The 57671-nt window shown below is 61.5% G+C and carries 38 protein-coding genes, 1 other RNA gene and 1 pseudogene (1 of these 40 running past the window's edge); 21 read left to right on the top strand and 19 right to left on the bottom strand.

Features of this window, described 5'->3' with window-relative positions:
* The 3 genes from Q4S41_RS18230 to Q4S41_RS18220 all read left to right on the top strand — a co-directional run.
* Nucleotides 1-2148, top strand: the 3' portion of a protein-coding gene (locus Q4S41_RS18230; protein ID WP_305032570.1) for a DUF5916 domain-containing protein. It extends 417 nt beyond the left edge of the window; the window shows 2148 of its 2565 coding nt (coding positions 418-2565); the start codon falls outside the window, past its left edge; the stop codon is at nucleotides 2146-2148.
* A gap of 213 nt (nucleotides 2149-2361) precedes the next feature.
* On the top strand, nucleotides 2362-3156 hold the full coding sequence (locus Q4S41_RS18225; protein ID WP_305032569.1) for a HipA family kinase: 795 nt from the start codon (nucleotides 2362-2364) through the stop codon (nucleotides 3154-3156).
* Nucleotides 3143-3517 carry a DUF3037 domain-containing protein gene (locus Q4S41_RS18220; RefSeq protein ID WP_305032568.1) on the top strand — a complete coding sequence of 125 codons (375 nt, stop codon included), beginning with the start codon at nucleotides 3143-3145 and terminating at the stop codon, nucleotides 3515-3517. Before Q4S41_RS18225 ends, Q4S41_RS18220 begins: the two co-directional genes overlap by 14 nt.
* Before the next feature lie 192 nt (nucleotides 3518-3709).
* Here Q4S41_RS18220 and Q4S41_RS18215 read toward each other — a convergent pair whose 3' ends face one another.
* Complete coding sequence (locus Q4S41_RS18215; protein ID WP_305032567.1) at nucleotides 3710-6466, bottom strand: alpha-L-rhamnosidase-related protein; 2757 nt, start codon at nucleotides 6464-6466, stop codon at nucleotides 3710-3712.
* A 187-nt stretch (nucleotides 6467-6653) separates the two neighbouring features.
* Between Q4S41_RS18215 and Q4S41_RS18210 the strand changes: the two genes are divergently transcribed.
* Nucleotides 6654-7313: a response regulator gene (locus Q4S41_RS18210; protein ID WP_305032566.1), complete on the top strand. Its 660-nt coding sequence runs from the start codon at nucleotides 6654-6656 to the stop codon at nucleotides 7311-7313.
* Between the two features lie 162 nt (nucleotides 7314-7475).
* On the opposite strand, the gene Q4S41_RS18205 is transcribed toward Q4S41_RS18210, so the two are convergent.
* From Q4S41_RS18205 to Q4S41_RS24610, 5 genes are all read right to left on the bottom strand, one after another.
* Nucleotides 7476-12137 (bottom strand): nSTAND1 domain-containing NTPase, encoded by a 4662-nt coding sequence (locus Q4S41_RS18205; protein WP_305032565.1) that lies wholly within the window; start codon nucleotides 12135-12137, stop codon nucleotides 7476-7478.
* A complete protein-coding gene (locus tag Q4S41_RS18200) occupies nucleotides 12138-13700 on the bottom strand; it encodes a hypothetical protein (protein ID WP_305032564.1) in 1563 nt (520 codons plus the stop codon). It lies immediately after the preceding gene.
* Between the two features lie 168 nt (nucleotides 13701-13868).
* Nucleotides 13869-16703 carry a DUF4231 domain-containing protein gene (locus tag Q4S41_RS18195; RefSeq protein WP_305032563.1) on the bottom strand — a complete coding sequence of 945 codons (2835 nt, stop codon included), beginning with the start codon at nucleotides 16701-16703 and terminating at the stop codon, nucleotides 13869-13871.
* 194 nt (nucleotides 16704-16897) lie between these two features.
* Nucleotides 16898-22294 carry a CHAT domain-containing protein gene (locus Q4S41_RS18190; RefSeq protein ID WP_305032562.1) on the bottom strand — a complete coding sequence of 1799 codons (5397 nt, stop codon included), beginning with the start codon at nucleotides 22292-22294 and terminating at the stop codon, nucleotides 16898-16900.
* Between the two features lie 228 nt (nucleotides 22295-22522).
* Nucleotides 22523-22699 (bottom strand): hypothetical protein, encoded by a 177-nt coding sequence (locus Q4S41_RS24610; RefSeq protein ID WP_369811333.1) that lies wholly within the window; start codon nucleotides 22697-22699, stop codon nucleotides 22523-22525.
* A gap of 520 nt (nucleotides 22700-23219) precedes the next feature.
* Here Q4S41_RS24610 and Q4S41_RS18180 point away from each other — a divergent pair.
* Together Q4S41_RS18180 and Q4S41_RS18175 are read left to right on the top strand one after the other, a co-directional pair.
* Nucleotides 23220-23771 (top strand): hypothetical protein, encoded by a 552-nt coding sequence (locus Q4S41_RS18180; protein WP_305032560.1) that lies wholly within the window; start codon nucleotides 23220-23222, stop codon nucleotides 23769-23771.
* 32 nt (nucleotides 23772-23803) lie between these two features.
* Nucleotides 23804-24076, top strand: coding sequence for a hypothetical protein (locus Q4S41_RS18175; protein ID WP_305032559.1), 273 nt, complete (start codon nucleotides 23804-23806; stop codon nucleotides 24074-24076).
* On the opposite strand, the gene Q4S41_RS18170 is transcribed toward Q4S41_RS18175, so the two are convergent.
* Nucleotides 24073-24480, bottom strand: coding sequence for a cupin domain-containing protein (locus Q4S41_RS18170; protein ID WP_305032558.1), 408 nt, complete (start codon nucleotides 24478-24480; stop codon nucleotides 24073-24075). The two genes, Q4S41_RS18175 and Q4S41_RS18170, sit on opposite strands and share 4 nt — an antisense overlap.
* Nucleotides 24481-24829: 349 nt before the next feature.
* Between Q4S41_RS18170 and Q4S41_RS18165 the strand changes: the two genes are divergently transcribed.
* Complete coding sequence (locus Q4S41_RS18165) at nucleotides 24830-25996, top strand: aldo/keto reductase (RefSeq protein WP_305032557.1); 1167 nt, start codon at nucleotides 24830-24832, stop codon at nucleotides 25994-25996.
* Between the two features lie 326 nt (nucleotides 25997-26322).
* Nucleotides 26323-27114 carry a glucose 1-dehydrogenase gene (locus tag Q4S41_RS18160; RefSeq protein ID WP_305032556.1) on the top strand — a complete coding sequence of 264 codons (792 nt, stop codon included), beginning with the start codon at nucleotides 26323-26325 and terminating at the stop codon, nucleotides 27112-27114.
* A 115-nt stretch (nucleotides 27115-27229) separates the two neighbouring features.
* Here the strand turns inward: Q4S41_RS18160 and Q4S41_RS18155 are convergent, their stop codons facing one another.
* The 7 genes from Q4S41_RS18155 to ssrA all read right to left on the bottom strand — a co-directional run bounded on the left by Q4S41_RS18155 (nucleotide 27230) and on the right by ssrA (nucleotide 35693).
* Entirely contained in the window at nucleotides 27230-28210 is a 981-nt protein-coding gene (locus Q4S41_RS18155; protein ID WP_305032555.1) for an aldo/keto reductase, read from the bottom strand.
* Nucleotides 28211-28275: 65 nt separating this feature from the next.
* Complete coding sequence (locus Q4S41_RS18150; RefSeq protein ID WP_305032554.1) at nucleotides 28276-30609, bottom strand: xanthine dehydrogenase family protein molybdopterin-binding subunit; 2334 nt, start codon at nucleotides 30607-30609, stop codon at nucleotides 28276-28278.
* 42 nt (nucleotides 30610-30651) lie between these two features.
* The gene (locus Q4S41_RS18145) at nucleotides 30652-31638 is read right to left on the bottom strand and encodes an FAD binding domain-containing protein (protein WP_305032553.1); all 987 of its coding nucleotides are present in this window, start codon (nucleotides 31636-31638) and stop codon (nucleotides 30652-30654) included.
* 33 nt (nucleotides 31639-31671) lie between these two features.
* Nucleotides 31672-32295: a (2Fe-2S)-binding protein gene (locus Q4S41_RS18140; protein ID WP_305032552.1), complete on the bottom strand. Its 624-nt coding sequence runs from the start codon at nucleotides 32293-32295 to the stop codon at nucleotides 31672-31674.
* Between the two features lie 392 nt (nucleotides 32296-32687).
* A complete protein-coding gene (locus Q4S41_RS18135; protein WP_305032551.1) occupies nucleotides 32688-33590 on the bottom strand; it encodes a helix-turn-helix domain-containing protein in 903 nt (300 codons plus the stop codon).
* 149 nt (nucleotides 33591-33739) lie between these two features.
* Nucleotides 33740-34591, bottom strand: coding sequence for an aldo/keto reductase (locus tag Q4S41_RS18130; RefSeq protein WP_305032550.1), 852 nt, complete (start codon nucleotides 34589-34591; stop codon nucleotides 33740-33742).
* A 729-nt stretch (nucleotides 34592-35320) separates the two neighbouring features.
* Nucleotides 35321-35693: a transfer-messenger RNA gene (ssrA, locus tag Q4S41_RS18125) on the bottom strand.
* Nucleotides 35694-36026: 333 nt separating this feature from the next.
* Between ssrA and Q4S41_RS18120 the strand changes: the two genes are divergently transcribed.
* The 4 genes from Q4S41_RS18120 (at nucleotide 36027) to Q4S41_RS18105 (ending at nucleotide 44128) form a co-directional block, all read left to right on the top strand.
* Nucleotides 36027-38150 carry a DNA polymerase III subunit gamma/tau gene (locus Q4S41_RS18120; RefSeq protein ID WP_305032549.1) on the top strand — a complete coding sequence of 708 codons (2124 nt, stop codon included), beginning with the start codon at nucleotides 36027-36029 and terminating at the stop codon, nucleotides 38148-38150.
* A gap of 332 nt (nucleotides 38151-38482) precedes the next feature.
* Nucleotides 38483-41494 carry a M16 family metallopeptidase gene (locus Q4S41_RS18115; protein WP_305032548.1) on the top strand — a complete coding sequence of 1004 codons (3012 nt, stop codon included), beginning with the start codon at nucleotides 38483-38485 and terminating at the stop codon, nucleotides 41492-41494.
* A 140-nt stretch (nucleotides 41495-41634) separates the two neighbouring features.
* Nucleotides 41635-42900, top strand: a complete 1266-nt coding sequence (gene icd, locus Q4S41_RS18110) for an NADP-dependent isocitrate dehydrogenase (protein WP_305032547.1) — start codon at nucleotides 41635-41637, stop codon at nucleotides 42898-42900.
* Nucleotides 42901-43759: 859 nt separating this feature from the next.
* Nucleotides 43760-44128, top strand: coding sequence for a hypothetical protein (locus tag Q4S41_RS18105; RefSeq protein WP_305032546.1), 369 nt, complete (start codon nucleotides 43760-43762; stop codon nucleotides 44126-44128).
* 5 nt (nucleotides 44129-44133) lie between these two features.
* On the opposite strand, the gene Q4S41_RS18100 is transcribed toward Q4S41_RS18105, so the two are convergent.
* Nucleotides 44134-45534, bottom strand: a complete 1401-nt coding sequence (locus Q4S41_RS18100; RefSeq protein WP_305032545.1) for a mercuric reductase — start codon at nucleotides 45532-45534, stop codon at nucleotides 44134-44136.
* A gap of 154 nt (nucleotides 45535-45688) precedes the next feature.
* Between Q4S41_RS18100 and Q4S41_RS18095 the strand changes: the two genes are divergently transcribed.
* Complete coding sequence (locus Q4S41_RS18095; RefSeq protein ID WP_305032544.1) at nucleotides 45689-46423, top strand: hypothetical protein; 735 nt, start codon at nucleotides 45689-45691, stop codon at nucleotides 46421-46423.
* A 279-nt stretch (nucleotides 46424-46702) separates the two neighbouring features.
* Entirely contained in the window at nucleotides 46703-47419 is a 717-nt protein-coding gene (locus Q4S41_RS18090; protein WP_305032543.1) for a hypothetical protein, read from the top strand.
* 186 nt (nucleotides 47420-47605) lie between these two features.
* Here Q4S41_RS18090 and Q4S41_RS18085 read toward each other — a convergent pair whose 3' ends face one another.
* Both Q4S41_RS18085 and sucD read right to left on the bottom strand, forming a co-directional pair.
* Nucleotides 47606-48523: a T9SS type A sorting domain-containing protein gene (locus Q4S41_RS18085; RefSeq protein WP_305032542.1), complete on the bottom strand. Its 918-nt coding sequence runs from the start codon at nucleotides 48521-48523 to the stop codon at nucleotides 47606-47608.
* 929 nt (nucleotides 48524-49452) lie between these two features.
* Entirely contained in the window at nucleotides 49453-50334 is an 882-nt protein-coding gene (sucD, locus tag Q4S41_RS18080; protein WP_305032541.1) for a succinate--CoA ligase subunit alpha, read from the bottom strand.
* A 333-nt stretch (nucleotides 50335-50667) separates the two neighbouring features.
* Between sucD and Q4S41_RS18075 the strand changes: the two genes are divergently transcribed.
* The 3 genes and pseudogenes from Q4S41_RS18075 to Q4S41_RS18065 all read left to right on the top strand — a co-directional run bounded on the left by Q4S41_RS18075 (nucleotide 50668) and on the right by Q4S41_RS18065 (nucleotide 52973).
* Nucleotides 50668-51390: a GAF domain-containing protein gene (locus Q4S41_RS18075; protein WP_305032540.1), complete on the top strand. Its 723-nt coding sequence runs from the start codon at nucleotides 50668-50670 to the stop codon at nucleotides 51388-51390.
* Between the two features lie 123 nt (nucleotides 51391-51513).
* Nucleotides 51514-52488 (top strand): annotated as a pseudogene (locus Q4S41_RS18070) (PLP-dependent cysteine synthase family protein); the annotation flags it as partial.
* Between the two features lie 74 nt (nucleotides 52489-52562).
* The gene (locus Q4S41_RS18065) at nucleotides 52563-52973 is read left to right on the top strand and encodes a response regulator (protein ID WP_305032539.1); all 411 of its coding nucleotides are present in this window, start codon (nucleotides 52563-52565) and stop codon (nucleotides 52971-52973) included.
* A gap of 69 nt (nucleotides 52974-53042) precedes the next feature.
* Here the strand turns inward: Q4S41_RS18065 and Q4S41_RS18060 are convergent, their stop codons facing one another.
* Both Q4S41_RS18060 and ade read right to left on the bottom strand, forming a co-directional pair.
* Entirely contained in the window at nucleotides 53043-53555 is a 513-nt protein-coding gene (locus Q4S41_RS18060; RefSeq protein ID WP_305032538.1) for a hypothetical protein, read from the bottom strand.
* 76 nt (nucleotides 53556-53631) lie between these two features.
* Complete coding sequence (gene ade / locus Q4S41_RS18055; RefSeq protein WP_305032537.1) at nucleotides 53632-55290, bottom strand: adenine deaminase; 1659 nt, start codon at nucleotides 55288-55290, stop codon at nucleotides 53632-53634.
* A gap of 79 nt (nucleotides 55291-55369) precedes the next feature.
* Here ade and Q4S41_RS18050 point away from each other — a divergent pair, with 79 nt between their 5' ends.
* The 4 genes from Q4S41_RS18050 to cmk all read left to right on the top strand — a co-directional run bounded on the left by Q4S41_RS18050 (nucleotide 55370) and on the right by cmk (nucleotide 57593).
* Entirely contained in the window at nucleotides 55370-55531 is a 162-nt protein-coding gene (locus tag Q4S41_RS18050; protein ID WP_305032536.1) for a hypothetical protein, read from the top strand.
* A gap of 83 nt (nucleotides 55532-55614) precedes the next feature.
* Entirely contained in the window at nucleotides 55615-56307 is a 693-nt protein-coding gene (locus tag Q4S41_RS18045; RefSeq protein WP_305032535.1) for a hypothetical protein, read from the top strand.
* 157 nt (nucleotides 56308-56464) lie between these two features.
* A complete protein-coding gene (locus tag Q4S41_RS18040; protein WP_305032534.1) occupies nucleotides 56465-56869 on the top strand; it encodes a hypothetical protein in 405 nt (134 codons plus the stop codon).
* A gap of 31 nt (nucleotides 56870-56900) precedes the next feature.
* Nucleotides 56901-57593 (top strand): (d)CMP kinase, encoded by a 693-nt coding sequence (cmk, locus tag Q4S41_RS18035; RefSeq protein WP_305032533.1) that lies wholly within the window; start codon nucleotides 56901-56903, stop codon nucleotides 57591-57593.
* Nucleotides 57594-57671 lie beyond the last annotated feature (78 nt).

Raw genomic sequence — 57671 nt, 5'->3', positions numbered from 1 at the left:
CTCAACGGCTACGGCTTCATCGTGACCAGCAGCGGCGTGCAGCTTGATTCGCGCTATTCGCCGGCTGGCGGCGAAGACTTCAACTGGAACGCCGTGTGGGAAAGTCGCGCCGCCCTGCAAGGCACCGATTGGGTGGTGGAAATGCGGATTCCGTACTCCGCTATCCGTTTCAGCACGGCCGACGTGCAGCACTGGGGCCTGAACTTCATGCGCCAGCGCAAGCGCGACAACGCCGCCTATTTCTGGAACGAGGTGAAGCCGCAGGTGGATGGCTTCGTGAACCAGTGGGGCGAGCTGACGGGCGTGCAGGGCGTGAAACCGCCGCTGCGCCTCTCGCTCACGCCCTACGTGAGCGGCTACGTGAACGACAACCCGCTCAGCGCCGCCGGCACCAAGCGCACCACCACCAGCTTCAACGGCGGGGCCGACATCAAGTGGGGCATCAACGAAAGCTTCACCCTGGATGCCACGCTGGTGCCCGATTTCGGGCAGGTGCAGAGCGACAACCAGGTGCTGAATCTGTCGCCTTTCGAGGTGCAATTCAATGAGAACCGGCAGTTTTTCACCGAAGGCACTGAGCTGTTCAACAAGGGCAACCTGTTCTATTCGAGAAGGGTAGGGGCCACGCCCATCGGCTTTTACGGCGTGACAGCAGGCGCCAATGAGCGCATCGTGCGCAACCCTTCGGAAACGCGGCTGCTGAATGCCACCAAAGTATCGGGGCGCACCAGCAAGGGGCTGGGCGTCGGCGTGTTCAATGCCCTGAGCAACGACATGTACGCCACCATCCGCAACACCGAAACCGGCCAAGAGCGCGAGGTGCTCACCCAGCCGTTTGCCAACTACAACATTGCCGTGCTCGACCAGAGCCTCAAGCACAATTCCTATGTCTCGCTCATCAACACCAACGTGACGCGCGCCGGCAGCACCTACGACGCCAACGTGACCGGCGGCCTTTTCCGCTTCGCCAACCCCAAAAACACCTATGCCGTGGACGGCCGCGTGGTGTACTCGCGCCGCCGCGGCACGGAGTTCGGCAGCACGCAGGAAGTGTCGGACCGCGACGGCTACAAGTATCAGGTGGGGCTGAGCAAAATCTCGGGCAATTTCACCTGGAGCTACAACCACGGCATCGAGTCGGATACTTATAACCCCAACGACCTCGGCATCCTGTTCGGCAACAACAACATCACCAACTCGCTGGACCTGGCCTACCGCCGCTACAAGCAGTTCTGGAAGGTGAACAACCTGTACGTGTTTGGCAACGTGAGCCATGCGCTGCTCTACAAGCCGACTTTATATCAGGCCCTGAACTTCTACCTCGGCGCCAACACCACCTTCACCAAGAGCTTCTGGCAGCTGGGCTTCGACCTGAACGTGGACCCCGTGACGCACGACTTTTTCGAGCCGCGCACCGCGCCGCTGGGCCAGTACTACGTGCGCGTGCCGGCCAACACCCGCTTCGCTTTCTTCTTCAACTCCGACTCGCGCAAGAAATTCGCCCTGAGCTGGAACGCCGGCTTCCAGCGCTACGCCCAGGACGAGCGCCTGGCATACCGGCCCCGCCGCACCGGCTACAGCCTGGGTTTCTACCCGCGCTACCGCGTCAACGACCACCTAACCTTCCGCTACAGCGTGGACTGGAGCCTGCGCAACAGCCAAATCGGCTACGTGAACGGCGGCCTCTCGGCCAGCGAAATCCTCGACCAGACCTTCATGGGCCAGACGCTGCTGGGCCGCCGCGACGTGGCCACCATCGCCAACGTGGCCTCGGTGGCTTACACCTTCACCAACCGCATGTCGTTCACGCTGCGCCTGCGCCACTACACCAGCAACGTGCGCTACCTCGATTTCGCCACCCTGGGCAAGGACGGTGTCGAAACGCCTGCTGCTTACCAGCGCAACCGCGACAACACCTACAACGCCTTCAACATCGACGCCGTGTACTCGTGGTGGTTCGCGCCCGGCTCGCAGCTGAGCATCGTCTGGAAAAACGCCGGCTCGACTTATCTGCTGGCCGAGCAGGCCACCCCGCAGTTCTTCGATAACTTCAACAACACCATCAATACGCCGCACAATAACTCGGTGTCGGTGAAGGTGCTGTATTACCTGGATTATCTGGCGCTACGGAAGAGTATGGGGCGGTAACGTTCTGGCGGGGCGCCTCACCCCCTGGCCCCGGTTCGCTTGAAGCGCGAAGCCTCAGGGGGAGGGGGCACCGGTTCGGCTGCAAGCGTCGTCCAACTCTCTTCTTCCTGAGGCTTCGCGCTTCAAGCGAACCGGGGCCGGGGGTGAGGCGCCCTGCCAGAACGCCATATGACCATTTTATAACCTTCCTTTGCGCGGCAAACCCTCTCTCCAATGCCGCCTCCCGCTGCCCCTGACCTCCGCACCGTCGTGCTCACGCGCTACGTGACCCCGCTCCGCGAAGGCGGCTCCCTGCCCGCCCTAATGGAGGCCGACGACAACTTCCTCTACGTGGTGAAATTCCGCGGCGCGGGGCAGGGCGTGAAGGCCCTCATTGCCGAGCTGATTGTGGGCGAGCTGGCCCGCGTGCTGGGCCTGCGCGTGCCGGAGCTGGTATTTTGTGAGCTGGACGAGAGCTTCGGCCGCACCGAGCCCGACGAGGAAATCCAGGACCTGCTGCAAGCCAGCACCGGCCGCAACCTGGCCCTGCACTACCTCTCCGGCGCCATCACCTACGATGCGCTGGTGACCACCATCGAGCCGCACCTGGCCTCCCAAATCGTGTGGCTCGACTGCCTCACGCTGAACGTGGACCGCACCGCCCGCAACACCAACATGCTGATGTGGCACAAGGAACTGTGGCTCATCGACCACGGCGCCGCCCTCTACGCCCACCACGCCGGCCCTGAGTGGGCCAAGCCGCGCCCGCGCCCCTTCCCCCAGGTGAAGGACCACGTGCTGCTGCCCCAGGCCAGCGAGCTGGCCACCGTGGACGCCGAAAGCCGCGCCCGCCTCACGCCGGAAGTCCTGCGCGCCATCGTGGCCCAGGTGCCCGACGAGTGGCTGACCAACGGCGATGCCCCGCCTGCCCAGCAGCGCCAGGACTACGTGAGCTTCCTCGAAGCCCGCCTCGCAGCTTCCGAAACCTTTGTTCAGGAAGCCCAAGCCGCCCGCCATGCACTTGTTTGAGTACGCCGTGCTGCGCGTGGTGCCCCGCGTAGAGCGCGAAGAATTCCTGAACGTCGGGGTCATTCTCTATTGCAAAGACCAACGCTATCTGGAAGTGCGTTGTGAATTGCCTGAAGCGCGCCTCCGCACCTTCGCGCCCGATTTAGACCTAGAAGAAGTGGCCGCCCGCCTGCACGCTTTTGAGCGCATCTGCCAGGGCCGCGCCACCGGTGGCACCATCGGCCAGCTGCCCATTGCCGAGCGGTTCCGTTGGCTCACGGCCACGCGCAGCACCGTGGTGCAGTGCTCGCCCGTGCACCCCGGCCGCTGCACCGAAGCCGCTGAGACGCTGGAGCGACTGGTGGAGCAGTTGGTGGGGTAAGGGAGCAACCAGCACGCCATGTCGAGCATTCTGCGCATCAAGCAGAGGACCGAGACATCTCGCGCGCTTCGCCTGTCATCCTGAGCGCAGCGAAGGACCTTATCACGTCCGAACCGATTGAATTGCGGCAAATTGTGCTTCAGTGATAAGGTCCTTCGCTGCGCTCAGGATGACAGGCGAAGCACGCGGTTCTTACTCCACACGCCGCACCCGCAGATAATCCAGCATGGCTTGGTTCACCGCCCCGTTCATGTTCTCATTGGCCGGCTCCAGGGCCAGCGTGAGCTTGTACGTGCCTTTGGCCAGCCGCACCAGAATGGGGTTTGAGAAGCCCCAGTTGCTCCACTCGCCGGTGCCGCGCTGCGGCAGCACCACCGTGCCCAGCTGCTCGGCGCCGCGCCGCAGGGTGCGAATGGCGCACTTGTTCTCGGTGTTGATGGGGCCGTTGCCGTTGGCGTAGCGGAAATCGAGGGCATAAAGACCGGTTTCGGGCACTGTCACGGGGATGGTGAGGGTCTTGTTGATGCTGGTGCTGATTTCAATGAAGCCTTGGCCGGAGTAGCCTTTGAAAGCCTGAGTAGCTTTGGGGGCCAGGGTTTCGAGCTGTACTTCGTCACCCGACATGCCAACCGGCAGCGGTTCGCTGGCAAACGACTCGCTGCTATCGGCCGCGATGGCAATTACCTGCAAGTCGGTTCCCAGTCCTACAGCAGGCAAGTAAGTTGCCGTCGTGCGCCGCAGCAATTTTCCATTATCCAATACTTGGTATGCCTGTGCTCCTGCTATCGCCGGCCAGTACAAACGCAGCTTCAAATGCCCATCATTGTTCTTGCCCTCCAGCTTTGGGGCAGGCGTTTCAGGCGCGAAGGCATTCGCCACCCGAGTAACTGGCGCGGCGGCCGGCGCCTGGCTTTTCAGCACAATGTGCACTGCATGCCGCCCCGTGAGGCTGGCCGGCACCGCCGCGTCGGCCAGCGGCTGCCCATCGAGGGTGATGCTGCTGATTTCGTTGCCGAAGCCTTCCATCTCAACATCCAGCACCGCTTTGCGATAGTGGAAGCCCGTGAGCCGGCGCTGGCCCCGAAACGCCTGCGGCACGAAGGGCCGGAACACCAGCCGCTCGGGCTCCCATTGCATGCCGAATAGCACCTTGTACACCAAACTCAGGCTGCCCGACAGGCTCCAGAGCATGTTTGAGGAGTTAATTTGGGTGCCGGCAAAGTCGCCGTTTTCGGCCACGAAATTTTCCTTGTTGGTTAGAAACAGCGCCGCTGGGCGGTAGATGGCCGCCATGCTCTCCAGCACCGACTGTTCGTTGCCGACCTGGGCGCCAGCCAGCGCCCAGAAGCTCTGCACAAAGGGCCACACGGCGTTATTGTGATAGGGAGGGATGCCCGGAATCTGCGGGTAGAGACAGGGAATACCGAAAGGCGTGGTTGGGGTTTTACTCACCACTTCCCGCGCCCGCTCAGCATCGGCCACGCCGAAAAGCACACTCAGCGCTTCGCCCAAGGCCTCGGCGCGGGGCGAGAGCACCAGCGAAGTGCGGCCGTAGAGAAACTGGCCGTAGTAGCCTTTGTCGGCCTGCCACAGGTGCTGGTTGATGCCGCGCTTGATGGTTTCGGCCCGTTGCTCGTGTTGCGTGGCCACAGCCTGCTCACCCAGCTGCCGGGCCATTTGGGCCAGCACCACGTTGGCTTGGTAATGCACAGCGTTGGTGCCCAGGTTCTCGCTCTGGTAGATGTCTACGGGCTGCATCCAGCGGGGGTAGGTTTGCTCGCGCCAGTCCAGAAACGACGACTCGCCCCGCACCAGGCCGGTGGCCGGGTCGTAGGCATTCTGCACGTCGTCGGCAATGGAGTTTTTGATAATCGGGTACACCCGCCGCAGCCAGGCCTCGTCGCCCGTCACCTTGTAAATCTCCCAGGCCGCCGTAGCCCAGATAATGCGGTCCGTGGAGCACGGGTAGGCCCCGCCCGTGCCCGTGTCCTGAATGATGCGACCTTGGGGCGAAACCTTGCGCAGCAGGCTGTTCATGGCCACTTTCGGCTGCAGGGCGGCCTGCGCCAGAATGATGCTGTAGCTGATATCCCGGGTCCAGACGCCCGCCCATTCCTTGCCGGTGCGGAAGGTGCTGTCGGGCTCCACGGCGCGGCGGGCCTCTTCCAGGGCCAGGTTGTAGAGCGCATCGGCCAGCGGGTAGTCCGATGAATACTGCGGAAAATCGGCCGTATTGAGGCTTTGCTTCCACTGGCCGGCGGTGGTTTTGGCGGCGGCCGGCTGGTTCAGCGTCAGCATGGTTTCGTAGATGCCGTCGCCGTCCGGGTCCTTCATTTCCAGCTCGGGCTTGTTCACCAGATTGTCGAAATCCCAGCTCAGCGGCGCGGCCGAACCGGCCACGAAGACATGCTTAAGGTCCTGCTGGTAAAGTTTCTCGCCCCGGAAGTTGGTGTAGTAGCCCTGCTTTTTGAAGGCGGCTAGCACGGGACGCATATCCAGCCGGATTTTTACCGGGGTATTCGGCGCCAAGTAGGCATCGGCCGGCAGGGGCGTGGCATCCACGTAGCGCTGGCCGAAGACGATAGGCGGCGTTTCGATGTCCCCGCCGCCCGGTCGGGGCACGGCCACCAGCTGGTGGTCCTGGCCCGTGGGCATCTCGTTGTCCTTGCCATTGATGCTGAACTTGAACGCTACCTGCGGGCTCAAAAATGCATTGGCCGGGCTGTGGTAGTTCGACACCAGCTCGGTGGCCGACAGCGCCCGCGCCTCAAACGGGCCCTGCACCACCCGGTCGGGGTAGAGCGTATAGGCTTCCGATTGCCAGATGGGCGCGGCCGGGGCAGCCGGAGCCGGAGCCGGAGCGGTGGCCCCAGCGGCGGGTTTGAGGGTTTGGCAGGAAGGCATCAGGATGGAAGCCAGCAGGCAGGCCGACAGCGAAATGTGTTTCACAGGCAACGTGTACGACGAGGGCGGGAAGATGTGCACAAAGGAACAAACCTTCGCCTCGAAAGCGTGGCACCCGCACAGTTTATTACTCAAGCGAGTCAGGGCCCGCGGCGGTCACTCCGGAAGCTAAAAAGTAAGCACACTCATTGGTTTGATTAAACATTCAATATATTTAATTAAAATTGCTGCTATGACTCGCTTATATATCGTAGACGACCATGCCCTGGTGCGAAGCGGCCTGCGTGCCGTGCTGGCCGCTGAGCCCGACCTGACGGTGGTGGGCGAAGCCGCCGAGGGCCAGGCGCTGCTCAACCAGCTGCCCTCCAATCCGGCCGATGTCGTGTTGCTCGACCTCAATATGCCGGGCCTCGATGGGCTTGCCACGGTCCGGCGCCTGCATGCGGAGTTTCCCGAAGTGGGCATCTTGGTGCTTTCCATGCTGGCCCACGAGTGCACGGTGGCGCAGGTGTTTGCGGCGGGCGCGCTGGGCTACATTCTCAAAAGTGCCGCCACCAGCGAAATCATAGCGGCCCTGCGGGCGGTGGCGGCCAGCCGGGCTTTCCTGTCCACCGAAATAGGCCTTGCGATGCTGCACCGGGTGACCACCTACCCGATGCTGGTGCCCACGGCCAGCGCGGCCGAGGCCCTGACGGCCCGCGAACAGGAAGTGCTACAGTGCATCGCCGATGGCCTGACCAACGTCGAAATCGCCGATAAGCTCTTCATGAGCAAGCGCACCGTCGAAACCCATCGGCAAAACATCATTGCCAAAACCCACACCAAGAACACGGCCGCGCTCATCAAATTTGCCGTGCAGCGCGGCTTGCTTGCGCAGGCCCAGCCGGGGTAGCGCACAACCGTTTGGCGGGCTTGTCGCGCGGAATACCACCAAGGGTACCTTTTGCGAGCGGGTAGGGGAGCGGCCGGCGTTGGCTTAGTCATATGGTGGCACACCACCGCCAGGTTCAGGGTTCTACGCTTCGGATGGCGCAAGCGAGCCGAACCTTGGTACCTACTCGGCAAAACTCAGGTAATCAGCGGGTAGGGTTAGGCCTTCTTCGTCGTATTCGTGCCAGCCGCTGTCGATGGCGGGGCTTATGAAGTGGGCGTAGCCCAGCAGCGCCTGATTGGCAAACGAGAACTTGGTAAACCCAAACACGAATGGCGACTTGTTGATTTCGTCGTTGGCTTTGTACAGGTCGTTGGCCAGGCCGTAACCTTTGAATGGAGCTTTGAGGGCGATGCCCAACGGGCCTTTTTTCAGGCGGTAGGCGAGCGGGCGGGCAATGAGCGGAATGGTGTCGAGTTGGTTTTTGGGGATGAAAGGCCGCCAGAAACACACCGCCAGGATGCTGGTAGAGGGGTGAATGGCATTCGTTTCTTCGTCGTCGGCACCCACCACCCCCGCCTGGGTCTTGACCAGGTATTCGGACAAGAAGTTGTCCAAGGCCGGCTGTACCTGCTGGCTGTTGGTTAGCATGGCCTGCTCGGCAATGCGAATCTTGTGCGCGTAGTTCATCTGGGGCAGCATGTAGCCGGTAGTGGCAATGATGGAATCGGCCAGCGCAAAGGCGTCCAGCGTATAGCCGCCCCGCGCCATTTCCAGCGCCAGCTCGTGCATGGCATTGTCCATCGCTACGCTGTAGTAAGGGCCGAAGAACTCATTTACCTTGGCGTTTTCGCCGCCGGCCCGTGTGCCTGGGCTACCGGCCAGCCCCGCCGATTCCGAGGGCATTGCCTCGTCATTGAGTTTCACCAGCCGCCGGTTTGTCTTCAGCAGGTCAGCAGCAATCCTTTTTCGGAAAGCACTGCTCGCCAGTTTGTCACGGCTCTGAATGGATTCTTCTATTTTAAGCAACAGCAGGTTGCGCTGCTCGCGGAAGGAATTGCCCGGTATACTGGTTTTCGCCAGGGCCCGTATCAGGGTCATGTTAGGATAGGGCTTCCAGGCTTCCGCAAAAGCCGTGCTATCCAGGAGCTGCACCACCGGCCATTCGGGTTGGGCTTGTCGGGCCTGGCGCTGAAGCTGGTACAGGAAAAAGGCGTCGAACGAACAAGTGTAATGGGCAGTGGAGGATAGGCTGCCGAAAACCGGAATCTCGGGCCGAATCGGGGATTGCAAAAAAGTAAGCAGGTTCTGGGTGTCGTCGCCGCGCTGGGTGGTGCCCACGTCCTCCGGCAGGCAGGCCTGGGTGGCTTTCAGGTACGGTTTCAGGTTCAGCACGTCGCGGCTGAACTGGTCGAAGGATTGCGCGGCATCGCGCGGCAAGTTCTTGATTTCGAACAGATAAATGCCGTGCGTTTTAGCCCAAAAAGCGTCCAGGGCCAGCTGGTTAAGCCGGGCGCGGTCTGCGGCGCCCGGGCCGCCCGGTGCGAGGGGTTGCTTGTTGGGCCCGGTAAAGAGGGTTTCGGAGCTGGCAATTTCTCCGTTGGCGCCTTGCAAAGCCGCCCAGGCTTTGTCGCGGGTGGCCGCGGGCAGCGAAAAGCTCACGCGGTCCAGGTTCAGCTGTTCGAGGCTGACGCCGCCAACCCGGGCCGGCCGCCCGCCCCACGAGAGCAGCGACCGGGCCCCGGGCGACAGCTGCGACGCCACATCCTGGCCGGCATCGAACACGGCGGGCAGCGGTTTTACACTCAACAGGTCGTACACTGTGGCTGCGTACAACTCGCTGAAGGGCAGCTGGCTGGCCTGGGCGCACGCCGCCAGCAAGCCCCGCGCCGACCGGGCATCCAACAGCTCGTATTTGAGGAGGTACGGTACCAGCGCCATGCTGCTGTTGATTTTGGTGGTGTCGCGGGCAGAGTATTCGGTGATGTAAGCCGGCCGCGTGAGGCGCTGGGCGCGCAGCGTGTCGAGGCACCGGAGCACCTTCGCTGGGTTTCCCAGCGCCGCAAAGGCCATGGCCGCGGTCAGGTAGCCGCCGCTGCTGGCGGTGAATTTTGTGTGGTTCTCCTCAGTCTGGGCATACAGGCCCTGGCCTGACGGAAAAAGCCGGTTGAACTGGCGGCGGCTGTTGCGGTCGAAGGGGCTCAGGCCGTTCAAAAACGCCAGGTCGGCGCGGCCGTCGCGGCCCTGGCCCAGCAGCACGCGCAGGCAAAACCCAAACGCCACGGGGCTTGGCGCGGGGCCGGTCGTCGATTCAATCTCGGCCTTCACGTAGCCGCGCAGCTTCTGCAGCAGCGCCTGGCGCCGGGCTTCCAACTCCAGCCGCACGGCCTGGTGCCCGGCCGAGTCGGGCCGAACGCTGGTTTGCACCTGCTGGTCGCAGGCCAGGTAGTAGGCCAGCGCTATCACGGTGCGCGCCGTGCGCACGGCCAGCCGGCGCTGCTGCTCGCCCGGGGCAACCCCGGCCTGGCCAGCGGCGGGGGCAATGGGGCCGGCCTGGTCTAGCCGCAGCACCAGGTCGCTGAGGATGGGCTGCATGGCCGGGTTGGCCCTGGCTACCCGGTCATACTTCAGGTTGTTCACCAAAGCCAGCATGCTCAGTTCCGTATCCAGGGCCAGCGTGTCGTCTTTTAGAATGGACAGCATTTGCGGGAAAGCGTAGTCGGCGGCCGTTCGGGGGCCGAGCAACGGGCGGTACGCCACCTCTTTCAGCCGGTCGGCATTGAGAATAAAACGGGCGATGTCCTGCACCGGGAGCACCGCCACCGTCCAGTCCAAGGTTTTAGTGGCCTTGTTGATGAGGCGGGTGGCGCTGATGAAATCCTTTTTATTCCGGGCCATTTTCAGCAACGCATTGCCCCGCTTCAACGACGAGTCGGCCTGCACTCTTTCCCAAGCCCGTTTTTTCGTCTGCTGCACATACGTGGCCAGCTCGGTCCGGCCATTTTCCACCATCTGGCCGGCCACGTAGTCGCTCTGCATTTTGCGCTGCGGCCACCACAGCACGGCGCCTATTACCAGCAGCACGGGCAGCACAATGGCGGCCGTCAGCCGCCACACGCCATAGCGCGCGGCCAGCAGTTCCGACCACAGGTGGCGGCGGCTGGTTTCGAGGTAGCGCGTGAGCAAGCCCACCGGGGTTTCCGAGGGGCCCGTGCCCAATAAGGCGTCGGGGTTGGCTTCCTGGTAATAAGTCAGCCAGCTGTCGGCGCCTTTTTTGCTGGCGTACCAGTCCGAAAAATACCGGTAGAGGCCAATAGGTAGCAAATAGCCGCGGTTTTCGGCTTCTTGCTTCCAGCGGCCGGCCTGCTGCTGGAAGTCGCTGGCAATGTTCACGTCCTTGGCTTCGAGGTGCGCCCATTCGGCCAACTGGTTCCAGTTTCGAATCAGGCTTTCGTGGCTGATGTCGAGCACCGTATCGGGGGGCAGCACGGCGCGGTCGTCGGCATCTTCGCTGAGAAAGGGCGACAGAAAAGTGGTTCCCTCGGCCCGGAAAGGGCGTAAAATGCGGCACACCACTGCCCAGGGCAGGGCCGCCTCGCCCAGAATGGCCGTAACCTGGGCGCCCGTGACGCGGTTGCGCACCACGCGCTGGCCATCGGTGCGCGTCAGCACCCGAAAGGTTTGCTCGATGACGCGCTCGGCGGTGCCCGGCGGCAAGGGCGGCTGAAAATCCTGGTTGTAGAGGTCGTTGGCTTCGAAATAAAGCTGGTTGGCGTGGGCATCCAGCACGTTGCGCAGCCCAGCGTTGGCCAGCAAAAACTGCTGCTGGTGGGCCGGCAGCGTGGCGCGCCAGGCCGCAAACCGCGTCTGGTCTTCGGGCGGCAGCTCGTCGCTCAGCCCGCCCACCATGGCGTAGTGAAGGAGGTCCATTTCCTCGCGGCCCTCGTTGGCGGCCAGCCAGATGCGGCGCAGCGCGTGCTGCAGCACCGGCAGCTGGTCTTGGCCCTGGCCAATGTCGTAGAGCAGGCGCTGCACCAGCCGCTCGCTGATGCGGTTGCCGCTGAGCAAGGCCGGTTCCTTGATGACTTCCAGAAACTCGTGGCGCAGCAGCCGGGGCACGAAGTACTGGCTGGCCCCCACCTGCTCAATCAGCCCCCGAAACTCGGCGCACTGCCCCACAAAATCGGAGCGCATGGTGCACACGATGTAGATGGGCAGGCCCTCGGCCTGGGCCAGCCGCACGGTTTCGAGCAGCAGGTTCACTACGGTTTGGGCGGCCGTGGTGGGCTGGTCGCCGTCGTAGTTTTCGGGGTTGGTGAAGAATTCCTCAAACTGGTCCACCACCACCAGCAGGTTGCCGGCTTGGCGCAGCATCTGGCGCTGCTCGGCGGGCGTCAGGCCCTCGGGGAGCGTGGCGGGCAGGCACAGCGCCGATGCCTGGTAGAGCTGCACCAACGAAGAAAAGCCCCTTTGCAGCTCCGTTTCTACCGAGCCGGGGCTGGGCAGGCGTAGGGCCGTGGCCAGGGCCTGCGCCAGGTTGGCCAGTGGGCTGCGCTCGGGCCGGAAGGTGGCCACCGCCCAATTGCTGTAGCGCGCCCGCACAAACCCGGCCCGCACCTCGGGCAGCATGCCGGCAAACACGAGCGACGACTTGCCGTCGCCCGAGGCGCCGGTTATCATCACGAAGTGCTGCTCCACCAACAGGTCCAGGCACCGGGCCACGTGGCTCACGCGGCCCCGGAAATAAATGGCTTCCTTTTCGGTGAAGGTGCGCAGGCCGGTGTAGGGGCAAATGGGTTCGTCGAGCTCCAACTGGGCCGACGCGGAATCGGGGGCGGTGTCCATCTAGGCCGGCGAATTAAATTTCTGAAACACGCGCTGCACTTCCTCGCTCACGGTTTGGTGCGCCTGAATGCGCGATATCACCTTCGGGGCCTTGAAGTTGCGCAGGCTGTTCTGCTCGGGGTCGTCTTCGCCCATAAACAGGATGGGCGTGGGCGAGGCGGCCCCGCCCACCAACTGCCACACCTGTTTCACGAAAGGCAGGGCCCAATCGGCGCTGTACTTAAAATACACCACCGCCAGCTTGCTCTTGGGAATGGCGCGCACCGCTTTGTCCTTGTACACCTCGGCGGTGTCGGGCTCGATGGTGAGCATATCCAGCGTGAAAGCCTCGCCCAACTGGTCGGTAATGGCGTTGGCCTCGTCGAGGTCCAGGGAGTTGCAAACGAAGCAGATGTCGGTTTCCTTCTCAACCGCCGCCGCGGGCGGGGCGGTTTGCACCAGGGTGCTGCGCAGGTCGGCCACCACTTGCGGGGCATTGGCGGCGCTGCTGAACATGTACTGCGTCGTCTGCTCGTTGCGAATCTTGTTGACGAAGGCCTGCTGTTCTCCGTTGACGTCCAGGGTCGCATCGGGACTGAACCACACCAGTTGCCGAAACGCGGGCCGGCCCGCGGCCTGGCGGCGGGCCTCCTCGTAGGCGTACTTGGGCAGCGAGTTCGTTTCGTCGTCGTCGAAGCGCCGGCCAAAGTCGTTGCCCAGCAAGTGCAGCGAGCAGTCGGCCGCCGCCAAACCTTCCTGCGTGCGGCGCCGGAACTCCTCTTCGTCCATGGGGCAGTCGGTGGTCGGCACCACGCGCAGGCCCGCTTTGGTGCACATCAGGGCCAGCTCTTCGCGGCGCGATTTCAGTTTGGTCGAGGTCGTCCAGGCCAGAAACACCACCGGGCCCGTGGCCGCCGGGGCCGAAGTCAGCGGCGCTGCCAATGTCGAAAATACCGGCGCCGGAATTGCCGGGGCCGGCAGGGGCTTGCTGGTGGCGGCCTCCACCAGGTCTTTGATGGTGTTGGCCACCTTGTTCAACTGGTTGCAATAAATCAGCCCGTTGCTGGTAGCCGGCTTCAGGTCTTCGTCCTTGGCGCGCAAGGGCCGGTTGACGCCCTGCGCTTCGTACACAAAATCGATGGAGCGCAGGAACCCCCCCAAGGTGTGCTCCAGCAGCTGCGAGTCCTTGTCCTCCAGGTTGTGGATGCGCAGGGGGAGAATCCGGCTGCTCACGCCGCCTCCGGCCAGTTTCAGGTTAAGCCCGAGGCGGTCGGTTTTGGCCCGCTCCAGGAACGGCAGGAATTCGTACCGCCACGAATACTTTTCCGTATCGCAGTAAGTTGCCGAAATCACCGGCATCAGAATCATCGATTTCAGCACCCGGTGGTCGAGGCTTTCCCGCACCAGGTGGGTGTCGCCCAGCCCGTCGCGGGTGTCCCGGTCGTAGTAGATGTGGAGCTCCTTCCCAAAAACGGTTAGCAGCTCGTGCTGGAGGCGGGTAATAAAATCAGCCATCCACTCCTCGTCGTTGTGCCGGTAGCTGATGAAAATGTCGTATTCAAAATCGGGGAGCAAAGCCGCCATAAATAGAGTAGAGGAGGGTAGAAATTATTATAGACGTGCAAGTTAACCCGTAGTAAGGAATGCTTTTTTAAATAATGCAACTCGGCCGCGCCCGCCACTGCTGAGGTAGCGGACGCGGCCGTCCGGAAGGCGTGGTTACGCAAGCCAATGGGCCGCTGGCGCCACCAATCAGCTCAGCTCGGCTTCGCGCAGGAGCGTATAGGTGAAGCGCTTTTTGGCGCGGTAGTGCTCGCAGATGCGCAGGAAATCGGCGTGGTCGGTGGCGCGCTGGAACACCTGGCAGCCCGCCGACCAGTTATTGACCAGGGCCGAGTTTTCGCCGGCGTGGTGAATGTTGATGCCGAAGATGCCGTTCTGCTTTTTGCCGGTTTCCTCCGCCACGTCGTTGCGGTTGTTGTCGCGGTAAATCGTGAGGGAGCCGCGCTGCACCAGGGCCGGGTGGTTTTTCTGGTACCTCGACATCAGGTGGTAGCCCAGCTCGTAGGCGTTCACGTACTGCCCGGGCGCCAGCACGGCGCAGCCACCGGCCACGGGCTTGGTCAGGGAAATGGTGCCGGGGCGCGTCGTGATGGGCCAGTGCAGCAGCCGCTCCCGGCCCACGTCGTGGGCCAGCTGGCTCAGGGCGAAATCGGTGTTCGGGCCGGGAATGCCGTCGGCTACAATCGGTCGGCCATTTTTGCCTTTATAGCCCCAGGCCGCCAGAAATTGCTGCTGCTGGATGAGGGTTGAGTCGGGCGGAAAGTTGGGCTGTTTCCAGGAGCAAAAAATCCGGTCGCCGAAGGTGTTGTTTTTGTAATTCTTCGTGCGAATGCCCACAATGTTCAGCTGGTCGTCGAACCAACGGAAGTTCTGGCTTTCCACCGCTTGCCGGAGCAGGTCGGGGGTGATGCTGGCCGTGAGCCACGACGCTTTGGCCGGGCGCGGCGCCGGGCTGGCGGCCAGCCCATTGGCCTGCACGGCCACCAACAGGGTGGGGGCAGGCGCCAGGGCCTGCAGGGCTTCGCCGGCAAGGAGCGAAATGTCGGAAGTTGGGCCCGCCTCGCCCGTGGCTGCCGTTGCAGCTGGCTCTTCGGCCACCGGCTCCGGGGTGCGAATGGCCACGTCCACTTCCACGTTGTCGGTCTGCACCATGGCGGTTACCTGCGCGGGGCTTGGGCTGGCGGCCGCGGCGGTAGGGCGGGCGCGCTCGTCTTCTTCGCGGGGCGTAAACCGGACGGCGGGCCGCCATTTCTGGGCATCTTCGGCGGTCAGGGCCTGGGTTTTTTCCAGGTCGGCCAGCGCGTTTTTCATCTGCTGCACCCAGCCATCGAGTTCGGACTGCAGCACTTTTTCGGTCCGGTCCACCAGAAAGTCGATGTTGGCTTGCCGCGTCTTTTCGGCCGCCGACAGCGCTTTCCACCAACTCTTGATGTTGTCCAGGTCGGCCGCGGCCTGGTTGAATTTCAGCAGGTTGGCTTCCGTCTGGCGGTAGGTGAGCAGCGCGCCCAGCGCCGCCGTCAGCGAGGCCGTCACCGCAATCCAGACTTGCTGGCTGATGGCGGCTAAGAGTGTGCCCGCGCCCCCCACAAGGAGCGTCAGCCAATACAGCCACTGAAACTGCCGGCCCAGCGTCTTGGTCCGCTTCCGGAAATACCGCAGCTGGTCTTCCAGGCGCACTTCCACGTAGCGCTCGGGCGCGAGGTAGCCAAAGCCGCTGTCTCCGCCGGCCGCCTCGTCCATATACGGCGGGAAGCCGCTGGCCTTGTCGTACTCCTGCAGGTGCGAACCGTTGGCCTCGCTCTGCATGGTCCGTTTCATGATTTCGGCCATGCGCGCGGCCAGCTGCGGGGCCGCGTTTTTCTGGTAGTCGAGGGCCCGGGCCCGGTAGCTGTATATCTCGCTTTTGAGCGCTTCGGCCCCGGCGCGCAGCACAAACCACTTCGAGCTAATCTTGAACTTGTAGGCCGCGGCCACCAGCACGGTGAGCACAATGGGGATGAGCAGCAGCGCGCAGTGCAGCAGCCACACCCCAAAATTGTGGCGGGTGAGGCTGGTAAAGGCCATATTGAAGGGCACCGCCGGGCTGCCATACACCACCTGCTTCACCACGGCCAGCACCGTCACTATCACCCCCAAAGCCATAATGCTCAGGTTGATGCGGTTGGAGTGGCGCTGCTGGTACTTGGCGTTCAGGTCGTAAATGGCAAAGTTCTCCCAGGCCTGGGTCAGCACTTCGTCGGGCAGCTGCGTTTGAGCGGTTAGCTTGCCGAAGTCGGCCGCGAAGTTGTTCAGGGAAAGAACGGTAAGCTGGCCTTCGGCGATGATTTCGTCAATCAGCTCGTTGGTGGGCTCGGTGTTGCCGGGCGTCAGGGCCGCCACCAAGTCATCGGCCAGGCCCCCGCTGCCCTGCACCACCGCCAGCGGAATGCCGTGGCGCACGGCGGCCAGGGCTTCCTCGGCCGCGCACAGCCCCTCGCCGGCCAGCAGCGCCAGCACCGGCACGTGCGCCGAGCGGTTGGCCAGGGCTTGCACCATGGCGTGCAGCACGGGCAGCTGGCTGCCCCAACGCTCTTCCGATTCAACCAGCACAAAGTCGGAGTGCCAGCTGTCGAGCTGGCGGGGTTTTTCGTCCGCCGCCGGCTGGTCGGGCTGGCCCGGGTAGGCCACCAGGGCGGCCGGCGCCACCCCCAGCAGCGATACCGGCTGCGCCTTCGTGGCCTGGCGCTGGTAGAAGGGGGCCGTTATCCAGTTGCGGGTGCCCGTGTCCATCACCACGCTGCGGCCCAGGCCCGCCAGCACCGCCAGCAGCGGCCCCGAAAGCGACTCCAGCGCCGCGTCGGCCGCCGAGGGCAGCTCGGGCGAGGCGCCCAGGGCCAGCAGCACGAAGTCGTACGATTTGACTTCCAGGCTTTCCAGCAACGACTCGGCGGGCGTGTCCTCCGCCGTAATTACCAGATTGGCGACGTTGCTGTTGTTGAATTTGAGCCGTTGGAGGGAGGTTTCAAGCGTAGAGGTAGAGGGCATCGTGGCAGTGGATTGAAGGTGGGGCAGAGTGACACAAGATTACATCAAATCAGCCAATTTAATGTAATGAATTATTAGTTTATTGTCATGCTTAGCGCTCTTATGGACAAGGCTTTGGTGGAAGCCACCAACGCAGCGCCGTGGCCCCCCCGAACCGAAGCCGACAAACCCGCCGGGCTGAACGGCTGGACTTATTAACTGGCCAGCGCGCCGTTCTCCAGGGCGGCAATCTGCTGGCTGAATTCGGCATATAGGCTGTCGAGGAATGCGCCCAGGTTGGCTTTATCCGGCGTTGGGGTGGCCTGCCGGAATGCGTGGCGCAAAAAGGCCAGCTGCTCCACCTCGGCTTTCTTTTTGCCCAGCGAACCGGCCTTGTCCCAGGTACGGCGATAGAGCTGCAGCAGCTCCGCCGTTTCAGCAGCCGTGACCGTGCCCGCCAGCAAAAGCAGGCACAGCTTGCAGTTGGCGGCTTCCATCATCGTCCAGTAGTCCATGTCGGCGGGGACGCCGTCGGCCATCGCCGCCGATATGGCGTCCGTGAGTTGTTGCCGGGCCTTTTTGAGGGGCGGCAAGCCCTTTTGGTTCTTGCTGTCCCACTTCTGGCCAAGTAGCCCGCAGAGGGCTTCCAGGGTATACCAGTTGGTGAGGGCATAGATTTGATAGCGGTTTTCGCAGCCCTCGGTCGCTTTCTGGTAGTAGCCGGCGGCGGTTCGGAGCGTTTCCAGCAACTCGGGCTGGTCGTTGGCTATCAGCATGGCCAGGCGCTTGTGGGTGCTGCCCAGCAGGTTCAGGCGCTCGTTGGTGCGGCCCAGCCGAAGCAGGGCTTGCAGCTCTTCGATGACGTCGTCCATCTCCTGCCGGGCCGCTTTGGCATCGAGGGTACCTTTGGCAAACCCTTGCACGCAGAGCTTGGCCCGGATGTTACAGGACTTCTCCAGCGCCGCCACCGAATACGTGGCCCTTTCGGCTTGGAGCAGCTTTTCAAGCTTAGCGAAGGCTTTTGGCAGGTCGTATAGCTCCTGGTAGATGTAGGCTTCGTGCTCGGTGATGGTGGGCGTGCGCAGCTGGCACTTGTCCACGCCGCGCCCGATGGCTGCTAGCTCGTCAATTACCTGCTCGGCAACGTAGCGGCCCGATTCCAGCTCGTTATAAAGGTTCAGGAGCTCGATTTCGGCTTCTTCGGCAATGACATAGCTGCGCTCCTGCGCCCGGCCCACGGGCGCCACGTTGCGCAGCTTGTAGAAGGGGTCGCCGTAGCACTGGTAGGCGCCCCAGGTGTTGCTGCGGTTGCCGGTTTGCTCATACACCGTGCGGCGCGCGGCCAGCACGGCCTCGCCAAACGGGCAGCCGTTCACCAGCTGGCTATAAAAGGTTTGGGCGAAAATGAGGGCCGCCGCGTCGTCGACGGCCCAGCCGGCTACCACCACCGCCTTCACCCCAATTTCGATGAGTTGGGTACCAATGTTGGCCGCCAGCTTGTACCGGTCGCGCGACTGGCGCTCGGCCGAGCCGTCGGTCTGGCCCAGGTAGCAGCAGTTCACAAACACCAGTTCCGGCACGGCGCTCATCTGGTCGATTTCCTGCGTGGAGAGGAACAAGTCCTTCCCGATGACCATGCCTGAGCTTTCGGGCTGGTCGGGCTGAAACAACCCGTGCCCGGCCAGGTGCACCACCTTGTAGTCCTGCCGAAACAGGTCGCGGACGATGCTGGTGGCGGTGCCGCCCACGTTGCGGGTGGTGGTCAGGTTGGTGTTCAGTAGGCTCTCCACGGCCAAGGCTTCCTTGGCGGCGCCGTCCAGTTGGGGCAGGAAGCCCTCCAGCAGCGGGTCGCCCACGACGAGGGCAGTTTCCTGCACGGCGCGCACAATGCGGGGCCGGTAGTCGGGCGTGGCCAGCCGCCGAATCATGCCCGCGTTCACGCACAGCGGCTTGTTGTCGTTCACGGTGTCCTGCAGCAGCTCCCAGGGGTAGGCAGCGGCCTCCTTGTCCAGCACCCAGCTCAGGTTGCTCTGGCGCTGCAGGCTTTCCTTCAGGTCGTTGGGAATGAGCAGCTCAAACACAATTTTAGCCGACTCCGCCGACCAATCGTTTTTCAGAGAAATGTCCTGCAAAAACTGCTCGATGAGGGCCTTGTTGCTCCGCAATTCGCGGCGCTCTTCGTGGGCGCCGCCCGTGGAAAGCGTGAACTGCAGGCGGCGCACGGCGCCGGGCTTCGTTTCCTTTTCCTCCTGGGGCAACTCCACATTTAGCTGGTTCCACCAGTTGCTGGTCTGGTCGATGGGCAGGCGCTTTTTGGCGCCAAACAGCTGCTGGATGCGCTGGTACTCGGTTTCGGCCGGCAGGCTGGCGCTGGCCTCCCGCTCAATCTTCTGCACGGCGTAGATGCAGCTCACGGCCATATCCTCGTAGAGCTCCACAAACTCGACGGTGCTCACGGCCGGGGCCTGCTCGCCCAGCAGCTTGCGCAGTTTCACGTTGGCATTTTGCACGCCCTGCAGCACGGCCCGCACCGAGGTTTCCACCGTCAGGCCACCGTACCCGCTCCCGATGATGAGCGCCGAAAGGCCGATGACCCGGGGCCGCACCCCCGGCAGGTTGCCCGACGCCAGGCCGTGCAGGTACTTGCTGGCGCCCTGCTCCACGGTCGTCGTCAGCCCGAAGGCCGTGAGCTGGCCAAACTCGCCCAGGCCCACGATGATGGCGCCCCGGTAGTCGGCCCCGGCCGGCAAAAACAGCTCGTTGCTGCCAATCGGGCCGGGGTAGCTGCCCAGGCTCCGGCGCTGGCTCAGGGCCTGGTCGAGGTAGGCATCGATGGCGCGCTCGGCGTAGTGAATGCCGTCTTTGCTGAAGTGGCCCGCCAGCAGCGGGAAATTGGCGTAGCGCAGGTCGCCGTTGGCCACGCGCACGCGCAGCGGCGCGGTGGCCACGCTCGCGGGCTCGGCGGTGGGCAGGCCCAGCAGGGTGGCGGCCACCCCGGCGGCCGAAAGGTCGAAATCCTCGGCACGGGTTAGGCGCGCCACGGGCATTACGCCGCGCGTGGCCGGCCGGGCGTGGCTCAGGGCCGTGGTCGAGCCCTTGGCCAGAATCTCACTGATGCCGGCAAAGATGCCGGGCGCGTCGGCCAGCGCCCCGTGCGTCACCTTCACGAAGTACACGGCCTGGGCCGGCAACTGCTTCGGTATGCCGGTGGCCCAGGTCACGCTGGAGTCGCCCTCGCCGGTGTAGGTAAATTCCAGCGCCGGACGCCCGTTGGCCGCGCTGATGCGGTAGCCGTTGGGCGTGGCTTCGTCCTGCCCGGCAATGTACACCGCGTTGCGGTAGTCGATTTTGTCGAGTCCTTTATTGACGTCTTTTATCAGCTTCTGATATTCACCAAACTGCACCAGTAACTCATCGGTGGGCAGCATGTCGGCGGGGCCGCCCACGGCGGCCAGCATGGTTTGCCAGGTCGATTTCAGGGCGAAATCATTGCCCGTTCCTTCTGCATCGGCAATGGGCAGCAGGTTCAGAATGCCGGGGAACTGCGCGAAAATGCGAATCAGGTCTTCCTTGGTGTGGCGAATGTCAATCTTGCCCAGCTTGTTGATGATGCCGTCGAGGCCCATGAGCACCGCCGGGATGCGGAACGAGCCGCGCAACGGGCAGCCCAGCATCACCAACTGGAAGCCGCTGGAGTGGTTCAATTCCTGCCAGGTGGCCGGGTGTTGCAGGATGAAATCGCGCACCAGCAGCCCGCCCATCGAGTGGGCAATCAGCTTGATGGGCTGCTTGAAGCGCAGCAATTCGGTCAGCTTGTCATTGAGCAGCTTGGCCGATTCCAGCAAACTCAGGCGCCAGTCGAAGGGAAAGGTTACCACGTCGTAGGTGGGCGCCAGGTAGTCGGCCAGGCGCTCGTACGAGGAGCGCACCACGCCAATCGTGCTGATGCCGGCGCTGTCGATGGCCAGGTCGGCCAGGTCGCCCATTACAAAGCGCAGGTAGTTAATCCACAAAGGCTTTTTGCCGGTGGCCAGCGTCGAGCCCATGATACCCGGCAGCAGCACCACAATGGGCTTGTCGCCGCTCACCTTGTTGCGGAACAGGTTGCCGCTGTCGAGGCCCAGCAGGGCGTTGCGGTCGCTCAGCACGCCCTCGAAGGGGTTGATGGTGGCAAAACCGGGCAGCAGCGCGCCGTCGGGGGCCTGCAGCACCTGCGTCAGCGACTTGACCGTGCGCGCGTTTTTGAAATAGTGAAAGTGGTCGATTTCCGGCGACGCATCGAAGTAGTACTGCACGTCCTTGGTGCGGCGCGCGCCCTGGTACATCGAGGTGGTGTTCACCACCAGGTCGTTGTTTTTGAGGTAGAACAGCTTGCTCACCAGCACCACCAGCGCCTTCAGGCTGGGCTTGATGGTACAGTTGCCCGAAATGACCACCAGCGGGCTATCCAGCCGCACCGTGGTGGCCGGGCTGTTCAGCACCTTGATGAAGGGCGACTCCGGGTTCATGGCTTCCAGGCCAGGCAGCACGTCGGCGTTGCCCGGGCTGGCGAGCAGCGCGCCGATGAGGTTTTTGAAAGCCGTGTACACCGGGCTGGCGACCAGCCCGGTGGCGTAGCCCAGCAGGTTGAGGGAGATGTTGAAAAACCGTTCCAGCCGGTCGGAGGCCAGAATGGTGCCGCCGGCCGGGCATGCCACCCGCACAAACTTGCGCACCGTGAGACGCTTGGCCACCACCACGCTGCTAATCTGGCGGATGAGCTCCAAATCGGCCGTCCGGTCGGTTTTGGCCAGGTATTCCTTTTCGTTGTGGTCGAAGCCCAGGTTGGCCTCGTCGCCGTTGCAGAAGCGGGCCAGCAGCTCGCCAATTAGCCCCCCGCGCGAGTGGCTGATGAGGTGCAAGGCGCTGTTGGCCGGCAGGGCCTCAATGAGCTCCAGCGTATTCTCCAGCGGGCTTTTGGTCAGGGTTTCGTGCTGAAAGGCCAGTACCCCGTTGGGCCCGTACGTCTGGCGGATGTAGCCCCATAGCTCCGAGCCCGTGAGCCCCCCAAACGAACCACTCGTGGACGACGCCGTGCCATGCAGAAACAGCAGGTACGGTTGGCCCGCCGTGGCGGCCGCCGCGGCCATTTCGGCCGGGCCGAATTTGTCAAACGTAAAGTCGTCGTTCAGCAGAAACAAGCCCCGGTGGCCTTCCAGCTGCTTCTCCTCCAGGTCGGCTGCCAGCTCGCGCACGCCTTTGGCCACCACCTGCTCCATGGCCTTGCCCGCGAAGATGCGCACCACCTTGAGGGCCACCGTGTCGAGGAAGCCCCGCTGCTCAGTGCCGCTGGCGCTTACCTGCGTGGGCAGGAAGAACGAAGGGTCGGCCGAGCGGACGCTGGGCACGGCTTCCGGGAAGGCCTCACCGATGGTATCGCCGTTGCACAGCCACACGGTGTCGTCCTCAAACCGCAGCTCCACCAGTTCCCCGTGGCTGATGTCAACCGGGTGGCTTTCCGCCAAGCCCCGGGTGCTGGCTTCAATCACGAAGGTCTGTGCCGGTACCTCGTCGGTGGCCCCGGCGGCAAAAGGCTGTAAACGGCCCGGAATGATTAGCTTGTCAACCTGCATAACTCGGCAATTTATAGGGGTTTATGCACCCAATGAGTTGCTGTTGTGCAGAAAATAAATCAGCCGCTTGACACACACCCATTGCTTTGCGTTGGCAATACTACCATATTTTATCTGTTTTTTATGATATGGCAATGTTGTTTCCGTTGACACTACATTCACTCCGTTTGCCGGCGTCGGTGCGTCGGCAGGGGGAGCTCACGTTTTGCCGCCTGAACTCCACCGTACTTAAAACCGAAAAACCCCGCCTGCGCAAGGCAAACAGGGTTTAAAGCGGAGATGCAAGCCCTTGAACCCCACCTCGGGGTAGATATCCGAAAGGCGCTTGTTTTCTTCCTGGAGCAGGTAGCGGGCTTCTTCCGGTCGCCGCTGGTAGAGCCACCGGCTGGGCGGGGTGTGAAAAATCTGCTGAAAATCGCGCTTGCGCGTGGTCAGGCTGCGGCCGGTGAGGCTGGCCAGCTGCTGGTACTGGTCGGACTTAACCCAGCAGCCACAGCAGCGAGGGGGGCGTTATATACGGCAACAGTCGCGGGCGGGCACAGCGCTCGTTTTGGTGAGCAGCTCAAATCAAGTCTCACCGAGCAAGGTAAAACAGCAAACCATTAGTGGGCGGTGAAACGAAAGGCCGCCGGCGTGAGGCCGGTTTTGCCATGAGATAAACGTGTGAAGCAGGGCGCGCGGGGTTACCTGTTTGAATTTTACACTCATTGGTTTGATTCCTGTTATGTACCTGGACTTGATGAGCAGAACTTTGTCCTGCTGCATGTAGCCTGCTCCAGGCAGCAGGGTTTCTGCCAGTTATCCGCTTCCCACGAGCGCAGCTGCTGACCGGAGCGTTGGGCTGGGCCAGCAAGCCGCGATGCCAACTGCGTGAGGACCACGAGCGGTCTGCTTACGCCGCCAGGTGACTACCGCCGATGTACTTATGAAAGGGTTTAAGGTTTACCAGATAACTACCGCTACTGGTTTGCGGGTGGCGGCTGGTCGCCGCGACTTGTATACCATTTGCCTGCTTACTGGCGCACGTCAGTTGCAGCACGCCGACCAGGAAATCGAACGGGATGGCACGTACCTGTTCGTCGGCCAGCCGCACGCGGGGGAGTTTTTGCCTCGGGGCGCGACCAGCCAGCTAGGCTTTGGCTGCCTGTTTACGGAAGAATTTGTGCAGGCAAACGGCCTGGCTGGGAAGCAGCAGCCGTGGGCGCGGGGGGGCTGCAATAACTTCAGCCCCTTCTCGCTCGGCGACGAGCAAGTGGCGTACCTCACCGCTCTGTTTGAGAAAATGCTGGCTGAGCAACAGTCGACCTACTGCTTCAAGCAGGAACTGCTCCGCAGCTACCTGCACTTGGTCCTGCATGAGGTACTACGCCTGCGCCAGCCAGCACCCAAAGGCCGCTTCCGGTATTACTTCCAACTCCCGGGTTCGGCGGGCGAAATAGGCGCTGCCTGGAGAAACCGCCAGCGTCAGGCGAGATAACCTTACTGCTGCTCTATTACCAAGGCAGACAGGTGCTAGAGCAGCTTTCCGGCCAGCCCGAAAAGGAGCCTGAAACCGGTTATGCCGCCTTCAGCCCCGAAATAGCCCGCTTCCTGAAAGAGCACTTGTTCGCCGACATCCTCGAGCGCGACGTGCTCGCCTACCAGGAGCGCGAACTGACCGCCATCGCGGCCCTCATGAGCTTGGGTGGCGTGGAGTCCATGCTGCAAGGCCAGAAGGCTGCAGAGGCGGCCCGACCGATGCCCAGTTGCAGCAGCTCACGCGTGTGGCGGAAACGGCCCTAGTGCACTGCCTGGTATTCGGCATCGGTTACGGGTTCCAGCCACACCGGTGCGCCCTGGCTAGCGCTGGGGTTGATGGCCAAATGGGCAAACCAGTCGGTGGCCGTGGCCCCGTGCCAGTGCACTACGTCTGGGGCAATAACGACGGTATCGCCGGGGCGCAGCAGGCGCGCGGGCTGGCCCTTTTCCTGGTAATAGCCCGTGCCGCTGGTTACCACCAGCAGCTGTCCGTGCGGGTGCGAGTGCCAGTTGTTGCGGCAGCCGGGCTCGAAGAGGACGTCGCCCACGGTGCAGTCAGTGGCGTTGCCGGCATTGGCCAGCATTTTAACCCAGGCCGTGCCGGTGAAGTACTGGGCCTGCGCTGGCTGGGCACTGGCGGGGGCCATTGGTTTTTCTTGGTTGCTCATTGGAAGGAAACATTTAGCCGCAGGGTCAGCGGGGTGAATGAAGTTCGCGGCAAAGGTCCGCTGACGGGGTTTTTCTCAAGCGAAAGAATCAAACGATTTCCTAATAATAATCAAATACGCAAAAGCGTCGATAGCATCTGCCTGGACGGAGCTGGCCAGGAGCCAAAGGCCAGAAATAGTGGCCTTTGTTTGAAAAATATACTAACTCGTTTGATTAGCTTTTTCCGGCGCCTTGAAACGGCCGGACCTTTACTAAGCCAATCCGAAGGCAGCCGGGCTCGTCCTGCACACGTTGTGCAAATTAGCTGGACTGTCTCGTAAACAATCAGTTCACATTCAAGCACGAGCCATGGACAATTCAAGCGAAAAACCAACGGTGGGCCTGAACCGCCGCGACCTGCTAAAAACCGGCTTACTCCTGGCCGGGGGCGCCATGTTGCCAACCGGCGCGGCCATGGCGGCTGCGGCTACCGCTGCGCCCTTAACTCCTGCCAAAGACAACGTGAGCACCCGTCGGAAGCTGGGCAAGCTGGAGGTTTCCAGCGTGGGCATGGGCGTCCAAAACATGAGCCGTACGTACCAGACGACGGTCCCCAACCGGGCCGAGATGCACCGCATCATCCGGAGTGCCTACGACCACGGCGTCACCTTGTTCGATGCGGCGGAGGCGTATGGGCCTTGGGAGGTAGAGCGCATCCTGGGCGAAGCCGTGGGTCCGTTTCGCAACAAAATCGTGATTGAGACGAAGTTCGGCTGGAACATCGACCAAAAAACCGGGCAGCGCCTGCCGGGCCTCAACAGCCGCCCCAACCACCTCAGGCTGGTGGTGGAGAACATGCTCAAGCGCCTGCGCACCGACCGGATTGACCTCTTGTATCAACACCGCGTCGACCCGGCGGTACCCATTGAAGACGTGGTCGGCGCCATTCAGGACCTCATCAAACAGGGCAAAGTGCTGCACTACGGCCTGTCGGAGCCCGGCCTGAAAACGGTGCGGCGCGCCCACGCCGTGCACCCGGTCACGGCCATCCAGAACGAATACTCCCTGCTCTGGCGCGGACCAGAGGCCGAAGTTATTCCGCTGTGCCAGGAACTCGGCATCGGGTTTGTGGCCTGGAGTCCGTTGGGCGTGGGCTTTCTCACCGGCGCCATCGATGCTCAGACGCGGTTTGCGCCGGGCGACATTCGCGGAGGCGAGTCGCGGTTCTCGCCCGAGAACCTACCCGCGAACCTGGCCCTCGTGGAACTGCTGAAAACCTGGGGCACCCGCAAAAATGCCACCCCCGGCCAGATTTCGCTGGCTTGGATGCTGGCGCAGAAACCGTTCATTGTGGCCATTCCCGGCACCACGCAGATGGCGCACATGCTGGAAAACAACGGGGCCGATGCCGTCCGGTTGACGGCCGACGAGCTCAAGCAGTTCAGCACCGAGGTCGCCAGGATTGAGGTCAAAGGCGAGCGGCTGCCGCAGATGGTGCTCCAGTTTTCGGGGGTGGAGGCCGCCCCCAAAGCATAGCCTGCCGAAGGGACCAGCCGGATTTGCCCTGGTTAGCCTTCAGCGATGAGCCGACTCAGCACGAACTGGAGCAGGCCGGCATTTCGGCGCACATCGCGGCCCGCTACGTGGAATTGGGAGCCGGATGGTAGTATTCACCAACTCGTTGATTCATCATTATTTGCTGATGATAAGCAGGCTGGTGCGATAAATGTTGAGCTATTTCTCTCAAACAAATACGGAAAAACGCGCTTTTAGAAACGTGCGCTTGGCCGTCGGGCAACGGCCTGATGGGCACAGGGCAGCCAGATGGGTTGCTCTCCGCAGGCATTTAATTCATGTTTTCAATGAGTAACTTTCAGGGAAAGAACATCATCATCACTGGGGCCGCGATGGGCCTGGGTTTAGCCACCGCCAAGGAACTGGCGGCCCGCGGGGCCAACCTCGTACTGGTCGACTACAATCAAGCGAGCTTAACCCAGGCGCAGCAGGAAATCGCTGCCCAATCGCCGGCCGTACGGCTCGTGACGGTGGTAGCCGATGTATCGAAAGAGGAAGCGGTTAAGAACTACGTCGACGAGGCGGTAAAAGCGTTTGGGCGCATCGACGGACTCTATAACAACGCGGGCATCGAAGGCAAGCAGGCCAGCATCGTGGACTATGATATTGAGGTCTTCAAAAAAGTCATCGACATCAACCTGATGGGCGTGTACTACGGCCTGCGCTACGTGCTGCCCGTGATGCAGGCGCAGCAGTACGGCCGCATCGTGAACGTGGCCTCGGTGGGCGGCATTCGCGGCGTGCTCAACCAGATGCCCTACGTGGCCAGCAAGCACGCCGTGTCGGGCATGACGAAAAACTCCGCGTTGGAGTACGGGCGCTACGGCATCACCACCAATGCCATTGCCCCTGGGGCCATCCTGACGCCGATGGTGGCCGATGCCTTCAAGCAAGTGAACCCCGCCGACCCCAAGCAGGCCGAAACCGAATACGCCCAGCGCAACCCCACCAAGCGCCTGGGCCTGCCCGAAGAAGTCGCCAAAGTCGTGACGTTCCTGCTCAGCGACGACGCTTCCTACCTCAACGGCCAAACCATCGCCATTGATGGGGGCGAATCGAATATGTATGGCAACAGCTAACTTGGCCAGCGGCCTTCAGGCGCTTGCCAATACACGAAAACACGCCTCTCAGCTTGCTCAACCATGAGCAGCCTGAGAGGCGTGTTTTGTTGATTTATACAGGTAAGCGACCCGCTTAGCGGTTGATGGCTTGCTGCGACTTTGCGTTGTAGCGGTCACCTTGGATTTCCACCTGGGCGAGGGCTTCCTCGATGCGCCGCAGGTCGTCGGCCGTGAGCTGCACGGCGGCTCCGCCGATGTTTTCTTCCAGCCGGTGCAGCTTGCTGGTGCCGGGAATGGGGACAATCCAGGGCTTTTGGGCCAGCAGCCAGGCCAGCGCAATTTGCGCCGGAGTGGCCTGCTTGCTAGTAGCGATGGTGCCGAGCAAATCAACCAATGCCTGATTGGCTTTGCGGTTCTCTTCTGAGAAGCGCGGCACGGTATTGCGGAAGTCGTTCGGGTTGAACTGGGTGTTCTGGTCAATCTTGCCCGTCAAAAAGCCTTTGCCCAGCGGGCTGAAGGGCACGAAGCCGATGCCGAGTTCTTCTAACGTGGGCAGTACGCTCTGCTCGGGCTCGCGCCACCACAAGGAGTACTCGCTCTGCAAGGCCGATACCGGCTGCACGGCGTGGGCCCGGCGAATGGTTTCTGCACCGGCTTCCGACAGGCCGAAGTACTTCACCTTGCCTTCCTGAATGAGGTCTTTCACGGCGCCGGCCACGTCCTCTATCGGCACGTTGGGGTCGACGCGGTGCTGGTAAAACAGGTCGATGTAATCGGTTTTCATGCGCTTCAGCGACTGCTCAATAACCGCCCGAATACGTTCGGGCCGGCTATCCATGCCCTCCGCGGGAGCGCCGTTTTTGAAGCCGAACTTGGTGGCAATGACTACCTGGTCACGCACCGGGGCCAGGGCCTGGCCCACCAGGGTTTCGTTCAGCTCCCCGTAGGCCTCGGCCGTGTCAAAGAACGTCACGCCCCGGTCGAAGGCCGTGCGGATGAGGTGAACGGCCTCGTCGGTGGGCGTTACCGAGCCAAAGCCAAAGGTCAGGCCCATGCAGCCTAAGCCCAGGGCCGATACTTCCAGGCCGCTCGGGCCCAGTTTTCGCTTTTCCATATTGGTTGATAAATAGTAAACAGTATTTCTGGTATGCTTATGTCCAGCCCTGCGCCGTTCAAGGCTCACGCCGGTTCCCGCAGGGCCGCCAGCACTTTGTTGGGCGTCATGGGTAAGTCGCGCAGGCGGCGGCCGGTGGCGTGGAACACGGCGTTGGCCACGGCGGCCGTCACGCCCACGATGGAAATCTCGCCGATGCCTTTCACGCCCATGGCATTCACGTAGGGGTCGTGCTCGTCGATGAACTCGACGGTCATTTCGGGAATGTCGGCATTCACCGGAACGTGGTAATCGGCCAGGCTGGCGTTGGTGTAGCGGGCCAGGTGCGGGTCGCGCACGGTCTGCTCCATCAGGGCGGCGCCGATGCCCATCGTGCTGCCTCCGATAACCTGCGAGCGGGCCGTTTTGGGGTTGAGAATGCGGCCGGCTCCGATAACGCTCACCCACTTGCTGATGCGGATGGTGCCCAGCTCGGGGTCGACGTGTACCTCACAGAAGTGCGCCCCAAAGGCGTGCATGGAGTGCTCAGCGGCATTTTCCTTTTTGTTGGGGTCGGCGTTGGCCGTGGTTTGCGGGGCCTCGTAGTTGCTGCCGTAGCGGCCCAGGGCGCTGCCCTCAATATCGCCCAGGCTAGCGCGCTTCATCACCTCGCCGAATGCTTCACCCTTGCCGGGGTTGGCTTTCAATTGCAGCCGGCCTTTTTCTGCTGCTACGTCAGCAGACTTAGCTCCGTATAGCGGCGACTTTTTATCCATCACGGCCAGCTTTATCAGCTTCTGCCACACTTCCTGCACGGCCAGATACACGGACGAGGACACCCGGCCGGCGGCCGTCGAGCCGCCCGACCACTGCGTGCTCGGCAGCACCGTGTCGCCCAGCTCGAAGCGCACGTTTTCGGGCGGGATGCCCAGCGAGTCGGCGGCTACCTGCGTGATGATGGTGTAGGTGCCGGTGCCCAGGTCGGTGGCGCCGGCCTGTACCACGGCGCGGCCGTCGGCGTAGAGGCGCACGCGGGCGTTGCCCTGCGAATTGTGCACGGGGTACGAGCCCGTGGCCATGCCCATGCCCACCAGCAGCTTGCCCTCGCGGGTGGCGCCGGCTTTGGGGTTGCGCTTGTTCCAGCCGATGAGTTCGGCCCCGCGGGCGTAGCACTCCTTCAGGCTTTTGCTGCTCCAGGGGTGGCCGGTGCTCGAATCGATGTCGGCGTAATTCAACAGGCGCAGCTGGATGGGGTCGAGGCCCAGCTGGGCGGCCAAATCGTCCATGCTGCACTCGATGGCGAAGGAGCCGGGCATGTCGCCGGGGGCCCGCGTCGCCGTGGAGGTCATCACGTTGGACTTGGCCAGCCGGTAAGTGGCCTCGTAGGCCGGCAGGTGGTAGAGCATGCCGATGATGCGGCTGTTGGTTTCGGCGTAGTCGTCCCAGGGCGAGGTCGTCGCCGTTTTGTCGTACACGATGCCCAGCAGCTTGCCTTCTTTGGTCGCCCCGAGGCGCAGGGTTTGCTGCTGTTCTTCGCGGTGGCCCATGCTGGTGAAGTTCTGCGGGCGGGTGAGCACCAGCTTCACCGGCCGGCCCACGGCCTTGGCAATCAGGGCGGCGTACACAGTATGCGGCCACACCCAGGCCTTGGAGCCGAAGCCACCCCCCAGGTATTTGGTGATAACCCGCACCTGCTCGGTGGCCAGGCCCAGCATCAGGCTCACCGTCTTCTGCGTTTCCGAAACGCCCTGCGTGGTCTCGTAAATGGTCAGCCGGTCAGCGGCTTCCCAGTGGGCCGTGGTCGCGCCCGGCTCCATGTAGTTGTGGTGGATGGTGGCGTGGGTGTAGGTAGCCGCGAGCTGCATCGGCGCCTTTTGCACCGCCGCCTGGGCGTCGCCGCGCTTGGTCACGCCGGGCATGCCCTTCACCGATTTCGGCACGTACAGCTGCGCCTTCGGGTCCTGGTAGGAGGAAACGGGGGCTTCGGGCGCAATAATCACCTTCACCAGCGAGGCCGCGTACTGCGCCCGTTCCAGCGTGTCGGCCACCACCACGGCCACGGTCTGCCCGGCGTAATGCACCTGGTCCGAGGTCATGGGCATAAAGCCCATCGGGGAATTTAGGGCCGCTTTATCGGCCGGGGCGTCGGGCGTTTTGGCCAGCTTGGGCAGGTTTTCGTGCGTGAAAATGGCCAGCACCCCCGGCTGCTTTTGCGCGGCGCTGCTTTCGATGCGCTGCACGCGGCCTTTGGCGACGGGGCTGGTAACCAGCACGGCGTGCACCAGGCCGGGCAGCTGGTTGTATTCGGCCGAGTACTTGGCGTGGCCAGTTACCTTCGCCCACCCATCCACGCGGTTCATCGGCTGCCCGACCACCGTGGGGGCGGCGTTGGTTTCAAAGAATTGCGGTTCGGTTTCCATACTGCGTAACGGCCTGTGGGGGAATGCTATCGGGTCTGTGAATTAGGTGGCGGCCACTTGCTGCAACGCCCGCACCAGCGTGTTCTGCGCCAGCTCCACCTTGTAGCGGTTGTGCTCCCGGGGCTGCGCGCCCTGCAAGGCCGCCGTCGCCGCGGCCCGAAACGTGGCCTCGGTGGCGGGCGCGCCGGTCAGCACTTTCTCCGCCTCGCGGCTGCGCCAGGGCTGCGCGCCCACGCCGCCCAGCGCCACGCGGGCCGCGCGAATAGTACCACCCTGCACATCCAGCCCTACGGCAGCCGACGCCAGCGCGTAGGCGTAGCTGCTCCGCTCGCGCACCTTTAGGTAGGCCGAGCGTCGGGCATGGGCGGCGGACGGAATCGTGGCGGCTACAATCATCTCGCCCGGCTCCAGCACGGTTTCTTTCTGGGGCGTTTTGCCCGGCAATAAGTAGAATTCGGTAACCGGCACGCGGCGCTGCTTGCCCTTCTGGTTTTCCAGGGTCAGCACCGCATCAAAAGCCGCCAGGGCCACCGACAAGTCGCCGGGATAGGCGTTGGCAATGCATCTCTCGCTCACCCCCAGAATGGCCAGGTTGTGGTGGTCGCCTTCCAGCGCGGGGCAGCCCGAGCCCGGCACGCGCTTGTTGCACGGAAACGCCGCGTCGCGGAAGTAGCCGCAGCGCGTGCGCTGCAAAATGTTGCCCCCGATACTGGCCATGTTGCGCAGCTGCGGCGAGGCCGCCAGCAGCAACGCCTGCGACACGGCCGGGTACTGCTGCACCACCAGGGCATTTTCGCCCACGTCGCTCATGCGCTCCATCGCCCCAATGCGCAAGCCGTCGCTGGTTTGCTCGATGCCTTTGAAGGGCAGCAGGTTGATGTCGGCCAGCTGCGGCGGCTCCGCCAGATTGGCCTTCATCAAATCCAGCAGCGTGGTGCCACCCGCCAGGTAGGCCGCGCTGGGCTGGTCTTTCAGGAGACTAGTAGCCTCCTTGGCTGAGGTGGCCTGGGTGTAGCTGAAATCGTTCATCTTCGTAGACTCGGGAATAGGGGGATGAAACGCTTAAGCTTTGTCGGCCACTTCGCGCACGGCGGCCAGAATGTTGGCGTAGGCCCCGCAGCGGCAGAGGTTGCCGCTCATCCATTCGCGGCACTGGTCGTCGGTTTTGGCGTGGCCTTCCTGCACGCAGGCCACCCCGCTCAAAATCTGGCCCGGCGTGCAGTAGCCGCACTGGAAGCCGTCGTGCTTCAAAAACGCCGCCTGCATCGGGTGCAGCTCGTCGCCTTTGGCCAGGCCTTCGATGGTCGTAATCTCCTTGCCCTGGGCGGTGATGGCCAGCGTGAGGCAGCTGTTGACGCGCTTGCCATCAACCAGCACCGTGCAGGCCCCGCACTGGCCGTGGTCGCAGCCCTTTTTGGTGCCGGTCAAGTCCAGCCGCTCGCGCAGCGCGTCGAGCAGCGTCACGCGCGGCTCGGCCTGCACGGTGCGGGGCTGGCCGTTGATGCGCAGTGTGAGCGTGGTGGCACCGGTCACAGTCTTGGAATAAGCCGTCAGGCGCTCGGCTTGGCCGGCCAGCGGGGCCGCCAGCGCAAAGCCGAAAATGCCGCCGGCCTGCTTCATAAACGTGCGACGCGAGTCGTCGGCGGGCGGCGGTGTATCGGCGGGAGGGAACAGGTCAGACGACATAGTGAAGGAGATAACGGGAAGAAAGACGACCAAAAAGCACCAGGACCGAGGCTGGCCGGGAACAGGGTGGAGGGCACACCTGGCATCTAATGCAAGCAGCCCAGGGCACAAGTACACTTGGCTGCTTATGCAGCATCAATCCGGCTGGTAAGCCAGCCAAAAAGTGAGCGTTCCATGAATATACTGAGCAGAAAGAGGGAAGTTGCCCGTCTCTCTGCTTCAGCCCCTGATTGTTTGAAACGATAACTAATCTGTTTGATTAGTATACTCGTTGGCCTTATTACCAAGTGGTTGCGATGGGGTGGCAAGCGCGAAATAGCGCGCGGCATTGGCACCAAATTAAGGAGCGGAATAAACCCTCAACTACTTGGCATTACTCACCTAAAAAGGTCTCAGGTATCTCGCCGAAAGGTGAGCGGGGTAGTACCGGTATGCTTCTTGAAGAAGATGTTGAAATACGTGGGGTACTCGAAGCCCAGGCTGTAGGCAATTTCGGCCGTACTCCACGAGGTGTGGTGCAGCAGGGCCTTGGCCTCGCCAATGACTCGCTCGGCAATGTGCACGGAGGTGGGCTTGCCGGTCACTTCCTTCACGGCCCGGTTCAGGTGGTTGACGTGCATGCCCAGCTGGTTGGCAAAATCCTGCGCGGTTTTCAGCGCCATTGCCTGGTTGGGGCTTTCTACCGGGAACTGCCGCTCCAGCAACTCCTGAAACAGGCTGGTAATCCGGGAAGAGGCGTTTTTGTGCTGCACGAAGCTTTCCGTGGGCTGCATGCGCAGCGCCTCGTGAATGAGCAGTTGCAGGTAGGTGCGAATCAAGTCGCCTTTGTACAGGTATTCCGTGCTTTGCTCGGCCAGAATTTTCTGGAAGATGCCCCGCGCATACGCCGTTTGTTCCTCGCTCAGGTGGAAAATGGGCGTGCCGCCGACCTTAAACAACGGCGACTGTTGCAGGCTTTCTGACCGGTCGTTCTCGCGCATGTACCCTTCGGTGAACAGACACGAATAGCCCTTCAGAAAGGGTTCGTGCAGTTCGATGGAGTACGGAATGTGCGGGTTGGCAAACATCAGGCACGTGCCGTTGAGCTCGATGCTGCGGTCGGCGTAGTGCACGGTGCAGTGGCTGGTCACCAGCGCCACCTTGTAGAAATCGCGGCGGCGGTATGAGAGGCTGGGATTCACTGCCGTGTCCACCTCGTAGGCCTTGAAACCCTTCAGCTTCAATTCCTGGGCCGTGATGGCCTGGTGGGAGTTGACCGCTTGGGCCGGTACGGCAGGAGCTACTTGAGGATTCATGGGAATAGTACGCAGATGCTGGCCGACAGGTCTTTGGCTCGAGGAAGGGAGAAAGGAAAACAGTGCCATCGGCCGGGCTAGAACCAGGTGTGGAACGCGGCAGCGTTTACGAATAAATACTGCCGCGTCGAGGGCCGTCAAACACCAGGCTATTCGTGGATTTTTCGCTCGCTAATCCACTTCACCATCTTGGGGTCGCGGTGGTCGAAAAAGAGACTGGCCTTGGTGTCGAGCGTCGCGATGGCCTGCATGTCCTCGGCGCTCAGCTCAAAGTCGAGGCTGTTGAAGTTCTCGGCCATGCGCTCGGGCTTCACCGACTTCGGGATGGCCACCACGCCGCGCTGGGTGAGCCAGCGCAGCACCACCTGCGCCACCGTCTTCTGATATTTTGCCCCAATACGGGTCAGCAACTCGTTGTGGAATAGGTCATTTTTGCCCTCGGCAAAGGGTCCCCAGGCCTCAATCTGTACCTTATTTTCGGCCATGAACTGCTGCTCCTCCACCTGCTGGTGGAAGGGGTGGGTTTCCACCTGGTTCACCGCCGGCACCACTTCGTTGTGCACAATCAGGTCGATGAGGCGGTCGGGCGCGAAATTGCTCACGCCGATAGCCTTGATGCGGCCGGCTTTGTAGAGCTCTTCCATGGCCCGCCACGCGCCGTGCACGTCGCCGTAGGGCTGGTGAATGAGGTAGAGGTCGAGATAATCGAGCCCGAGCTTTTGCAGGGACGTTTCAAACGCCTGCCTGGCACCTTCGTAGCTGGCGTCCTGCACCCACAGCTTGGTGGTGATGAACAGTTCCTCCCGCGGCACGCCGCTGCGCTTAAGGGCTTTGCCCACGGCTTCCTCGTTCATATAAGAAGCAGCCGTGTCAATCAGCCGGTAGCCCACCTTGATAGCTTCGACGACGCTGTTTTCGCACTCGGCCGGGTCAGGCACCTGGAACACGCCAAAACCCAGAATGGGCATCTTCACCCCGTTGTTCAATTCAACAGTCTGCATAGTTTTTTACTTAATGAGAGATGACTAAAAGTCTTTAATGGGCAGCTAGCCATCGAATAGGCCTACCTGATTGCAGTCCCCGAGGTTACCGTTCATCCTCGCCAGACCCAGGCAAATCTGCTTGCACGATTGTCTTAACTAACTGCCTCCGATTTGCCCTACAAAGGTCCGGCAGTCCTGTTCGTCCCCAAAAAAGGAATCAAACGAATCAGTATACTTTTCAAACAGTCTGTGAAGCGAGAGGGCGCCAGCGAAAGCAATACGTACTTAGCTGCCAGGCTTGCGGAAACAACTTGTTGCACAGACCGATTGGCTAGCCCCCTTTTGCCTGGCCCTTATTCTTCCAAGCTGGCCTGACGGCTTACTTAAACATGGCTGGTGCCTTTTGTGCCACTCACAAGCACAATTTCCAGAAGTTGGCAACTGCGACTTCTGGGCAAAATTTTACCTGAAACCGATGGTTGAGCTTGGCATCAACTGCGTGATGCAGGTTCCCCTTCAAAATCTTGTTCCTCAAGGCTACTGCCACGGCGCACAGGTTTAGCGTACCAGGTCGTATTTTTTGTTGGTTGGCGCAACCGCCGTGTACCTGTCGTTGACTGAAACCAGGATATTATAAGGAAAATGCCATCGCGAGTCGTACAGTATCGAGCAGGACGTGACGGCGTGTCCCATATACCGTCCCATGAAAACCGAAAAACCCCGTCTGCGCAATGCAAACGGGGTTTAAAGTGGAGATGCAGGGATTCGAACCCTGGTCCAGACAAGGAAATCAACGTGCTTTCTACGTGCGTATCTATGCTTGGATTTTCATGGCGGTACAGGCGCACATCAGGCCTTTGCACCGCCCCTAGCTGCAGTTGGGTTTCGCCTCCAGGTCACAGCTCCCCAAAGGCTATTTTCTACTTACGACGCTCCGAACTCCCAGGTGTAGAAACTTACCCGGGCGGAACGATGGCAATTACCTAATTCTGAACTAGGCAGCCATGGCGTACGAATAGTCGCCAGTTGTTTTTTGATAGATTTTTTGACAGGAGAGCTTCCATCAACTCCTGGCACGCTTACCCGCAATTTGCGCAAGCTGTCAATTCCGGTCATCCCCAAATGGTAAAGAACGAGTCCCGAACGGCCGGTTAGGGCCAGGCGGGCCGCGAAGGTACGCGGTGAAGTTGAAACGGCAGGGCAGGAGGGAAGGTTTCCGGCGGTTTGTGTGTTTGATGGGTGGGCAGAATTGGAGCGTCGGAATAAAAAGAACAGTCATGCTGAGCGCAGCCGAAGCATCTCTACCGCTTCGTTGCAAGCAGTGAATTACTTACGTGGTAGAGATGCTTCGGCTGCGCTCAGCATGACGTTCCGTTAATATTTCGATAAGCCAAACCCATCCCCGCCCACTTCCAAAGCCGCCCGTTTCTGGGTAACTTTGTAGATAGAACTTATGGATAATTTCGTCGTTTCGGCCCGCAAGTACCGTCCTTCCACGTTTCGCAGCGTGGTGGGGCAGCAGCACGTCACCACCACGCTGCAGAATGCCATTCAGAGCCATCACCTGGCCCAGGCGTTCCTGTTCTGCGGCCCGCGCGGGGTGGGCAAAACCACCTGCGCCCGCATCCTGGCCAAAACCATCAACTGCACCAACCTCACGGCCGAAACCGAGGCCTGCGGCACCTGCGCCTCCTGCGTAGCCTTCCAGGAAAACGCCTCGTTCAACGTGCACGAGCTGGATGCGGCCTCCAACAACTCGGTCGAAGACATCCGCTCGCTGGTGGAGCAGGTGCGCTACGCCCCACAGGCCGGCAAGTACAAAATCTACATCATCGACGAGGTGCACATGCTCTCGAATGCGGCCTTCAACGCGTTTCTGAAGACGCTTGAGGAGCCGCCGAGCTACGCCATTTTCATCCTCGCCACCACCGAGCGCCATAAGATTATTCCCACCATCCTGTCGCGCTGCCAGATTTTCGATTTCAGCCGCATCCGCGTCGAGGACATGCGCGGGCACCTGCGCTACGTGGCCACCCAGGAAGGCATCACGGCCGAAGACGACGCCCTGCACCTGCTGGCCCAGAAGGCCGACGGCGGCCTGCGGGACGCCCTGTCGATGTTCGACCAAATGGTGACCTTCGGCGGCAACAACCTCACCTACAAGGAGGTGGTGCAAAACCTGCACATCCTCGACTACGACTACTACTTCCGCCTCGTCGACAGCCTGCTCACCGAGAACCTCTCGGCCGCGCTGCTGCTGCTCGATGAGGTGATGCAGAACGGCTTCGACCTGCACAACTTCGTGGTAGGCACCGCCGAGCACCTGCGCGGCCTGCTCGTCTGCAAAGATGCCGTGACGGTGCAGCTGCTGGAAGTGTCCGAGGGCATTCGGCTGAAATACGTGCAGCAGGCCCAGGCCGCGCCGCTGGCTTTCCTGCTCTCGGCCCTCAACCTCATCAGCCAGTGCGACCGCGAGTTCAAGCAAGCCAAAAACCAGCGCCTCCACGTCGAGCTGGCACTTATGAAGCTGGCTTATCTGAACGGGGCCGTGCAGTTCGTCCGCGAGCTTGCCCCCGCCAACGGCGAGGCTAAAAAAAAAACTAGCAGCCTAAGCGCCGACGAAACCTCAGTTGCCACTGTGCCGAGCAGCAACGGCAGCAGCAATGGTAACGGCTTCAACAGCAATAATGGCCACGGTCAGGTACAGGCCGCGCCAGCAGTTCCGGCACCAACCGTCGCCCAAGTAGCCCCAACTCCGGCAGTTTCTCACGCCGCCCCCGCGGCCTATGCTACTGAGTCGCCAGCCGCCGCCTACACGGCCGCACCGCGCCCGGCCGTTGCACCCGCACCGCTACCTATGCCGGCCGGCGCGCCCGTGGCCACCGGCCCCGCCCCAGCCGACGGCCCCGACCCACTGCCCGTCGAAAACGGCGTGGAAGAGCTGCACGACACGCCCAGCATCGAGGACGACCCCGCCGCGGCCATCACCGAGCGCCACCAGATGCGCGACACGCTGCCGCACGTCGAAATCGGTGTGCCCAGCTTCGAGGGCATCGAGCCCGCGCCGCGCGCTACGCCGCAGGCGGCTTTTGCCAAAATCCCCAGCCTCGCCAGCAAGCTGCCCAGCCTCAAGAACATGAGCGCCCGGGCCGCTACCGGCCCATCGACCGCAGCCTTGGCCGAGCCGGTAGCTGCCAGCGGCCCGCAGGCGCCCACCGACCCCGCGCTGCTCCAGCGCGTGTGGAAAGAGCTGGCCGAAGAGCGCCGCGCCCAAGACCGCATGAGCGAATTCTGGGTCCTGAACCGACCCATCTCGGCAAACGACGAACACCACATCGAGCTGGCCGTCGACAACCCCATCCAGGTCGACCAGTTCAACGAAATGCGGGTGGAATTCCTGGCCGACCTGCGCCGCCGCACCGGCAACCCGCGCCTCAACGTGCAGCCCGTGGTGACGGAGGCCGCGCCCACCGCCCGCAAGCTCTACACATCCTCCGACAAGTTTGAGTACCTGGCCGAGCGGTTCCCTGCCCTGCGCGAGGCCAAGCAGCGCCTGGGGCTGGAAAACGAGTTTTAAGCAGAAGGCAGAACGATGTAGAGACGCGACACTTCGCGTCTATCCGTTGAACGACCAGCGTCTGAGTGGGAACCCCGGCAGTGCGAGCGCCGAGACGCGAAGTGTCGCGTCTCTACATCGTTCTCAGCTTAAAGAAGGCGGAGTTCGCTGCCAGGCATGACAGAAGCAGTGCAACTGTCACGCTTAAACCGGGTTTTTGACGTGTTAAATACCGCAAACGTTTGGGGACAAGTGCGCTGCTCAATCTGAGCTGTAGTTGAAGGGGGTACAACCTTGCAAGATAACACGAAATTTTGTTTTTTATTCCCCTATCAGCCAGCTACCTTTGTTTTTTGAAACCCCTATTGCACCCGCCTGCGCCCTTCGTGAAAAAGAATTTTCTGCTGTTGATTCCGGCCCTGGCGGTGTTGGGTGTTGCCACGCAATGTCAATCGAGTAAGCCGGTTGCGACTGCCACGACTGCCCCCGCCGCCGCTACCGCCGCTACACCGGCGGCCCCTAAAGAATACCGCTACGAATCGGTGCCCGGCGACCCGCTGGGCGTCCGCATTTATAAGCTAGATAACGGCCTAACGGTTTATCTGTCTGATTATAAAGATGCGCCCCGCATCCAGACTTACCTGGCCGTGCGCGCCGGCTCCAAAAACGACCCTGCCACTGCCACCGGCCTCGCGCACTACCTCGAGCACATGGTGTTCAAAGGCACTTCGCAGCTGGGCACGCAGGACTGGGCGAAGGAAAAGGTGGAGCTGGATAAGATTGAGGCGCTCTACGAAGTGTACCGCGGCCAGCGCAACGACCCCGCCGCCCGCAAGCGCACCTACCACCAGATTGACTCGATTTCGGGCGTAGCCGCGCGCTACGCCGTGCCGAACGAGTACGACAAGGTGATGGGTGCCATCGGCGCGAAAGGCTCCAACGCCCACACCTCGAACGAGGAAACGGTGTACCAGGAAGACATTCCCAGCAACCAGCTGGAGAAGTGGGCCGCCATCCAGGCCGAGCGCCTGCGCGAGATGGTGCCGCGCCTGTTCCACACCGAGCTGGAGGCCGTGTACGAGGAGAAGAATCGGGGCCTGGACTCCGATTTTAACAAGGAGTTTGAGGCACTGAATGCGGCGCTCTACCCCACGCACCCCTACGGCACGCAGACGACCATCGGCACGATTGAGCACCTGCAAAACCCGTCCATCACCGAGATTAAGAAGTATTTCGGCCAGTACTACGTGCCGAACAATGTGGCCTTGTGCCTGAGTGGCGACCTGGATTTCGACCAGACCATCCGGGTTATCGACAAGTATTTCGGCGCCATGCCGAGCAAGCCGGTGCCGGCCTTTAACGCGCCGGTAGAAGCGCCGCTGACGGCTCCAATTACTAAGGAAATCCTTGGGCCGCAGTCGGAAAACGTGATGCTGGGCTACCGCCTGCCGGGCAAGGCCTCGAATGACGGCGTGCGGCTGCGCATGCTCGATAAAATCCTGACCAACGGCCAGGCTGGCCTCATCGACCTCGACCTGAACCAGCAGCAGAAGGTGCTGGAAGCCGCCTCGTTCACCGACCTCAACGACGATTACTCCACGCACGTCATCTACGGCACGCCGCGCCAGGGGCAGAAGCTGGAAGAAGTGAAGGCGCTGCTGCTGGGCGAGTTGGACAAAGTCAAAAAGGGTAACTTCCCCGACTGGCTGATTCCCGCCATCATCAACAACGAGAAGCTGACGCGCACCAAGAGCTACGAAAGCAACGAGGCCCGCGCCAGCGCCATGTACGAGGCCTTTATCGAGCGCATCGACTGGAAGGATTACCTGCAGCAGCAGGATGATTTCGGCAAAATCACGAAGGCCGAAATCGTGAAATTTGCCAACGACAACTACGGTCCGAATGTCGTGACCGTGTTCAAGCGCACCGGCGTCGACCCCAACAAGGTGAAGGTGGTAAAGCCCGCCATTACGCCCGTGCCGGCCAACCGCGACGTGGCTTCGGCCTATTACAAGCAGCTCACGGCCATGCCGAGCACGGAGCTGCAGCCGGTGTTTGTGGATTACAAAAAGGATATTCAGGAAACGGAAATTAAGCCGGGCCTGCTGCTGTACTACACGCACAACGCCGAAAACGGCCTGTTCAACCTGTCCTACGTCTTCGACCTGGGCAAGAACAACGACCCGCGCTGGAGCCTCGCCACCGACTACCTGCAGTACCTCGGCACCGGCAACTATACGGCCGCGCAGCTGCAACAGGAGTTCTACAAGCTGGGCTGCTCCTTCAACGTGAGCAGCGGCCCCGACCGCATTTTCGTCACCCTCAACGGCCTCGACACCAACCTGGAACCCGCGCTCAAGCTGTTCGAACAGCTAATGGCTGCGCCCAAGCCGGATGCCGTGGCGCTGAAGGATATGGTGGCCGGCGTGCTCAAGCAGCGCCAGGATGCCAAGCTCGAAAAGCGCGTGATTCTGAATCAGGCGATGGTGAACTACGTAAAGTACGGCCCGAAAAACCCCTTCACGAACATCCTGAGCGAGAAAGAGCTGAAAGCAGTAAAGCCCGAGCAGCTCACGGCGCTGCTGAAGAAACTGCCGACGTACCAGCACCGCGTGCTCTACTATGGGCCGCGTGCCCAGGATGCGACGGTGACGGTTATCAAAACCGAGCACCGCACGCCTGCCAAGCTTACGCCCGCGCCAGCTTCCAAAGACTTCACTGAGCAACCTTTGAAGGATAAAAAGGTCTATTGGGTAGACTATAACATGGTGCAGGCCGAAATCCTGTTCCTGACCAAAGGCGACTTGTATAGCAAGGAGCTGGCCCCCACGGTGGCGCTCTACAACGAGTACTTCGGCGGTGGCATGGGCAGCATCGTGTTCCAGGACTTGCGCGAGAGCAAGGCACTGGCCTACTCGGCCTACTCCGGCTACAACAACGCTGACAAGCTGGGCCGCTCCAATTACAACTTGAGCTACATCGGCACCCAGAGCGATAAGCTGCCCGAGGCCATGGCCGGCATGGAGGCCCTCCTCACCGACATGCCGGTGGCCGAAGCCAACCTGGAAATTGCCAAAAACGCCATCCGCAACAGCATCAGCACCGAGCGCATCACCAAGGGCGACATCCTGATGAGCTACGAGCGCGCCAAGCGCTTGGGCCTCGATTACGATATCCGCCGCGACGTGTATGCCAGCACCCAGAAGATGACTTTCGATGAGTTGAAGAAGTTTCAGCTGGCCAAGGTGCACGGTCAGAACCAGGTTATTCTGGTGATTGGCTCGAAGGACCGGCTCAATTTCAAGGAGTTGGCCAAATACGGCCAAGTGCAGCAGCTCACGCTGAAAGAGATTTTCGGGTACTAGCACAATCTGACGATTGTCATGCTGAGCGCAGCGAAGCACCTTATCCCGTCTGCGCTTAGCTGAATTTTACTTACCACACCTAGCGCGATAAGGTCCTTCGCTGCGCTCAGGATGACAGATTTATATAACACACGACCCACATGGCAGAGCAAAAAATCACCATTAAAAACGGCAAGCTGACCGTTCCGGACAAACCCACCATTCCCTTCATCGAGGGCGACGGAATTGGGCCGGACATCTGGCGCGCCTCCAAGCTGGTGTTCGACGCCGCGGTGGAAAAAGCCTACGGCGGCAAAAAGCAGCTGGTGTGGAAAGAAGTGCTGGCCGGTGAGAAAGCCTACAAAGCCACCAACAACTGGCTGCCCAACGAAACCCTCGATGCCTTCCGCGATTACCTCGTGGGCATCAAAGGCCCGCTGACCACGCCCGTGGGCGGCGGCATCCGCTCGCTCAACGTGGCCCTGCGCCAGGAACTGGACCTTTATGCCTGCGTGCGCCCCGTGCGCTACTACGACGGCGTGCCCTCGCCCGTGAAGCACCCGGAGTTGACGGATATGGTCATCTTCCGCGAAAACACGGAGGACATCTACGCCGGCATCGAGTACATGAACGGCACGCCCCAGGCCCAGAAAATGCTCGAATTCCTGCAGGACGAGATGGGCGTGAAGAAAATCCGCTTCCCCGAGTCGTCCTCGTTCGGCATCAAGCCCGTGAGCAAGGAAGGCACCGAGCGCCTCGTGCGCGCCGCCATCAAATACGCGCTGGACAACAAGAAGCCGTCGGTGACCATCGTGCACAAGGGCAACATCATGAAGTTCACCGAAGGCGCCTTCAAAACCTGGGGCTACGAGCTGGCCGAAAAGGAATTCGGCGCCAAGGTGTTCACCTGGGCCCAGTACGATAAAATCGTGGCCAAGCAGGGCGTGCAGGTGGCCGACGCGCTGCAAAAGCAGGCCGTGGAGCAGGGCAAGCTCATCGTGAAGGACAGCATCGCCGATGCCTTCCTGCAGCAGATTCTGCTGCGCCCTTCGGAATACTCGGTGGTAGCTACCCTGAACCTGAACGGCGACTACATCTCCGACGCGCTGGCCGCCATCGTGGGCGGCATCGGCATCGCGCCGGGCGCCAACATCAACTACACCACCGGCCACGCCATCTTCGAAGCCACCCACGGCACGGCCCCCAAATACGCCAACCAAGACAAGGTGAACCCCGGCTCGGTTATCCTCTCCGGCGTGATGATGCTCGAGTACATGGGCTGGAAAGAAGCCGCCGCCCTCATCAACAAAGGCCTCGAAGCCGCCATCGCCAGCAAGCGCGTCACCTACGACTTCGAACGCCAGATGGAAGGCGCCACCCTCCTCAAAACGAGCGAATTCGGCCAGGAGATTATTAAGAATATGTAGTAGCTTGGCCGCTGCCTAAGCACCAATATAAACCCCCGCGTCGGCTGCAAGGCTGGCGCGGGGGTTTTGTCTACTAGCGACATTATGAGACGAAATAATTATTTGCTCACCGGCTGGATTTTATTATTAATTGTAATTATAGTTAGTCTGTATTTCTACTTGTTTCACTTTGAAGCTACACTCTATTTTGTAGCCACTTTATCTTCATGGAAAGGAGACTTATCCCATATGAGCCCACAGGATGAATATGAATTGTATGATAAAATAATTCCTTATAAACTGCCTGTCTTTTTCACTCAGTTTGCTCTAATCATCTCGTTATTTATTTACACTAAAATTGTTCGCCAACATTTTAATTTAGTTTTTATCAAAGTAATTTACTGGGTGACACTTCTGTTGATTATTCTATTTTCGCTATTAACACTAGTAATGCCAATCATACCGTATGGAGGAATGGTTGGATAGAGATAATAAAAGGACTTTCAGGGACACACTCTGATTGGATTTGTAGTAGTGTAACCCCAGGCAATTTTGCCGCCCGCCGCGTAGTTAAGCTAAAGACGCTCTAGTCACCCCTAGCCATGACTAAAGCTTAAATCCTCGAGACCGTCCAGCAACTGCCCGACAACTTCGAGTTGGAAGAGCTATTTGAGCGCCTGCTGTTCATTCAGCAGGCGGAGCAGGCCACCAAAACGATGTTGTGCTTTCGAGAGATGCCTAGAGGTGGTTCTATTACAGCGGGCAGTTAGGCGCGGCTTAATGCACCAACTGGCGTGCGTCGGTAAAGGCTTGATTCTGCCAAACCGCTTTCCTTTCTTTGCATACTTAGCTCCGCTCCACCACCGCTCATTTCGCACCCATGCGCATCACCGGCAAAGGTTTCTGGCTTCTGATTTTGGTTTCAGCTTGCATGCTGCTTAGCTCCTGGCTGCCGGCCCACTACAAGCTGTGGTTCGTGAGCGAAACGGGCAACGTCGGGCACAGCCAAACACTAAACATGCTGATGATTCTGCTGCTGTTTGGGCGGTGGAAACACGCGCGCACTCTTGCCATGTTCGTGAATGGGCTTCAGTTTTTGTTTGGCGCGCTCATTCTTTATACCTCCTGGAAATGGGGAAATCCCTGGCTGGGCTACAGCCTCACCACCCTATTGCATTTCGTGGTGCTCAAGGTGCTGAACGACTCCCGCGCCGTGCGGGAGTTTATGGAGGACAAGCAACTCGCTTAGCCGCATTACTCGCCCGGTTTCAGTCGCTGGAAAGCATTGTTCAGCACCTCGGCCCAGGTGGGATGGGCCAGAATCATGTTCTGCAAGTCCTGGTAGCGCAGCTTGCCCGCCATGGCCAGTTGGAACATGGTCATGATTTCGCCGCCCTGCTCGCAGAACACGGCCGCGCCCAGCAGGCGGTCATCGTCGCCCACCAGCACCTCCACGAAGCCGTCGGTTTCGCCCGTCTGCACCGCCCGGCCGATGGTGCGGGCCGGCAGCCGGCTCACACGGTAGGGGATGCCCTTTTCCCTGGCCTGGTTCTTTGAGAGGCCGATGCGGCCCAGCTGCGGCTCGGTGAATACCACGTAGGGCATGTCGCGGCCTTCGGTGGTGCGCTGGCTGCTGTGTAGCAGGGCATCGCGCACAATGCGGTAGTCGTCGTAGCTGATGTGGGTGAATTGCGGCCCGCCCTTCACGTCGCCCAGTGCGTACACGCCGCGCGTGCCGGTTTGCAGGTGTTCGTTGACTTCAATGTAGCCTTTTTTGTCGAGCGTGATGCCGGTGTTTTCCAAGCCCAGGTCGCGGGTGTTGGGCTCGCGGCCCACGGCCACCAGCAGGTGGCTGCCGCGCAGGCGGCGCTCGCCGTCTTTGGTATCTAATGTCACGGTGATGTGGCCGTCGGCGGCGCGGCTCACGCGGCGGGTTTCGGCACCCAGCACCAGCTCCACGCCGGCTTCGGTAAGGCATTCTTCGAGCGGGTGGCTCACGTCGGGGTCTTCGCGCGACATTAGGCGCGGCTTGCTGTCGATGACCGTGACGCGGGAACCCAGCCGGCAGAACATTTGGCTGAATTCAACCCCGATGTAGCTGCCGCCCATGATGATGAGGTGTTCGGGCTGCTCCGCAAGGCCCAGCAGCAGTGAGTCGCTGGTAAGGTAGCCGCTGTCGGCCAGGCCCTCAATGTCGGGCACGGCGGCTTTGGTGCCGGTATTGATAAAGATGAGCGGGGCCGTGAGCTGCTGCTCGCCACCGCCCACCAGCGCTACTTGCAGCGTGTGGGGCGCGCTGAACCGGGCCCGGCCCCGAATGACGGTGATGCCCTCGCGGTCCTCCGTGAGCTTGCGGTGCAGGCTGTCGCGCGAGTTCTGGCGTAGCGTGTGCATGCGTTCAATCACGGCCCCGAAATTTACCACCGGCTCGGGCGCTTCAATGCCCAGCGCGCCAGCCGTGCGCACGTGGTGGGCCCGCTGGGCCGAGGCCAGCAGCGCCTTGGTGGGCGCGCAGCCGTAGTTGATGCAGGAACCGCCCAGAAAGTCGCTTTCAATGAAGCCCACGCGGCGGCCAGCTTCGGCCAAAGCGTAGGCGAGGGGCGTGCCGGCCTGGCCAGCCCCGATAATAATGGCATCAAACGAATCGGCGGGCATAAGGAGTGAGCTGGGTAGGGAAGTGCCCTACATACGGTCCGGCTTGGCCCAATGACTGAGCCCGCCGGGAGAAAAACGCCGCGAAGTCCGGCAGAAACGCGAAATTGCCGTATCAGGCGTTGCCTGACCATTCTCGATTTCCTTTTTCTGCTCCATGAAGCACCTCCTGCGCTTAGCCCTTTTGCTCGTCCTCATCGGTTTCACGGGCTGCGCTTCACTGTATTTCCCGCCGCCGCCGCACGCGCCCATGCTCACGCACCAGGGCGAATTTTACGGGGCGGTGAGCACCAACCAGCACACCAATTATGCCCTGCAAGGGGCCTACGGACTTACCAACCACCTGGCCGTGGCGGGCACGTTTTCCTCGCTGCACCGCAAAAAAACTGACAAAACGGAAAACATCGACTTTGCCGAAGCCAGCCTCGGCTACTTCACCCGCCTGCCCGACAAGCGTGTGCTGGAAGTGTACGTCGGCGGCGGTGGCGGCGCTACCGAGCGCATTGAGCGCAACGAGGCCCAAATCACCACCCGCACCCTCGACGGCAGCCTGTCCAAAATCTTCGCCCAGGTGAACTACGCCAAGAAAAAGCAAAATAGCCTGCACCTCTTCAACCGCGACTTCCCGCTGACCTACGGCGCGGCCATGCGCCTGAGCTACATGCAGCTCAACAACTTCACCATCAACGGTCTGTCTGCGCCCGGCGAAAGCAACATCTTTTTCGAGCCCATCACCTTCACTCGCACCCAGATTGCCGGGCCGGTGCAGCTGCAGCTCATCAGCGGCCAGATTTTCGGCCTGCGCAACAACGAGTTCCTGAAGGCGGCCAATTCGGTGTTTCAGGTCGGCATCGTTATCAATCTGGACAAGAACACGACGCTGGACGAATAAGCCGATTGCAGGCAGCGTTTGTAATGTCCTTTTCGTCACCCGAATTAGTCGTTTTAAGGGCGTGCGCGCCGCGCTTTCCCGGCGTTTGTCCGGCAAACACCAGACTTGTAAAGTCCGCTAAATGTAATTATCGAGTTGCTTCGGGCATGCCTGGCTGTCTTCCTTTCGGCCCAGTCAGGATTTTACGCCACCGCAACTCCTATGGGCCATTCTTTACGCAAGCAATTTATGAAGTGCAGCCTGCTACTGGGCTGTGTTTCCTGCACTGTTTACACGCCTATGCAGCCGCATGCCCCGCTCATCCGGGCCAAAGGGCAGGGCGAAATAATGGGACAGATGCAGCCCTCGCTACGGCCGGAGCTGGCCGCCGCCTACTCGCCAGTGCCGCATTTGCTGGTGTTGGGCGGCGTTTCGGCGCGCCCGCGCATGCCCAGGCCGGCGGGCGGCGAAAGCAACGATTTCAAGTTTGAAATTGATAATTTTCGAACGCTGCAGTACGAAGCAGGTCTGGGCGGGTATTGGCCGTTGGCGCCCGACTGGACGCTGCAACTCATCGGTGGAGTTGGCGATGCGCGCGTACGGCGGCACGTGACCGAGCCGGCCATCATTTGGGGCGGGTTTTCGGCCGACTTCGAGGCCCGGTACCGGAAAACCTTTGGACAACTGGGCTTCAATCACCAACGTGGCCGCGAAGCCATTGGCTTTGGATACCGCATGACCAACGTTGTGTTCCGGCAGCTCGACATGCAAAAAACCTGCGGCGACTACGCTTTCTATGAACTGCCCTTGCCCAATCAGGTGCGGCACGAGTTCTACGGTTTCTTTCGGCAGTCTATTGGCAACCCCTCGAAGCAAAGCCGTTGGCAGGTGCAGGGCGCCGGTACTCTTTCCATGACTCCCCGCAGCGGAAGCCTCCTCAACAACGGCATTTACGTGGCTTGCACCCAGAAAAATTCCGTGCTGGTCAGCTTGGGTCTGGCTTACCTTTTTCGATAACTTCGAATGCAAGTGCGAGCAAATAAAAAAAGCGCCTCAACTTGTTTGTTGAGGCGCTTTTCGTTCTAAATCTGTTGGCTGCTGCGCCTACTTGCTACCCAGCACGCGCAGCAAAGTGTCGCCTATTCTGGCTGGCGAATTCATGCATAACGCCCATTCCAGTCGCGGCCGCCGGGGCGTTGCCGCTCATTGAGTGGCCAGCCGCATGATGCGCCGGCCCGCCGCGGTTTCTACCTGCAGCAGGTAGAAGCCGGTGGGCAACTGGGGCGGCAGGGCCAGGGCACCATCCGCCGGCAAAACGACGGGCGATAACAGCCGTTGCCCGGCCAAATCGTAGAGGCTGCACCGCGCCGGGCCCATGCCAGTGCCCTGCACCGTCACCCAGCCCTGCGCGGGATTGGGAAACACACGCAGCTCCGGTAAGCTTTGGCCCGCTTGCGCGGCGGTGCCCACGCGGTAGTCGGTGATGCCGATGTCGTCGAGGTTGATGCGCGGGTTGGTGGCGCCGGCAGTGTTGGTGCTGCTGAAGCGCAGACGCACGTTGCCGGTGCGGTTGGCCGTGAAGGAGTAAGGCGTGAGCGTGCCGGTGAGCGTGGGCGCCGGCGCCGTGCCCAGCAGGCTGGTGTACGTCACGCCACCATCGGTCGAGATTTCGGGCACGAAGGAAGCCCCGGTTTCGGTGGCGTAGGTGGCGGCGCTCACCGTCACCACGCCCGCGCCGTTGGACTTGTCCACGTCCATTTCCAAGAACCCGCCCCCGCGCAGCCGCGCCGAGCGGGTGCCGTTGAACTTGTCAATGCCGGCCGTGGTGCCGATGAGGGCTTCGCCCAGGGGCCAGCCGCAGGTGAGCAAGGGCACCGAAGCCGGGATGTAGCTGGTTTTGGTGCCGGTTTCAAAGTCTTCGAAGAAGGTGGGTGGCACCACGAAAGGGGCAGTGCTTACCACGGTGCCGTTGTCGTTGACGACGGTGATAAGCCCGGTGGTTGTCCCGACCGGCACCACGTACTGGATGGCATTCTCATCCGGACTTCTGGATTGGTTGCTGGCACGTACCCCGTTGAAATAAACGGAGGTGTTGTTGGCGCTGCCATTTGCCAAGTACAAGCTGCTGCCCCGGATAGTAACCGGTGTTCCTATTGGACCAACGGTTGGGGAGAAGCTGGCGATAACCGGCGACACAGGCAGCACCCTGAAAATCATGTTTCCTGGATACGGAACGGTCGCGCTGGAGGTATTGCCACCACCAGGAAGAGGATTGTTGAGGTATAGGTAGCAAGGAATGGACACAGCTGTAGCCTTGACGGTGACCATTGCCGTAAGTTCAGTTGAACTGACGAAGGTGGTCGGCCCAACCGATATAAAGCCAGAGTTTACGAGGACAACACCCACCTCCGCACCCGGAACGAACCCACTGCCGCGAAAGCTAACGCGTATCGGGGCACCCGTACCTCCGGAGTTTGGAGTCATGTAGGAAAATGTAGCTGGAACGTTGACTGTGGGCGTCGCTGTAACATTGCCGCTTATGGCAATCTGCTGCGTGGTGGCCCCGTAGCTGGTCAGCGTTACAGTGCCAGTCACCGGTCCCAGCGCGGCCCCCGACAAGCGGATGTATAACTCGTGGCTATTACCAAAAAAACCTAATGGCAACAGTTGCGTGCCAGAAAAAGAAGCCGCCCAAGCCTGCGGGGTAGTGAAATTGCGAGACCCCGACCACGTGACTTCAATGCCCGCCGAGGCAGTAGCCGTTACATCACCCACCAAGCCGGTTCCACTAACGGTAACGCCTTGCCCGGCCGAGCCAGTGCCTACGGCCGTGGTGAAGCTGCCCAGAACGGTGGGCGATGCCGTTAGCGTCTGGCCGCTGGCCCCTAGACGGGCGAATAGCAGAGCCAGCACCAAGAAACAATAAGTAAAAGGTTGACGCATAAGACTGCCCGTAAAGAAGGTGAAGGATAAATGAAGGCAAATAAAAAAGCTCCGGCCATTGCGGCCGGAGCTTTTTTATTTGCCTAACAATAAGAGCAATGCGATGCTTACTTGCCGCCCAGCACGCGCAGCATGGTGTCGCCAATCTCGGCGGGCGAATCCACGACGTGGATGCCGCACTCGCGCATGATGGCCATTTTGGCCGCGGCCGTGTCGTCGGCACCGCCCACAATGGCACCGGCGTGGCCCATGCGGCGGCCGGGAGGGGCCGTCTGGCCGGCGATGAAGCCCACGACGGGCTTCTTGTTGCCGGTTTCCTTAATCCAACGGGCGGCTTCGGCTTCCATGCCGCCGCCGATTTCGCCAATCATCACGATGCCTTCGGTTTCGGGGTCGTTCATGAGCAGCTCCACCGCCTGCTTGGTGGTGGTGCCGATGATGGGGTCGCCGCCGATGCCGATGGCCGTGGTCTGGCCCAGGCCAGCTTTGGTGAGCTGGTCCACGGCTTCGTAGGTCAGGGTGCCCGACTTGCTCACGATGCCGATTTTGCCTTTCGAGAAGATGAAGCCGGGCATGATGCCCACTTTGCACTCGCCGGCGGTCATCACGCCGGGGCAGTTCGGGCCAATCATCGTGATGCCCTGCCGGTCTTTCAGGTAGTGCTTCACGGCAATCATGTCCTTGGTCGGAATGCCTTCGGTGATGGTGATAATCACCTTGATGCCCGCGTCGGCCGCTTCCATGATGGCGTCGGCGGCGAAAGCCGGGGGCACGAAAATAATGCTGGTGTCGGCGCCGGCCTTCTCCACGGCTTCGGCCACGGTGTTGAACACGGGACGGCCCAGGTGCTCGGTGCCGCCTTTGCCGGGCGTGACGCCGCCCACCACGTTGGTGCCGTAATCCATCATTTGCTGGGCGTGGAACGAGCCCTCGGAGCCGGTGAAGCCCTGCACGATAACCTTGGAATTTTTATTGACCAGAACGCTCATTCGGAGGTGTTTTTGAGGAAATTGGTGGGGTGGGACGCCCTGGCCCGGTCGGGCTACGGCGCTGCAAAAGTAGGGCATTTTGGGGCTAGGGCAAGCCACCCAACGGAATAGAAACCCCGCGCGTGAGGAAAAGCGGTGCGGGGCCAGCCAGCAGCGACCCGGAAGGGGCCAAAAAAGCGCCGGGGCCTGCGGGCGGGAAACCGGCCCGGCTGCCGGAGCTTGCCAGGCAGCCGGGGCCGGCCCGGGGGAGCGTGGTGGAGCGGTGTATATTAGCAGCCCTTTCACGGCGGAACTTGCATCTGACCACCCAGCCGTTCATTTCCTCTATTTCCCTTGGCCAGTTCCCCGTTTCCTGACTTTTCTGCCGACGAGGCTGCCCGGCTCCGCAGCCTGCGCTCCGTCGAGTTGCTCCCAGCCCTCACCGAGCCGGTATTCAACGAATTTGTGGCCCTCACGGCGCGCATTTTCAACCTGCCCATCTCGCTGATTTCGGTGGTAGAGGAAACCGACGTGTACTACCCCGCCAACGTGGGCATGCCCGAAAACAAGCAGCAGCCGCGCGCCGAGGCGCTGTGTGCCACGGCCATTGCCCAAGCCCAGGCCGTGGTGTACCACGACCTCGCGCTGGAAACCCACCCCGAACTGCCCCCGGAGGCCCGGCGGGCCGCCGAAACCAACGGCTTGCGCTTCTACGCCGGCGCCCTGCTGCGGCTGCCCGACCAGCGCCCGCTCGGCACGCTGTGCGTCATCGACCGCGCGCCCCGCACCTTTACGCCCGATGAGCAGCGCATCCTGGAAATTCTGGCGGCGCTGGTGAGCCGCACCGTGGCCGTGCGCCACCTCTGCCGCCTGCACCCCGAAACCGGCGACGCGCAGTGGGCGCGCCTCAGCGCCGAGCTGGAGGAAGAAGTGCAGGCCCTCAATGCCCTGGTGCGCTATCTCACAGCCCGCCATGGCACGCTGGTGCCCGTGCCGGCGGCGTTCCTGACCCAGGTCGAAAGCCGGCTGCGCGACCTGCAGGCGCTGCTGGAAGCCTACCACCCCGGCGCGTTCTGACGCGGGGGGGCTGGCCCGGACGGCCCGGGGTTTTGGGCTGGGAGCGGCGGCGCGGCCTTGCCGCCGGGCGAGAGTTTGTACCTTTGTGGCCTCACCCGGAACCATCCCACCCAGTAAATTTCAATGTATTTCAACCACGTCATTGAGGCCGTTGGCCACACTCCACTCGTTAAGCTCAACAAAGTCACCGACGGTATCAAGGGCACGGTGCTGGCTAAAGTGGAGTATTTCAACCCCGGCAACTCGGTGAAAGACCGCATGGCCATCCGCATGGTGGAAGACGCCGAAAAGGCCGGCATCCTCCAGCCGGGCGGCACCATCATCGAAGGTACCAGCGGCAACACGGGCATGGGCCTGGCCCTGGCGGCCATTGCGAAGGGCTACAAAACCATCTTCGTGATGAGCGACAAGCAGAGCAAGGAAAAGCAGGACATCCTGCGCGCCGTGGGCGCCCAGGTGGTGGTGTGCCCCGTGGATGTGGCCCCCGACGACCCGCGCAGCTACTATTCCGTGGCCAAGCGACTCAACCAAGAGACGCCCAACTCCTTTTACCCCAACCAGTACGACAACCTCTCAAATACCGCCGCCCACTACGACCACACCGGCCCCGAAATCTGGAACGGCACCGACCACAAAATCACGCATTGGGCGGCCGGCGTGGGCACGGGCGGCACCATCTGCGGCGTGAGCAAGTATTTGAAGGAGCAAAACCCGAACATTGTGACGGTGGGCCTCGACACCTACGGCTCGGTTTTTAAGAAGTACAAAGAGACGGGCATCTTCGACGAAAACGAAATTTACCCTTACAAAACCGAGGGTATCGGCGAAGACATTCTGCCCAAGAATGTCAATTTTGACGTCATCGATTTGTTCATCAAAGTGACCGACCAGGATGCGGCCCTGATGACGCGCCGCCTTGCCAAAGAAGAAGGACTGTTTGTGGGCTGGAGCTGCGGCTCGGCCGTGCACGGCGCCCTAGAATATGCCCGCGAGCACCTGACGGAAGAGGACACGATGGTAATTTTGCTGCCCGACCATGGCACGCGCTACCTTGGCAAAATCTATAACGACGACTGGATGCGCGCCCAGGGCTGGTTGTAAGTAAGCTCAACCATTGCCGGGGCAACGCCCGTTTGGTATCTTCGTGGAAGCTAGAAATAACTCTTTTATCGATGTCCGCTAATTTGAACCACATTGTACTCGTTGACGACAACGAAACGACCAGCTTTCTCAACAACCGCCTGCTGGGGCGTTTGGCGGTAGCCGACCACGTGAGCACGTTTTCGCGGGCCGACGAGGCGTTTGAGCAGCTCTGGGGCAGCACCAACGGTGGCAGCTCGGCGCCCGCGCCCGACCTGGTGTTTGTGGATTTGAAAATGCCCGGCGTGTCCGGTTTTGAGTTTCTGGAGCTCTACAACGCCCTGCCCCAGCCCGTGCAGGACAAAACGGTGATGGCCGTGCTCACCACCTCCATGCACGGCGCCGACACGGCCCGCGTGGCCAAGTACCCCAACGTGGAGTACCTCACCAAGCCCCTGACCGAAGAAAAGATGCTCAAACTGCTGGAAAAGCGGTTTCAGTAATACTTGCTACCCCTCTGAGCTAATAAAACAAACGATAAAAATCCCCGACTCTCGCCGAGCCGGGGATTTTTATTTGCCCTTTACCCGGTCAATGATACCCTGAAAGATGCCGGTGTTTTTCTGCTTCAGGATGATGTAGCGCACCGAGAAAGCCGTCGGAAAGCGGTTCCAGTCCGACGAGTTGAACTCGACGGTAGGCTTGAAATCGAACGACAGCACGATGCGGGCAAACGGAATCTTGTACTCGGCCCCAATGAGGCCGTCGAAGCCCCAGAAATTGCCGTCGTCCTTGTGGGTGCCGAAGTGCCCGCCGGCCCCGAAATAATAGTTGAGGCTGGGCCCGAGAATGCCGAAGTGCCGCTCGGCCAGCACCGTGGCGCTGCGCTCGCGCTCGGCCAGCATGCCCAAGCCCTCGATGGTGGTTTTGGGCAGGATGAGTTGCTGCACAGTGAGGCCGTAGCTGCCCCCGCCGCTGCGCAGGCCGGCGGCAGTGCGGTACTTCTGGGCCGCGGCCGGGCGGGCAGCCACGGCCAGCAGCAAGCCGCACGCGAAGCGGAAGGAAAAGGAAGGCAGCAGTTTCATAACCAGCAAAACGGAGTAGGAGGCAAAGGCAAGCCCCGCCTCCTACGCAAAAGCCCCGTGAAAAATTGCGCCCGCGCTATTCCACCGCGTCCACAAACGTGAACTGCTGGCCGTCGAACAAGCCTTTGTCGCTCAGCTTCAGGCTGGGAATGACCAGCAGCGCCATGAACGAAAGCGTCATAAACGGCGCGCCCAGTGGCGAGCCCAACTCCTTGGCCAGGGCATCGACGGCGGCGTAGGCTTCGGCCACGTCGGGGCCGGGCTGGTCCGACATGAGGCCGGCCACGGGCAGCGGCACGAGGATTTCGCGGCCGTCGGCTCCTACGGCGGCCAGGCCGCCCTTGGCCTCGATGACGAGGTTGACGGCGCGGGCCAGGCGCTCATCATCGCAGCCCACAGCGGTGATGTTGTGCGAATCGTGGCCCACGCTGCTGGCCAGCGCGCCGTGCTGCAGCCCGAAGCCGCGGATGAAGGCCAGCGCCGGCGCCACGCCCGGCTGGTAGCGGTTGATGACGGCCAGTTTGAGCACATCATCCGCCACGTTGGATACGACGAAGCCATTCTCCACCGCCGCCGGCAAGTCGACGCGGGCGGTGATAAGCTGGCCATCGAAGCACTCGATGACGCGCGCCGTGGGCTGGGCCGAAGCCGGCGCGGGCAGCCGGAAATCGGCGGCCGTCACGGGCTGGGCGTGGAAATTGTTGACCACCGCAATGGGCGCGGCCGGCAGCAATGACTTCCCGTTTTCGGCCACCAGCACGCCGTCGAGGTAGGTTTGCTGCACCTCGAAATCGCGCAGGTTGTTCACCACGATGAAGTCGGCGGGGTCGCCTTCGCCCAGCAGGCCCACGGGCAGGCTGTAGTGCTTCACGGGGTTCACGCAGGCTACGCGCAGCACCTGGAACACGTCGTTGCCCAGCGCCACGGCACGCTGCACCAGCTGGTTGATGTGGCCCAGCACCAGCGTATCGGGGTGCTTGTCGTCGGAGCAGAACATGAGGTTGGCGTAATGCTCGGGCAGTAGTTCAATCAGCGCGTCGAAGTTGCGGGCCGCCGAGCCTTCGCGGATGAGCACCTTCATGCCCACGGCCAGCTTATCCAGCGCCTCGGGCGCGGTAAAACACTCGTGGTCAGTGCTTATGCCGGCGCTGGCGTAGTGGGCCGCGTCGTCGGCGCGCAAGCCGGGGGCGTGGCCGTCGACGGGCCGGCCGGCGGCCTGGGCGATGGCAATTTTGGCCATCACGTCGGCGTCGCGGTGCAGCACGCCAGGCCAGTTCATCATCTCGGCCAGGTAGCCGATTTTGGGGTTTTCGAAGAGTTTGGCGATGTCCTGGGCCGTGATTTCGGCCCCGGCCGTCTCGAACGGCGTGGCCGGCACGCAACTGGGCGCCCCGAAGCAGAACTTGAAAGGGGAATGGCTAGCGTTTTCAAGCATGAACTCCACGCCGGCCACGCCCAGCACGTTGCCGATTTCGTGCGGGTCGCTCACGGTGGCCACCGTGCCGTGCGTCACGGCCAGGCGGGCAAACTCGGTGGGCACCAGCAGGGAGCTTTCGACGTGCACGTGGGCATCTACAAAACCGGGCATGACGTAGGGCAGGGCCGGGTCGGCCTCGGCTTCGCCGATGGGCGCGATGCTGGTGATGCGGCCGTTTTCGACCGAAACAATAGCGGGCTGAATGGAACGGGCGAAAACGTCGACGACGTTGGCCGTGAGCGAAAAAGCAGGAGTCATGCGTTGGCGAATAATTAGAAGTGGCCGGCGGTGGGAAGCCTCGCAAAGAACCTTAACTTTGAGTTAAAATAGATTGGCTATGAAGAAATCTTTGTCGGGCCTCGTGCTGCTGCTGGTGCTGCTCGTGCTGGGCGGCAGCCTGTTGGGCGGCTGCGCCGCCCGCACCCCGCAACAGAAAAAAACCAGCTGGTACAAGCACCACAGCGGCGGCAAGAGCGTGCCCTGCCCGTGCGGGCACTAGCTGTGCGCGGCCGTTCCGTTCCCCAACCAGCGAGCATGAAGAACGCAGCACGTTACCTGATGGCACTGGCAATTGTTGGCTGGTTGCCCGTATCCAAAAGCTGGGGGCAGGCCAGCGTTTTCGGCCAGAAAAAAGACACTTACAAATTCGGCCAAACGGCCCCCGAAATTCCCAAAAAGCTTCCCGAGGCGGTGCCCGGCCGCATTCATCTGCGCGATGGCCGCACGCTGGAAGTGCCCATCGCCTACGTCGACTACAACAAGATTGTGGCCGTCGACCTCAGCACCAAAACAGTTTATACACCGCTCGAAGTCAGTAGCTTCGTGATGAAGCAGGACTCCTTTGTAGTGCTGAAAGAATTTAAAGTAGCGGTGGGGCCGGATGAGCAGGAATACCGCATCGCCTTTGTGCAGGTGGGCGCCGTGGGCGCGGGCCTGGGGCTCTACCGCTTCAGAGGCACCATGCGGCGCGACGATGCCGTGCACCACGGCAGCATGTCCACCTTCAACGGCAGCGGCTGGGGGAGCGGCCCGACGAGCTACAAATCCGACGTGACCGAATACGAGATGACCACGGCCTGGGTGCTCAAGCGCGACGACAGCCCGCAGTGGCTCAGCCTGCCGAAGTCGGGCGGCGCGCTGCGCGGCATTGTCGAGCCTCTGATTGCCGATGACCCCCGCCTGAGCAAGGAAGTGAAATGGGGGGCTCTGACCACCGACAAGCTGCCCAAATTGCTGAACGAATACATTGCCGACAAGAAAGCCGGGCTAAATTAACCGCCCTATGGGCTGGCCAGATGCCTGGTTGGCGCGAGGCGCGGGAACGGAAAATAAGGGCCCTGCCGGCCGCCGCGGCAACCTCGGTGCTGGCGGGCGTGTTAATTTGCCGACATCGCCGGCCGCGTCCGGTCATTTTGCTACTCGTCCTATTCTTATGCCCGATACCAGCCTTTCGCCCCTCGATTCCATTCTGGCCGCCGCCGAGCAGGTGCGCCAGCAACTCAACCTCAAGGCCTTCGACGCCGAAGCCGTGGCCCACCTCGACAACTTTATTGAGGCCCAGCGGGGCATTTTGCCCGCCGCCGAGCGCGAAGGGGTGATAATGGCGCTGGGCTGCTTTCTGGGGCAGTGCCTGGTGCAGGTGTACCGGGGCGAATGGGGCACGGGCAAGGACGGCAGCACCGGCGTGGGACTGGCCGGAAGATTTTTTTTCAACCCTTTTCATTTGGTCAATACCCAACTGAATGAGGGAGAAAGCGCGTCGGTAGCGGCTTTTTTTGCCTCGGTGCCCCAGCGGTTGAAGAGTCCGCCCGCCGCGCGTAAGAGTTGGATTTCGTAATCTTGCGGGGCCAATGGCCGCCCGCGTCGTTATGAAACAACTCGTTATCGCCATTGACGGCTACTCTTCCTGTGGCAAAAGCACTACGGCCAAAGCCGTGGCCCAACTCCTGCACTACGCCTACGTGGACACCGGCGCCATGTACCGCGCCGTGACGCTGTACCTGCTCGAAAGCCAGATTGCCTTCGACGACCTGCCCGGCATCGAAAAAGCGCTGGGCGAAATTCACATCAGCTTCCGCCGCAACCGCCGCACCGGCCGCAACGAGCTGTTCCTCAACGGTGCGAACCGCGAGGACGACATCCGACAGATGCGGATTTCCAACTCGGTGAGCGAGGTTTCGGTCATCCCGATGGTGCGGCACGCCATGGTGGCCCAGCAGCAGCAAATGGGCCGCAAGCGCGGCGTGGTGATGGACGGCCGCGACATCGGGACCACCGTTTTCCCTGATGCGGAGGTGAAAATCTTTATGACGGCCGAAGTGGAGCTACGCGCCCGCCGCCGACAGGAGGAGCTGGCCGCCAAAGGCGAAATCGTGCCCCTCGAAGACATCATCGAGAACCTGCGCAAGCGCGACCACCTCGACTCGACCCGCGCCGAAAGCCCCCTGCGCCGCGCCCCCGACGCCGTGCTGCTCGACACCACGCACATCACCATCACCGAGCAGGTCGATTTTGTGCTGGACCGGGTGTCATCGGCGCTGTTTGCGGCCGGGTGGAAGTAGATTATTAACGCCTGTCATCCTGAGCGCAGCGAAGGACCTTACCACGTTTTATTAACGCCTGTCATCCTGAGCGCAGCG

The organism is Hymenobacter convexus (assembly GCF_030580955.1).
GTDB lineage: Bacteria > Bacteroidota > Bacteroidia > Cytophagales > Hymenobacteraceae > Hymenobacter.
Note: the sequence above shows the minus strand (reverse complement) of the source record. Positions and strands in the feature narration are given on the sequence as shown.

Excerpts from the sequence above, each read along its gene's own strand:
- Q4S41_RS18155 (WP_305032555.1), bottom strand. The coding sequence starts at position 28,210 with ATGGAAAAGCGAAAACTGGGCCCGAGCGGCCTGGAAGTATCGGCCCTG.
- cmk (WP_305032533.1), top strand. The coding sequence starts at position 56,901 with ATGAAACAACTCGTTATCGCCATTGACGGCTACTCTTCCTGTGGCAAA.
- Q4S41_RS18090 (WP_305032543.1), top strand. The coding sequence starts at position 46,703 with ATGCAGCCGCATGCCCCGCTCATCCGGGCCAAAGGGCAGGGCGAAATA.
- ade (WP_305032537.1), bottom strand. The coding sequence starts at position 55,290 with ATGACTCCTGCTTTTTCGCTCACGGCCAACGTCGTCGACGTTTTCGCC.
- Q4S41_RS18135 (WP_305032551.1), bottom strand. The coding sequence starts at position 33,590 with ATGAATCCTCAAGTAGCTCCTGCCGTACCGGCCCAAGCGGTCAACTCC.
- Q4S41_RS18065 (WP_305032539.1), top strand. The coding sequence starts at position 52,563 with ATGTCCGCTAATTTGAACCACATTGTACTCGTTGACGACAACGAAACG.
- Q4S41_RS18150 (WP_305032554.1), bottom strand. The coding sequence starts at position 30,609 with ATGGAAACCGAACCGCAATTCTTTGAAACCAACGCCGCCCCCACGGTG.
- Q4S41_RS18145 (WP_305032553.1), bottom strand. The coding sequence starts at position 31,638 with ATGAACGATTTCAGCTACACCCAGGCCACCTCAGCCAAGGAGGCTACT.
- Q4S41_RS18200 (WP_305032564.1), bottom strand. The coding sequence starts at position 13,700 with ATGGCGGCTTTGCTCCCCGATTTTGAATACGACATTTTCATCAGCTAC.
- Q4S41_RS18060 (WP_305032538.1), bottom strand. The coding sequence starts at position 53,555 with ATGAAACTGCTGCCTTCCTTTTCCTTCCGCTTCGCGTGCGGCTTGCTG.
- Q4S41_RS18105 (WP_305032546.1), top strand. The coding sequence starts at position 43,760 with ATGCGCATCACCGGCAAAGGTTTCTGGCTTCTGATTTTGGTTTCAGCT.
- Q4S41_RS18040 (WP_305032534.1), top strand. The coding sequence starts at position 56,465 with ATGCCCGATACCAGCCTTTCGCCCCTCGATTCCATTCTGGCCGCCGCC.
- icd (WP_305032547.1), top strand. The coding sequence starts at position 41,635 with ATGGCAGAGCAAAAAATCACCATTAAAAACGGCAAGCTGACCGTTCCG.
- Q4S41_RS18100 (WP_305032545.1), bottom strand. The coding sequence starts at position 45,534 with ATGCCCGCCGATTCGTTTGATGCCATTATTATCGGGGCTGGCCAGGCC.
- Q4S41_RS18180 (WP_305032560.1), top strand. The coding sequence starts at position 23,220 with ATGAAAGGGTTTAAGGTTTACCAGATAACTACCGCTACTGGTTTGCGG.
- Q4S41_RS18225 (WP_305032569.1), top strand. The coding sequence starts at position 2,362 with ATGCCGCCTCCCGCTGCCCCTGACCTCCGCACCGTCGTGCTCACGCGC.
- Q4S41_RS18050 (WP_305032536.1), top strand. The coding sequence starts at position 55,370 with ATGAAGAAATCTTTGTCGGGCCTCGTGCTGCTGCTGGTGCTGCTCGTG.
- Q4S41_RS18170 (WP_305032558.1), bottom strand. The coding sequence starts at position 24,480 with ATGAGCAACCAAGAAAAACCAATGGCCCCCGCCAGTGCCCAGCCAGCG.
- Q4S41_RS18140 (WP_305032552.1), bottom strand. The coding sequence starts at position 32,295 with ATGTCGTCTGACCTGTTCCCTCCCGCCGATACACCGCCGCCCGCCGAC.
- sucD (WP_305032541.1), bottom strand. The coding sequence starts at position 50,334 with ATGAGCGTTCTGGTCAATAAAAATTCCAAGGTTATCGTGCAGGGCTTC.
- Q4S41_RS18220 (WP_305032568.1), top strand. The coding sequence starts at position 3,143 with ATGCACTTGTTTGAGTACGCCGTGCTGCGCGTGGTGCCCCGCGTAGAG.
- Q4S41_RS18120 (WP_305032549.1), top strand. The coding sequence starts at position 36,027 with ATGGATAATTTCGTCGTTTCGGCCCGCAAGTACCGTCCTTCCACGTTT.
- Q4S41_RS18165 (WP_305032557.1), top strand. The coding sequence starts at position 24,830 with ATGGACAATTCAAGCGAAAAACCAACGGTGGGCCTGAACCGCCGCGAC.
- Q4S41_RS18095 (WP_305032544.1), top strand. The coding sequence starts at position 45,689 with ATGAAGCACCTCCTGCGCTTAGCCCTTTTGCTCGTCCTCATCGGTTTC.
- Q4S41_RS18190 (WP_305032562.1), bottom strand. The coding sequence starts at position 22,294 with ATGCAGGTTGACAAGCTAATCATTCCGGGCCGTTTACAGCCTTTTGCC.
- Q4S41_RS18160 (WP_305032556.1), top strand. The coding sequence starts at position 26,323 with ATGAGTAACTTTCAGGGAAAGAACATCATCATCACTGGGGCCGCGATG.
- Q4S41_RS18205 (WP_305032565.1), bottom strand. The coding sequence starts at position 12,137 with ATGGACACCGCCCCCGATTCCGCGTCGGCCCAGTTGGAGCTCGACGAA.
- Q4S41_RS18210 (WP_305032566.1), top strand. The coding sequence starts at position 6,654 with ATGACTCGCTTATATATCGTAGACGACCATGCCCTGGTGCGAAGCGGC.
- Q4S41_RS18195 (WP_305032563.1), bottom strand. The coding sequence starts at position 16,703 with ATGCCCTCTACCTCTACGCTTGAAACCTCCCTCCAACGGCTCAAATTC.
- Q4S41_RS18130 (WP_305032550.1), bottom strand. The coding sequence starts at position 34,591 with ATGCAGACTGTTGAATTGAACAACGGGGTGAAGATGCCCATTCTGGGT.